Source organism: Marinilabilia salmonicolor JCM 21150 (assembly GCF_000259075.1).
Classification (GTDB): Bacteria; Bacteroidota; Bacteroidia; order Bacteroidales; family Marinilabiliaceae; genus Marinilabilia; species Marinilabilia salmonicolor.
In genome coordinates, this window is the sequence record NZ_AJKI01000051.1 from 1 (window position 1) to 51,369 (window position 51,369).

The window sequence follows — 51,369 nt, forward strand, 5'->3', positions numbered from 1 at the left end:
GAATAAACCGCTATCAATTAAATAGATACAATGCATTTTAACAAATATTAATAGACACTAGTGAATTACTTTATCAATATGCTGAGTGCAAACAGGGATGATAGAATAATTAATCAATTTCATTTCTTCTTGTGAAAGTTCGAGTTGCTTTGAAAGGGTATACAAAATTGATTGCTCGTCTGATGTGATTTTTCTATCTTCTCCGTTGTAATCATCATTTTCATAAGCCGTGGTTAAACACGCAGAGTAAATTTTATAGTCACGTAACCTTTGTGGCTCAATTTCTGGTTTCTCCGAGTTTAAATCTTTTTGAAAGGATTTCAGGTTCTTTTCAAGGTCTTTTAATTCTTTCTCATACAGCCGTGCAAACCAATCTTGTTTCATAACACAGTTACCATCCCTGGTTAAAATATCAGTTAGAATATCAAGCTGTGATGTAGTATGCACAAATTCACTATGGACAAACTTTTTGAATTCCCCTTCAACCACCGAAAAAACTTTTGAAACATTTATATTGTCCATGTTTTTTAAATCCTTGGAACCATCAATAAGAATTTTGTCAATCTGTCCACTTATTTTCGGATTTTCACTGATTATAGAATCAATAATCTTCAGAAAGGAGTTTTTCTCAAAAGAATTAAGTAAACCAAGTATTTTTTCGAGTTTCATTGTATTATGGATTTATCGATTTAAAAGTTTGAATTTATTAATTTTTTTAACACCTACATCTTTATTTAATTAAATATCGGTGATTAACTTTGTGGTTGAGACGAATAGATTATAGGGAAAAGCACTCATCCCTTTATTTTTAGCGCCTGCAATCACAAAATTCTTCTTTACCCTTATTTTAAGTAAGAATTCATAGCTCAAAAAATTATTTATTCTTGAGATTACTGACACCTTCACTATCATTTGCGTCTGAAAGGGATTCCAGACCGGGTGTGAAAATATCACCTAAAAAGAAAGTAAGATGGCATTACGCTCCTCAATATATATGGATAAAAAAAATAACGCATAACAATGACATGCTTTCCCGATCCAACAATTCAATAAAATTTATTTGGCAAATATCCACTATCTTACCTCCATCAATCAGCTAAAAAATCACTTTTCACCTACCAGAAAACTGTTACTTACCTCCTTCATAACTTGTTCTCTATAAAGCAATAGTTCAATCATTGTTAATTCATTATAAAGTCATATTAAATTCAGTTATAATTGAATTTAATTCGACTTTACTATGACTTTATATTGAGTTTAATATGACTTTGATCAATAACAGGTAGAAAGCTGGTACGAAGCAGATACGGACTTGCCTTTTGCAGGTAACTCATCAACGAATCAGCACTTCACCGCTTCTCCGTCAAATGCTTCCAGAACCGTTTAGGCATAAACTGGCGTTGAAGTCGGGGATTCGCCCGTTCCTTGATGGCAATGTGTTTAAAGTAACTGCGCCACATTTGCTGCCATTGTTGTTCATCTGCACTTTGGGCTTCAAGGGGAAGACTACCGGTTTCTTTATCGAAAGCAGGATTATCAATGGTAATTTCCTCCACAACTTTAGCATCGTAGTAATAACCGTATTTCCTTACTGTGTCATATATAAGCCAGGACTGATCGGAGAAGCGGGACTCAAAGTGATTGAGTGTCATGGGCAACACATCGTATTTGGGCGACACCGGGGCAAACCAGGTACCATCGGCGGTCTGTTCAAATCGGAGAAACATATACAACCGATGTACTTCTCTCAAAACCTTCCGCTCCATCTGAGTAAACCGCAACACCTCTTCCACCGACAAGTCTCCGGCGACGTTCTTTTTATTATCAAATAGTTGCCTAAGAATAAACAACATCAAATCTTCCACTCCGCTCTCTCTGGATAAAAACACATGCATAAGACGCTGACACAACTGCTTACCACCTGCTTTGGCTATCCCTTTCCAGACGCGGCCTGCCCGATCATCTGCAGTTTTCACCTCTATGGTTTCTTCAAACAGCCCAGGTGCAACTTCGGGAGGCACAATCCTGGCAGGAAACCGTCCTCTGTCCCAGATCTCAAAAACAGCGGAAAGAAAACCGGGAAATGTTCCGTCGTATTGGTAGTTGATCATGATTGCAGATTAAGTTAAAGATGCCTTTAGATATAAGTTAGCAAGGCAAAAGGCAGAAGAATTAGTTAAATAATTTTCTCAAGAGCATTTTAAGAACAAAATTCATCTACAAAACGACTAAAACAATTTGAGTTGCACAGTATCCGGAGTCAATTTGCGGGCTGATTTATCCAGAAACATCATCCTCAAATGATCCGGTTGATAATCCGGAGCTTTGCGCCCTCCAAGTTCGCGACAGGTAATAAAAAAGCGCGCCCGTTTCATTACAACACCCATTTTCTTCAACAGGTACGAAGAAACATTTCCATATCGACGTGCAGAAAGAATCAGCCTTGCACTTTTGGGGCCAATTCCCGGCACCCGGAGTAGGGTATGCAAATTGGCCTTTTGAATGTCCACCGGAAAGATTTCCGGATGGCGCAGCGCGTAAGCCAGCTTGGGATCCAGTTCTAAATCCAGATCAGGATGAGTATCATCTACAATTTCATCAACTCGAAACTCATAAAACCTCATGAGCCAGTCTGCCTGATAAAGTCGGTTCTCGCGCTTTAGCGGAGGGGCAACAAGAGCCGGCAGACGACTGTCCGATGTATTGGTATGGATATAGCCGGAATAATAGACCCGTTTCAGCCGGTTTTCGGTGTAAAGATTACTGGCCAGTCGCAGTACCTGATTGTCCGAATCGGGCGTAGCTCCAATGATAAGCTGGGTGCTTTGTCCGGCAGGAACAAACTTCGGTGCAGGTTTTGAATTCCTCCTGACCGGGAGGTATTCCTGCTGAGCTTCGTTGATGAGATGCATAGGCTGCAACACGCTGTTGTAATCTTTTTCCGGAGCCAGGTATTTCAAATTTTCCTCTGAGGGTATTTCAATGTTCACACTCATGCGATCCACATACAGACCGGCCTCCCGGATTAAAGCATCATCGGCACCAGGGATAGCTTTAAGATGAATATATCCGTTAAAGCGGTGTACCAGGCGCAAATCCTTTACCACTTTGGTCAGCCGTGCCATGGTATAATCGGGATTACGCATTACTCCGCTGCTCAGAAACAATCCTTCGATGTAGTTACGACGGTAAAAATTAATGGTGATATCCACGAGCTCTTCAGGCGTAAAGGCTGCCCTTGGAATATCATTGTTTCTGCGGTTGGCACAGTAAGCACAATCGTAGATACAATGATTGGTAAACAAGACCTTGAGCAGAGAAATGCAACGACCATCATCGGCAAAACTGTGACAGATCCCGGCAGATACTGCTGATCCCAGTCCACCGGTACTTTCCCGCTGACTGCCGCTGGTGGCACACGAAACATCATATTTCGCCGCAGATGCCAGAATTTTTAGTTTTTCGATTTTATCCATACGGTAATTGATTGAACGGTGGAATCGATGAATAATAGGCAGGGAGAACAGAGCTGAGCGCATGGGGCTATGTGCATGGGGCCTGTTGCAGAAAGCGAGACACGGGGGTACTTATAGCCACACGACCGTGCGTCTATACCCAAATCCAAGTGACGCAAATGACCCTAAAAACAGCGGAAGTTCCACAACTTACCCCAACTTACCGGGGTAACCGGCTCTCCGCTCCATGCTCTATGCGCTAAGCCTCATGCGCCCCGCCCTTCAGCAAATGCTCTTTCAACTCTCCCACATCACTCTGAATGTGGCTGATTGACCGCATCAGATGTTCCACTTCCACCTTCCCCTGCGGCAGTTCGGGACTGATGTAATGAACAAACCTCCAGATTTCCCGGATTTCTTCCACTGCCAGATCATAAGGCTCGTAAAGAGGGTTGAGGCTGACACATTTCACACTTCCTTTTTCCTTTATTTCATTCTGAATAATCTTAAATGAAATACCGTCATCGCGGGTAAGGACCACACATGCATCCCCGTCTTTTATGGTATGCCAGTCGAGGATAAACTCTCCGGTAATCCATGCACCACTGGGAACCGGCAACATGGAATCTCCACTGATTTGAAAGGTCCGGTATTTCTTTTGTTGATCCAGGAAAGGCAAACGAAAGACCGGCAGTGAACTGATGTATTCAGGATCGGAAAACCCGGTAAGATAGCCAGCCTTGGCTTTTTCAGGTACCAGTTCGATGTTTTCCTCATTATCGGGCCCTACTGTAGATGTCAACACGCGTAACCGTGAGCCACGCACATAAACGTCATTGCCTCCTTCCAGGTCTTTCAGCTGGAAATTGGTCAGTTTTCCCAAATCCACCCGAACAAGGGTATCCATGGAAAGCCCGAAATAATCAGCCAGCGAAGTGAGCACATCTAATGGCGGACCCGATACTTTATTCTCATAATTATTGAGTGTGGGACGTTTGATTCCCAGGGCCGAAGCCAGGTCGCCCTGGGTAAGGCCCTTGCGTTTGCGTAACAGCCGAAGATTGAATGCAAAATACATGCTTAGTTTTTAATCGTAAAACAAGATTAGTTTTTAAACAAATATATATAGCAGATATCAAATAATCAATAAAAGAATCAAATAAATCCGGAAAAATTTTTCCTGTACTCCCTGGGAGTACATGTGTTTATTCTTTTAAAAGCTGCATTAAACCGGCTTATTGAATTAAAACCACATTCGTAACAGATATCCGAAATACTCGAATCTGTTGATATCAGTTTCCGCTGAGCCTGACTGACTCGTTCCTGCATAATATATTCAGTCAACGTCAGTCCAAAAGTTCTTTTAAAAACCGAATTTGCATAATCAGGATGTAAACCTGCTTCATAACCAATATCTGCCACTTTAATAGGACGATCAAAATTTCGGGCAATAAATAAAGCAATTCGTTCTATCTGGCTGATTTCACCATCAGATATCTTTATCGTTCCAGAAGCATTTGTATCTGATACTCTGTCGGCCATTCGCAATAATCGTGCACGCACTTCCAGCAACGAAGCATCTACCCCCCTATTCTCAGCATAATCATCAATCCATTGCTGAAAAATAAACTTATCATAATGGAAATATTTACCCGATTCATCAATCAAAATCTCCCCCTTTAGTACTCTGTCAACAAATACAGCCGGAAATCTCCACTCCAAAAACCGTGAAAGAGGAATGGTTCCTACAAAGTAAGGAGCTGATTCAGAGAAATCAACAATCTGATGCGGCACAAGCCCCCAAAACAGGGCAAAACTCTTTGGGGGAATGGTTACTCTGGCACCTTGAAAGAGATAAGTAATGTTTCCCTCAGGAAAAAAATTAATTTCAATTTCATTATGTCTGTCAGGTTTTCTCATTACATCGGGCACCCAAACTTCAAAGGTCAGCCCATACGGCTTAAATCTGTCCCGGTTTTCATTAAATCTGTGCAAGATCTCGGAATTCGGCATATATATTTTAAAATCAGATTAGTTTTAATCGGAATGCGAGACTAAATTTACACTTTAAAATGTAAAACAATACTAAGTATGAAAAAGAACTGGTTATTTTTTATTCTGCTTATTTCAATAGTGCAGGGAGCCGTATCCCAGAAAAATAAGTCTCTACAAATTAATCCCTCCGAACTGAAACCACGAATCGTGGTACTCACAGATATCTCGACCTGGGAACCAGATGACAGTGAGTCGTTGGTCAGACTCCTGGTCAACGCGGATCTTTTTGAGATTGAAGGACTTGTTTACACCACAGGCTGGAGCCTAGAGGAAACCCGTGACGACTTTCTCCAACTTATTCACGACAGGATTGATGCCTACGAAAAGGACCTTCCGAATCTTATGAAACGATCAGCACAAACAAATTTCAAACAGGATGAATCAAAACAGGAAGTCGGCTACTGGCCCAGTCCTGATTATTTAAGATCCCGTACTATGACAGGCAGCCAGAAAAGAGGCATGGAGCATATCGGAGAAGATAACATTTCGAACGGAAGCAACCTGATTATTAATCAGGCTGACGAGAACGACGACCGTCCTTTATGGATATTACTTTGGGGTGGTGGCAATACCCTTGCACAAGCCATCTGGCAGGTTCAGGAGCAAAAAGATGAGAATGCCCTCAGAGGCTTCCTGCATAAAATCCCAACCTATGCAATTACCGACCAGGACAGATCTTACAAAAGCGGCACACCCTATAACACCAGTTCCCAGCAGTGGATACGCACAGAATTTGAAAAAGATCTGATGTATCTCTGGGATGAATGCGCCTGGAAATATCAGAATGGAACCGGACGAAAAAACTGGGAAGCGTATGCACATCACATTCAAAGTAAAGGAAACCTGGGAAAGCAATATCCAAAATATAAATACGGAGTAGAAGGAGATACTCCCTCATTCCTCCATGTCATTCCCAATGGACTAAATAATCCGCTTGCTCCGAATCAGGCCGGATGGGGTGGCTATTTCGAATGGGGTATCGGACCTGACAGCATCTCCAGTGCATATACCAATCATAAAGGGAAAGCTTTTGAGATTTGCAACAAATATGAAGATCGTTTTTATCCGGCCACTTTCAATGATTTTGTTGCAAGAATGGCCTGGGCAGACCGCGGTGAAGGAAACCGAAACCCGCAAATAATACTGAACGGAGACAAAAACATTTCTCCCATACATATTAGCCAAAAACCCGGAAAAAAAATAAAACTTGATGCCTCAAAGTCTCATGATCCCGATGGAGATCAACTCAGGTTCAAATGGTGGATCATGCCTGAAGCAGGAAACTGCAGTGAGAAGATTACAATCTCTGACAATCATTCAAGTTCAATAAAATTAAGCATACCCGGGGAATCTGATGGTCAGACTTTTCATGTGATATGCGAAGTCACCGACAACGGGAAGCCGAATCTAACCAGTTACCGACGAATCGTTGTTCATTCAACTTCAGACTAACAACCATCTTCTTCATATCTTTCGTATCTTGTTCGATCAAATTTTTGATAGTTAGTTTCTGTCCATAAAGTACCACTTGCGTCGTTACGCTTGCCGCCAAAATACTCATTTACGATTAGTAAACTCCTTTTTTGGCGACTTGCGCCACCGCTAAAGCTTTAGGCGGCACGCGGTCGCAAGCCTAGCAACTGGCACTTTCTGACCAGAAACATGACTAAAAACAAATTTTGCTTAGTTTATGGACAGACTCTAGTTAGTTTCTGTCCATAAACTAAGCGTTTTTCACGTGTTTGAACTAGAAAGTTCAAATTCAAGGCGTGTGAAAAATCTAAACCGCAGAATACTAATGTATTTGAGGATTTAGATTTTGAGCAACAACGCAGAAGTTGGACTTTATAGACAAACACTAGTTAGTCTTTGCAGGGAAACACCAACTACTTCGTCATTCTCGTGTTTGGCGCTTTCTTATCAAAGACTGAACAAACTTAAATTTTCTTGCAAGCATTATTTACAAAAGATATGACTCAACAAATACGTCCTGAAGGTTTCGAACAAATTTTCTTTGCCGATGGCAACAACCTGAGCAAGGCCTATCCCGTGCAACAGGATCTCTCAAAATTAAAAATTGCCCAGCGACAGCTCTATCACAATGTTGATTTGCTGATTGATGCCTTTTCGCAACGCTGCGAGAGTGACAATGTACCGGTGGCCTGCCATATGGGTTGCCAATGGTGCTGCCATCAGGCCGTTTTTGCCACCACCAACGAAATGGTGGTACTGGTGGATTATCTGGAAAAAAGATTTTCGCCAGAAGTGATTGGCGAGGTAAAGCAAAAAGCAAAGGCAAAAGAAGAAAAACTTTCCAGTCTGTCACCCAAAGAAGCATTAAACACCAGTCACCCCTGTCCGTTTCTGAGAAAAGGCAGCTGCATGGTTTACCCGGTGCGCCCACTGGGATGCCGCATTTATCTCTCCTCGAATGAGAAAAGTTGTCATGCAAAATTCCTGAATCCGCAGGATCCCCAGGCTGTTCCTGCCCTTTTTGATTTCACCCTGAAAGCCGGGCGACAACTCAACGAAGGATTTGCGACGGCATTGAAGGAGGAAGGCCTCTCCGTGGAGGAACACCGCATTGAGCACATTCTTATCAAGTTACTGGAGTCTCCGGATAAAAAAAATGAATGGCTGCACGGGGCAACCATTCATGATAGTTTTCCTTTTGATGAAATCTCTGAAGACTAGTTCATATCTCTCATTAAACCTACCTAAGACATAAAACAGTTAACACTATTGATTTCAATTAGTTCTATTTATGTATTTCTTTTAAAGGAATACATAATGTTGCTATGTTTTTAAAAGGCCAAAGATCTTTAAGCAATAGCCTGGTGCAACGCCCCACGAAAATTGTAATAAATACTCCCCCTCTCATTATTGGTCGCGTTGCGACCAATAATGAGAGGGAAGTTGGGGGATACCTTTAAACCCAGGGCGTTGCCCCGGGCTATTGCTTTCAGGCCTTCAGCCTGCTTACACCTTCCCTGTTTATGTAAAAGGTAGGCTATAAAATTCAAGACATTAAAAAAACACAGGTTTTCTTTCAGCTTTAAGCTACTTCTGCCTTCTGCCTTACAACTATAAACCTGATAATTAGTTAGGCATCACATATTCCAACCCTGCACCTGGCCCCAGCGGAAGACCAAAAGTCAGCCAGATTACCAGCAGGATACTCCATCCGATAAAGAACGCGATAGAATAAGGTATCATCGTGGCCATAACAGTTCCCAGTCCTGCCTTTTCATCGTATTTATTAAAATAGGCAATAATCAGAGCAAAAAAGCTCATCATAGGCGAAATGATGTTGGTCACTGAGTCTCCGATGCGATAAACCGCCTGGGAGAGTTCGGGTGAATATCCCAACAACATAAACATCGGCACAAAAATAGGTGCCATTATCGCCCACTTGGCCGAAGCACTTCCCATCAGCATATTAATTGATGCCGACAAAAGCACAAATAACAACATAAGAGGAATTGCTCCTAAATCGGCAGCCATCAAAGCTTCTGCTCCATTCACTGCCATTATTACCCCCAGGTTACTCCACTTAAAGTAGGCCACAAACTGGGCTGCGAAGAAAACCAATACAAAATAGGTCGTCAGCGTACGCATACTGTCGGCCATGCTTTTGGCAACGTCAGAGTCGTTTTTGAACTTCCCCATCACGGCACCGTAAACAATTCCCATGGTACCGGCAATCAGAAACAACAAAGCAATCACACCTCGAATAATGGGAGAAGACAAAATACCTCCATCTTCTCCTCTCAGAAGGCCATCTTCAGGAATAATACCTATAAGAATAATGGTTACCCAAACCACAAAGACCAAAAGACTCCAGAGTAATCCCTTTTTCTCTTTAGATGACAATCGTTCCAGTTTCTCGTCTCCTTCGGGACCGTCATACTTACCAAAACGGGGAGCAATGACTTTCTCGGTAACCCAGGTGCCTACTGTGGCAATCAGAAAAGTGGATACAATCATAAAATAGTAGTTGGCCGTAGGGTTGACCTCATAGGCCGGATCTATAATGCGGGCGGCTTCCTGCGACAATCCTGCCAGCAGGGGATCCACGGTTCCCAATATCAGATTGGCACTGAAGCCACCGGAAACACCGGCAAAGGCGGCTGCCATTCCCACAATAGGATGTCGGCCGACAGACTGAAAAATAATTCCTCCCAAAGGTATCAGAAGCACATAACCTATGTCGCTGGCAAAGTTGGAGAGGATTCCTGAAAATACCAGTACAAAAGTGAGCAGACGCTTGGGCGATGACAGCACCAGCAGGCGAATAAAAGCTGCTATCAGACCACTCGACTCAGCAATACCAATTCCCAGCATGGCCACCATCACAATCCCCAAAGGGGCAAATCCGGTGTAGTTCTCCACCATTCGATCCATAATCATGGCAATGCCCTCTTTACTGAAAAGATTCACCACCTGAATGGTTTCACCGGTTCCGGGATGCTGAACCGTCCATCCCAACCAGGCGCCTACAGCCGATAAAATAAGAGCTGCCAACGCGAATATTCCAAACAACGTCGCAGGATGCGGAAGAGCATTCCCCCCTTTTTCCAGAATATTAAGGAACCTGTCAAAAAAACTTTTCTTCTTAACTTTTTCACTCATGCGTAATGCTTTAAATATGTATAGATAGTCGTTGTAATAAAACACCAACTACTTCGTTATTCTCGTTTTTGAAACAGTCGTTTACGAGAAGTAAACTCCTTGTTTTCAAAAACTTCAAAAGCCTCGTATTTGGCGCATTCTTATCAAAGACTGAAAAAAACCTTGGTTTTATTACAGACACTAGCCTGAACTATTCATAAATTATCTATTACAATGCTCAACTACCGGCTAAATACAGGCGTCCTCAATAAAATTGACTCGAAAATAAATTTTTATTCCCTTCATCAATTTTCTTTGCGGTTGCCCGTATTTATTGGTATTTAAACATCTCATGACGAAAACTTATGAATAGACCAGCAGGCTAGATAAACTTTTCCGGCCCGAAAATATAAAAATATCGTTACAACCAAACTGACAGATGTTTTCCAACCCCGCAACTTTTTTTTCGTCTCAATAATGACACACCAAAGGGATAAAAGTTTAAGATCCTTACACCAACAATAGATTTCCTTTGATTAATGTAACTTTTTGCCGCTTTTTAAGTATGTACATTATTATAAAATCTTTTTGAACATGGGCCCATTTTACCACTTATTTCCAGCCAATCCCGCCTTCCTGCGCAGGATTCCGGCGCTTATTATTTTCGGACTATTTTTGTCCGGCTTCTTTACCACAACTTCTGCTGCCAACGAAAAGGATTGCAGTGAGGGTTTTACCACGACCATCGAATCTGTGGAAATTCAGGGTCAATGCATTATTTATGACCTCCTGATAGAAGCTACAGGAGAATCTAAATTTGCGCTTTCCCATTTTGTTGCTGCCATTCCCTGTGGCAATATTTCTGATGCCTCCAATTCCCGCGGATGGAAGATGGAATACCCTGTCACCGATCCAACCACGGGCATTTCAGGGATAAAAGTAGATGATATTGAATACTTTGGCGAAAACGGCAACGAAACTTTTCGGTTGACCTTCACCGTTTGTGCCAGCGACGAATCGTGTCTGGAACTGCTCACTGAACAAAATCTGGAAGTGGCCTACAAAGCAGGCACATGTATCACTTCGGAGACCATTCCATCTGCCGTTCACCCGCTAAGTGCCAATTACGAGGTCACACACCTCAACTGCTCCGGAGAAGCCAATGGCAGCATTGCTGTCACCGTAAACGGGGGTGTTCCTCCCTATCGCTTTCAGTGGTCTAATGGTGCCACCACCCAAAATCTGGAAAATATTCCATCAGGAGTTTACAACCTGACAATCACGGATGCAGCAGACAGCACTATATCGCTTTCAGCACAGGTGAACAGTCCCGCTCCCATCAGCATCACCGCATCGCAAACCAACACCGGATGCGGACAGAGCTCGGGCACAATCGACCTGACAGTTACGGGCGGAAAAGCCCCCTATACATTTCAGTGGAACAACGGTGCTGTTACCGAAGATCTCAACAAGCTCTCCGGCGGGAATTTCAGTGTCACCATTACCGACAGCAATGGTTGTCAGCAACAGAAATCCTTTACCATCAGTGAAACCTCTTCGATTGAAATTGATGTCACTCAATCCAACATTCAATGTCACGAAAACGGCACAGGAAGTATTGAAACAACTGTATCCGGGGGGACTGAGCCCTACTCATTTCTCTGGTCTACCGGCGACACCATTCCAAATCTCACCGGACTATCAGAAGGCACCTATTTCCTCTGGGTTACTGATGCCATTGGATGTACACAATCCAGCCAAATATCAATAATCCGGGAACAGCTGATTGCTGAAATCACATCGACCAACACCGGGTGTCTCGAAGATAATGGCAGTGCCACTATCACAGACATCAATGGAACCGCCCCTTACGACATTGCCTGGAGTACAGGCGACACAACACTTACCGCTGAAAATTTGACGGCGGGCAACCACACCGTTCAGATTACTGATGCCAATGGATGTGAGATTTCCGAAGAAGTGAACATCGGCCGGGAAGAAGGTCCTCAAATCAATGTATCTGCTGAATGGACCGGTTGCACAGCCGATGACTCAATTTATGTATCCCTGAATGCAACAGATGGTCAGTCACCCTACGAATGGACGGTCAACGATATGCCTTCTGCTTCTGAATTTTACCTCAGCGAAGCCGGAGATTTGGTGGTTACTGTGACTGGAAGTAATGGATGTGCCAACACTGAAGCGGTGACCGTTTCACCATCCACTCCGGGCCCTGAATTCCGCCTAAGCGTCATAGATGCCAGCTGCACCAACCCGGAAGGTGCGGCCTCCGTAGTATTGGAAAACGCCACAACTTTGCCTGTTTACTGGGACGGCATTCAGGGATCGACCTACAAAAGCGGTCTCCAGCCTGGAAGTCATGAAGTCACTGTGACAGATGAAGATGGATGTGAAACCACCAGAACATTCTCCATCAGCGAAGTCATTGTTCCCACAGCAGAAATTCTGACCACCATCACTACAGTGGACTGCGAAAGCAACAACAATCAACTGACGGCCAGCGCCACCAATGCCGAAACCATTGAGTGGGAATTTGAAAGTGCCGACAGCTCGTGGTTCTTTACTTCAACAACTGAAGAAGCAGCCTCTTACACCTCAGGTACCGGAAGTGCCATTGCTTTCATCCATGCAACCAGCAGCAGCGGATGCATAGCTTCAGATTACATACTGCTTGAATGCAGCGGAGCATCCCAGCCTACCGACTCTATTGATGACGGGACTGACAATGAACTGCCTGACGATGGCTCTCCTGATGATTCCAATGGCGATGACGGTTCTGAAGATGATAATCAGGACGAAGACAACGGAGACGATTCTGTTGACACTCCTTGCAGCGGCGGATGCTACGAAGTATCGGCAGAACCGGTAATCTCAAACGGACAGGATTGTTTTGCCTACAGTTATACCATTACAAGTGATGGATCGTGCCGTTACGATTTATCACACCTCATCATTGAACTTCCGGAAGGTCAGGTAGCCTCTAATGTTTTCAATTCTATGTATTTCCCCATGGAAATCAATGCCACAGACCCGAAATCCGGAATTTATGGTATCAAAGTAGATGAAGTGAAGGGCTTTGGAGAAACCAACACAGAGATGGAAGTCAGCTTTGAAGTTTGTCACGAACCACTTCAAATGGAAGCAACCAGGCTGGCTTTCAAAGCCGGACAATGCCTCGACATCATAAGCTTTGAGCACGACAACGATCAAACGGCCTCTTCTATGGATAAAGGAGAAATTGATCTCAAGGTTTATCCTAATCCCTCGCCATCAAAAGTCACATTCTCATTTACGGTTCCAGCCACAACAGATGTAACCATCGATCTGTACGATGTTGCAGGCAACAAAGTGGAAACCGTTTTTGATGGAGAAGCTCTTCAGGATATCAATTACGAAATCCCCGTGCAACTGAACAGAAGCCCGGAAAAACTGTTTTATTACAATATGCAGGCAGGAGAAGAGCAGAAAAGCGGGAAAATTCTGAGGTATTAAAACACTGTTTTTTAACCTCCCCAGGGACATCGGATTAAAACATGAAGGATCGCTTTAACACAAATCATTTCAACAACTTTTTTCAATAATAAAAGCATTACAATGAAAGAACGCTAACAAAGTACCCCCTCAATACAAAGAAGATGAGCTGCGGAGCTGCGAAAGAACAATTATTTTTTTCTGTCGCAGGCCTGCAGCTCTTTTTATTTGGCAGAATCATTTTCTTCTGCCACTCTGGCCCCGTTCATGACACTTAAACTACCTTGTACATAAAAACACGTATGGTTTAAACAGGCTGAAGGCCTGAGAGCAATAGCCCTGGGTATAAAGGTATCTCCTACGCCTTCATTATTGGTCGAAACGCGACCAATAATGAGATAAGAAGTTATCAATACCCAATCGAAATATTTCCGATCAACGAAAATATACATTCGAAGAAAATTTGTATATTTTCGAGACATCAAAAAAAACAAAGAGTATGAGTGAAGAGATTGAAAAAGTAGAGCTACGACAACTAAATATCGACGATTACCAGGAATTACGCACCACAGAGGAAGAGGCTTACCGCAATTGGGAAGGCCCCGCCTGGGATGAACAAAACATCCGCACACTCCTGGATATCTTTCCTGAAGGACAGTTGGCCGTATTGGTGAATGACAAGGTAGTGGGATGCGCGCTTTCTCTTATCGTCAATTATGAACGTTTTGGTGACGAACACTCTTACAACGAGATTACGGGCAACATGACCTTCAGCACACACAACCCGCGTGGTGATATTTTATACGGAATTGATATTTTTATTCGCCCAGAATACCGTGGCTTACGATTGGGACGCCGACTCTACGACGCACGCAAAGAGCTGTGCGAACATCTTAACCTTAAGGGAATTGTATTTGGCGGTCGCATTCCCCACTACCACAAGGTATCGGAAGAGATGACCCCAAAAGAGTACATTCAGAAAGTCAAATACAAAGAGTTGTACGACCCCACGCTGACATTCCAGCTGGCCAATGATTTTCACGTCAAAAAAGTGCTGAAAGGGTATCTGCCGGATGATCATGAGTCCAAGGAGTATGCGGTATTGCTGGGTTGGGACAATATTTACTACACCAAACGGGGTAAGGAGCTGTCCCAGACCAAATCCATTGTACGATTGGGACTGGTACAGTGGCAAATGCGCCACTACCCCACAGTGGACGATGTGTTTGAACAGGTGGAATATTTTGTGGATGCCGTATCGGCTTACAAAAGTGATTTCATCCTGTTTCCGGAATTCTTCAATGCCCCGATGATGGCACGTTACAACCAGATGTCAGAACCGGAAGCCATTCGTCAGCTGGCACAGTACACCGAGGAGTGCCGCGACCGGTTCGTGCAGCTGGCCATAAGCTACAATGTCAACATCATAACAGGAAGTATGCCCCTGATAAGGGATGATAAACTTTACAATGTCGGGTATGTGTGTCGTCGCAACGGAACATACGACATGTACGAAAAAATCCATGTTACCCCTGACGAGGTAAAATCCTGGGGGCTCTCGGGAAGCGACAAACTCAAGGTATTTGAAACCGACTGTGGAAAAATAGGGGTACTGATATGTTACGACGTGGAATTCCCCGAGCTTTCCCGCCTTCTGGCCGAGCAGGATATGAAAATACTTTTTGTCCCATTCCTTACCGACACCCAGAACGGCTACAGTCGTGTACGGTATTGTGCCAGAGCCCGCGCTATTGAGAATGAGTGCTTTGTTGCCATGGCCGGATCGGTCGGCAACCTGCCGAAGGTCTCGAACATGAACATTCAATATGCCCAGAGTGCCGTATTTACTCCTTGCGACTTCGCCTTTCCCACCAACGGTATCAAAACCGAAGCCACCCCCAACACCGAGATGATTCTGGTGGCCGATGTAGATCTGGATTTGCTCTCGGAACTGCATGCTTACGGAAGTGTAAGAAACCTGCGCGACCGTCGCACCGACGTATTTGATCTGAGATTGAAAAGCGGACTTATTGAATAATGACAGAACAAATGTGTTCTGTTGAACATTTTTCCCAAAAGTCAGTTTATTTTACGACAACATTAAAATAACAACTATGTACAAAACCAATATTTTCAATCCGGAAAACCGGCCCTCTGAACCCCAAAAACAGGAAATTATTGATTTTCTCTATACGCATCTCGATCGTTTTGGCGATCCTAAAGAAGACATCAGCAAAGCCATTGATTACTCGTTAAAACTCTCTGATTCCTTCGGAGGATTTGTTCTTGAAATGAGAGACGACAATCAGGTTATCGGTGCTGTGGTAATAAACAAGACCGGCATGGACGGTTATATTCCCGGGAACATCCTGGTTTATATTGCCATGCACCGTGATTATCGTGGCAAAGGACTAGGGAAAGACCTGATGGAGAAAGCTCTGAACGAAGCTGCAGGAGACGTAGCACTGCATGTGGAGCCCGACAACCCGGCAAAGAAACTTTACGAAAGACTGGGCTTTACCAATAAGTATCTCGAAATGCGTTACAAACCACAATAACCAGACCATGGCATTTATCACTCTCGACAGAAAAAAACTCAAAGAAAACTATAACTACCTCAACAATCTTTTTGGAGAACACAACATCGATTGGGCCATAGTGACCAAGATGCTTTGTGGCAACAAAGCCTACCTTAAAGAGGTATTCGATCTGGGCATCAAACAGGTTTGCGACTCCCGGGTATCTAACCTGAAAGCCATAAAAACAGTGAACCCGGAGATGGAAACCATTTACATCAAGCCGCCACCAAAACGCTCCATCCCAAGTATTGTTCGTTATGCCGATGTGAGCATGAATACCACTTTTGAAACAGTTCAGCTGCTTTCGGAAGAGGCCAGACGCCAGGGGAAGACTCACAAGATCATCATCATGGTGGAGATGGGCGAATTGCGTGAAGGCGTGATGCGCAATGATGTGGTGGACTTCTACTCCAGAGTCTTTGAGATGCCCAACATTGAAGTCATCGGTATCGGCACCAATCTCAGCTGCCTTTACGGAGTATTGCCTAATCAGGACAAACTCATTCAGCTGAGCCTTTACAAACAGCTGATAGAAAATAAATTCAACAAGAAAATACCTTTTGTTTCCGGTGGTAGTTCGGTGACCATTCCCCTTATTCATCAAGGATTGCTGCCCGAAACCATCAATCACTTCCGTGTGGGAGAAACCCTTTTTCTGGGCACCAATGTTTACGATGGTTCCCAATTTGACTTCATGCACAATGATGTCATCAAAGTTTATGCAGAGATCATTGAATTGTTTGAGAAACCAACAGTTCCACAAGGCGATATGGGCTCCAACCTGGAAGGCGAAACCTTTGAATTCGATCAGGATAAATCCAACGAACGATCATGCAGAGCACTGATAGACCTGGGACTGCTGGATATTGAGGAAAAACGGCTCATTCCTGCCAACGATTCATTTGACCTGGCCGGAGCCAGTTCGGATATGATTGTTGTTAATCTGGGAGACAACGAGCGTAACATGAAAGTAGGTGACCTGCTGGAGTTTAAAACCGACTACATGGGCGCGCTCAGATTACTCAACTCAAGGTATATCGATAAGCGGGTAATTTAGCGTTTAGCTACCAACTTCAGCCGCAGGGCGGCGGCAGAATGGTAAAAAAAACAATTCTATAATGTGACAGGAGCTGCAGAGCTAGGTCAAAACCAAAAACATTTGCCGTCACAGCTCTGCAGTTCTTGTCATATTGAATTACTTTTGTATAAATGCGTCCCCACAACACTGCTACAGCTAATTAACTTCCACCACACTCCCGTTTGCCCCAATCCATGATTTGCTTATATTTGTTTACCAGCAAAAATACTGACAAATAAAAGCAGCAATGACATTACTGATTTTATACTTAATTCTTGCACTTGGCGTATCTTTTCTGTGCTCTATTCTGGAAGCGGTATTATTCTCCACAACAGCCTCCTACATCGAGATTAAAAAGATGCAGAATGTAAGAGGGGCTCAATTATTTTCAAACCTAAAAACCAATATCGACCGTCCCATTTCTGCCATCCTGTCTATCAATACCATAGCCCACACTGTGGGGGCTGCAGGAGTAGGAGCCCAGGCAGTTTATGTTTTTGGAGAAGTCTGGTTTGGAGTAATCTCGGCCATTCTTACGCTATTGATTCTCATTGTTTCCGAGATAATCCCCAAAACCATTGGTGCCACGTTCTGGCGCAACCTGGCCATTCCTGCGGGTTACACCATTCGTATTCTGATGATCATCGCCTATCCGCTGGTAATTTTTTCGGAACTAATCACCAAACTCATGCCTAAAAGCAAGCATCCCTCAACGGTTAGCCGTGAAGAGATTGAAGCCATGTCATCAATTGGGGCCAAAGAGGGAATTCTAAATCAGGATGAAGGAAATATTATCCTTAACGCCATGCGTCTGGATATGATGCGGGTGAAAGAAATCATGACTCCTCGAACAGTAGTCGTAGCCTGTCCGAGAAATATGACCTCTGCAGAATTCATTGACCATAAGGAATATCTGGAATACAGCCGGATTCCGGTATTTAAGAAAAACATCGATGACACGGAGGCGTATGTACTCAAGGCAGATGTTCTGGAATCGGTAGCCAGAGGAAATTGTTCTAACGCACTTCATCGTATCGAAAGAATGATTAAAATGGTTCCGGAAGCAATGAATCTCAGGCAACTCTTTGAAGAAATGATTTCCGAAAATGAGCACACCGCTCTTGTAGTCAACGAATATGGCGCCATGGAAGGAATTGTCACCCTTGAAGACATCATTGAAACACTCATAGGGCGCGAAATCGTGGACGAAACCGACACGTACGCCGACATGCAGGAACTGGCGCGGGAGAGGTGGCATGGAAAAATGAATAAGATTTATCCCCGATTCTGGCGCAAATAAGTAATTTAGTTTATAGTTTGTAGTCATTAGTCAGTAGTGAAAGGGGCACACCTGTCGTATATTGCCATCTTGAGAAGCAGGGATAAGAAACTCATCACGAAAATCCACAAATTAATCAGGCTAAGTGAGCACCTTTTTTTTAACTTAGTAAACTCAATTTCAGATTATTTTTTTAGACTATTACTCATAAAACTATGCGAAAGCTATTCTCTTTGTTCATTACCCTGGTTCTGTTTGGCACTGTTTTACCTGCCCAAACCAGTGAAGAAGCTGAGAACCTGATTTACCGTCTTCGGATCTTCAGCGAAATCAACAGTACCAGCTGGGTGCATACTCAAAATGCTTTTGATGAAGCAAAAGCAATGGAGGCCGATGCGATTCTCATTCATCTAAACACATACGGAGGCCAGGTGCTTTTTGCCGACTCCATCAGAACACGTATTCTCAACAGTGAAATACCGGTGCACGTGTTCATTGACAACAATGCAGCAAGTGCCGGTGCCCTCATATCTATTGCCTGTGACAGTATTTATATGCGACCGGGAGCAAATATAGGAGCTGCCACAGTAGTAAACCAGACCGGTGAACAAATGCCTGACAAATACCAGTCTTACATGCGCTCCACCATTCGCGCCACAGCCGAGTCGCACGGGAAAGACACCATCATCACCCCCACCGATACCATTATAAGATGGGTACGCGACCCTCAAATAGCAGAAGCTATGGTAGATGAGCGGGTTTACATCCCGGGGGTTATTGATACCGGCAAAGTGCTAACCCTGACTGCTCTGGAGGCCATCGACCTGGATTTTTGCGAAGGCACGGCAAACTCGGTTGATGAAGTGATTGAAAAACTGGAATTGAAACCCTACGAATTGAAAACCTACGAACCCTCTTTTTACGATGGACTAAAAGGTTTTCTGACGAGCCCGGTACTACAGGGTATTTTGGTATTGCTCATTATAGGGGGACTCTATTTTGAGTTACAATCGCCCGGAATTGGATTTCCTCTTATCGTATCCATAGCCGCGGCGATTCTGTATTTTGCACCGCTCTACATTGATGGATTGGCTGCTAACTGGGAAATTCTGATTTTCATTATCGGCATCGCCCTGATTGCCGTTGAGATATTTGCCATCCCCGGATTTGGCATAGCAGGAATTTCGGGAATAATAATGGCGCTGACAGGGCTGACATTGAGTTTACTTGAAAATACAGCATTTGACTTTTCACCTGTTGATACCACAGCTTTTTTCACTGCTTTGCTTACCGTCTTTCTGGGTATTTTCGGCGGTTTTATCGTAAGTATCTGGCTCAGTCAGAAAATTCTAACCACCACATCAGGTCCTTTCTCAAAACTGGCTCTTCAGACCACCCAGCCTTTGGATCAGGGATATGTAAGCATTGATGCTGATATGAAAAAGCTGGTTGGAAAAACAGGCAAAGCATATACAGTGCTGCGTCCATCGGGACGAGTAGAGGTTGAAGGAAAAATTTATGACGCCCGCGCTTCAGAAGGATTTATCGAAAAAGATGAAACAGTAGAAATTTCTGCATTCTGGTCCGGTCAACTGGTGGTCAGGCAGGTAGAGGAATAAAATTTGCAATTTAAATATTGCAATTTGAGCTTATTTTTGCTAACCTTAATAGAAGACAATCACAAAACGATAGTCTAAAATACTAAATTTCAGACAAGTAAAAAAACGACCAAAATTTCATTTTTTGGTCGTTTTTTTTGACAGGGGTGTATTACCATATCAAAAATCACTATTTTAGTTCATGAAACAGAGGAGCAATATTTGCTTTCCAACCGTTTCAACGTTCTCACAAATGCCACAAATAAAGGCACTTAAGAAATCTTTAATTTTATTAATTTATTAATTGAGAATTGAATCATGAAATCCAGGAAGCTGCCCAAAAAGCACAATGATGATTTCGATGCTTTCGAAAAACCAAAAAAATCGGGAGCTAAAGTAACTAAAGGTAAAAGATCCAAAAAGCCATCCATCTATGATGAATTGGATGAATTGCATGAAATGGATGATTTTGTGCTAAGCGACAGAGAGTACAGGGGTTTCGACGACCTCTATAGTGATGATGATGATGCCCTGTATTAAAGAGGCAATGTTGAACCATTTAAATAAAAAAGGTCACCTTCGGGTGGCCTTTTTTCTTTTTTCTAAAACATCACAAAAATTTCCCCTAAATTAGTGTTTCACAAAAATGCTGATTTATTTATGGTCAATATCACATCTGTAGTACTGCTGGGAACGGGAAATGTCGGGACCCATCTCGCAAAAGCGCTCACCGAATCGGGTATTGAAATCCGGCAGATTTACAGCCGATCACAGGAAAATGCAGAAGAGTTGGCACTGCCCAAACACATTCAGGCCATTTCCGATTTAAAGGAAGCGGATGCCACTGCCGACCTGTGGCTGATATCGGTTTCTGATGATGCCATTCCCGAAATCGCCAAATCACTTCCCGATTTTGATGGAATTGTAGCACACACCGCAGGAAGTGTACCCATGGAAGTCCTCTCCAGATTCAAAAAAAGTGGTGTTTTCTATCCGTTTCAAACTCTTAGTAAAAAAAGAAAAATAGATTACAACGATGTTCCATTTCTTATTGAAGGAAGCGACGAAGCAACCACACAAAAACTGCTTAAGCTGGCCGGCATCCTGTCTGCAAAAGTCAGTCGGGCAGATTCCACCCTCCGGGCCATCCTGCATATTGCGGCCGTTCTTTCCTGCAACTTTGTAAACCATCTTTACAGTTTGTCGGCCGACCTGTTGGAAAGCGGCGGTCTTTCGTTCAAATACCTGACCCCGCTCATCAAGGAAACCACACAGAAAATATTATACATGTCCCCTCGGGAGGCCCAAACAGGACCGGCAATCAGAAATGACAAGGAAGTTATGGATAAACATCTGCAGCGACTGGAAAACAATCCGTCACTCAGAGAAATATACCGGTTAATAAGCGATGACATATTAAAATACCACAAACGGGAATAAATTGTTATTTTCGCCTGACATTGCAGTCCCGGAACATTAAACAACCGGAACAAGAAATTTGATAATCGTTAAAAAAAACCAAAATATGACCAATTTCAAAGAAGACCTGATGAAAGTAAAGGCTTTTGCCTTTGATGTGGACGGTGTTTTGTCGTGGCAGGTAATTCCGCTCCATCCTTCCGGAGAACCTATGCGAACAGCCAATATCAAGGATGGATTTGTCATGCAACTGGCAGTAAAACTAGGCTATCCGGTAGCCATTATTACCGGCGGGAATACGGAATCTGTAAAACAGCGATACCTCAACCTGGGAGTACCGGATGTCTATATGGGTGCATCGGAAAAAATCAATCAGTTTAATGAATGGATCTCAAAACACGACCTGAAACCAGAGAATGTACTTTACATGGGCGATGATCTTCCCGACTACCCAGTAATGAAGGAGGTAGGTGTACCCGTTTGCCCGGCAGACGCCGTAGAAGAGATCAAATCGCTCTGTAAATACATCAGTCACGCAAAAGGTGGAGAAGGCTGCGTTCGCGATGTAATGGAACAAGTGCTGAGGGCCCAGGGGAAATGGGGTACAGACTTATCCTGGTAAGACAGGAATGAGGATTGAGGGATGAGGGTTAGGCAAAATTATTCCACCCCAACGGCTCATCACTCACCAGTTCGTTAGCTCATCAGCTCAAAACTAAAAACAATGGCATATCTGAATCTTATTCGTTACAAAAACCTCATCATCATTGTATTGCTTCAGATTTTGTTGCGATATGGGTTATTAATTCCGATACTGGACTATTTCGGGGTGAGTCCTGAACTGAGTCACCTCAGATTCGGTCTTTTGGTGTTGGCCACGGTCCTTCTGGCAGCATCCGGGTATGTCATCAACAACTATTTTGACGTGAGCATCGACCGCATCAACAAGCCCGACAATGTGGTGGTGGGACGACAAGTTCCGAGGCGTACCGCATTGTTGCTGCATGTGATTTTTACTTTCACCGGGGTATTTATCGGACTTTTTCTGGCTTACATCACACGCAAAGAAAACTATGCGCTGATGTTTATCGTGATTCCCGGTCTTTTATGGTATTACTCCACAACCCTGAAAAAACAGATGCTCGTAGGCAACCTGACCATTGCCTTGCTCACCGCCCTGGTTCCGTTTGTAGTAGTTTCCATCGAATTTGCCTCACTGGCAAGAATACATGGAAATACCATCTTACAGTCAGAAGCCTGCTCCACGGCATGGTTCTGGACTACCGGGTTTGCTTTCTTTGCCTTTATCAGCACCCTTATGCGCGAGCTCATAAAAGACATGGAAGATGTTGAGGGAGACCGCGAAGCCGGATGCCGCACCCTCCCTGTTGAAATGGGCATTGATTATTCCAGAACAATCGTTGTCATCCTGTCCATTGCTTCGGTAGCCGCCCTCTGGTTCATACTCATATTTGTCCCCCAGCTCAGAAACAGCTGGATAACCATAGGCTATTTTTCCCTCTTCCTTACCATACCATATATCATCCTGGCATTAAAAACACTAACCTCCAAAACCAAGAAAGACTTTGCCTTTATCAGCGGCTTAAGTAAAATTATAATGCTGATGGGAATTTTATTCATCATCGTAGCCCGGACCTTTTTTGTTTAACTGTTGTCAGAAACTTGAAAGAACTTTTTAATGATTCTTCAAAACCTTGAAAAATATTGCATTACACTTGCATCGGGGTCGCCCCGCAGACATGACCTGCTAAAAAAAGCCGGAATAAATTTCACCATAGGTAAAGGAAAGGATGTTCCTGAAGAGGTACCTCCCGGAATGCATATTGACGAAGTGGCGCTCTATCTTGCCCGATTAAAGGCCGATGCATGGAAAGACATCTGGCAGCACCCCGACCAATTGGTCATAACTGCCGACACCATTGTGGCCATAGACAATAAAGTAATTGGGAAGCCGGAGAATAGGAAACACGCCATTCAAATGCTGGAGACGCTCTCAGGCAGATCCCACCGGGTCATCACAGGTGTTGCAGCCCGCTCTGCGGATAAAGAAATTGCTTTCTCGGATATTACCACCGTTCATTTTAAACCCCTCAGTGCAGAACAAATCCAATATTACATCGATCGGTACGAACCCTTTGATAAAGCAGGCTCTTATGGCATTCAGGAGTGGATCGGAATTGTGGGCATCGAGCGCATTGACGGAAGTTACTTCAATGTGATGGGGTTACCGGTTTCCAGGCTGATGGATGAACTGGAGAAGTTTTGAAAATAAGCAGACACTTCTTTAATGATAAACACCAAACGGAAGCCGGAAGTTAGAGGTTAGAATATTGGTTAGAGAAGTGAAAAAATTTATAATTTGACAAGACAAAAACCGTAAAAAACAATCATAACATGAAGAAGTTATTACTCATTATCATTTCTTTTCATTTGGCCTTTACCATATCGGCCAAAGAAGGTATGTGGATTCCACTGCTGTTGGAGAAATACAACATCGAAGAGATGCAGGAGATGGGCTTTAAACTGACCGCCGAAGACATCTACAGCATCAACCAGGCAAGTATGAAAGATGCAGTAATGATCTTTAACGGAGGTTGCACCGCCGAGCTGATTTCTGATCAGGGGCTGATCATCACCAATCATCATTGTGGTTATTCGGCCATCCAATCGCACAGTACGGTAGAGAATGACTACCTGACGGATGGATTCTGGGCCATGTCGAAACAAGAAGAGTTGCCCAACCCTGACATGACGGTCACTTTTCTGAAGCGAATGGAAGATGTCACCGACAGTGTTCTGTCAGGGGTAAAAGAAACCATGACCATGAAAGAAAGGGACGAGATCATTCAAAAAAATACTGATAAAATCAAAAAAGAAGCTGTAAAGGACACCCACTTTACAGCAACGATAAAGCCATTTTTCCATGGCAACCAATACTTTCTGTTTGTCAACGAAGTTTTTAAAGATGTGCGACTCGTGGGAGCTCCCCCATCAGCCATCGGAAAATTTGGCGGCGACACCGACAACTGGATGTGGCCAAGACACACCGGTGATTTCTCTGTCTTCCGCATTTATGCCAATGAGGACAATGAGCCTGCAGAATACAATGCCGCAAACAAGCCCTACAAACCCGCCAAACATTTCCCGGTTTCGCTCAAAGGAGTTTATGAAGGCGATTTCACCATGGTATTCGGATACCCGGGAAGCACCTACCAATATGTTCCCTCTTTCCACCTGGAAATGCTTACCGAAAAAGTTTATCCCGGACTGATTGACATCCGTACCCATAAACTGAACATTATGGATAAATATATGGAGCAAGACCGGGGAGTACGAATAAAGTATGCAGCCAAAAATGCCAGTGTTTCCAATTCATGGAAAAGATGGCGGGGAGAAATTAGGGGCCTGGATATTCTCAACGCATATCAAAAGAAAGAAGATTACCAGGCAGGTTTTCAAAAATGGGTGGAGGAAAACTCCGAACGGGAAGCACAATACGGAATGCTTTTGAGTGAGTATGAAGAGTTGTATTCCTCCCTTGGAGAGGTACGTCTGGGACGAGATATGCTTCTGGAAGTAATCTTCCGCAACGGCATCGAAGTTGCCAGAGTTGCCTCTCTTTTCCGGGAACTGGCATCTATTTACGAAAAAGAAGAAGCGCCGCATAACGAAGAAGTGGAAAAAATAAAATCCAACATCAAAAAAGAGCTGGAAAGCATCTTTAAAGACTACTATCAACCCGTTGATAAAGAAATCACTGCAGACATATTATCACTCTACAAAAACACGGTTGACGACGATTATTTACCGGCTTTCTATGGTGAAATTACCGGGAAACACAAAGGAGATTACAATGCCTATGCCGACCGGCTTTTCAAAAAAACCATTTTCGCCGATGAGGCATCATCCACCGAATTTCTTGAAAACTTCTCAGCCCGCAGTGTGAAAAAGCTCAAGAAAGATCCGGCCTGGGTATTGTACGAAAATTTCATGGATGTATATGGAGATCAGATTTATCCGGTGTATCAATCGCTCAACCATAAAGCAGACAGCCTGAACCGTCTTTATATGAATGCGCAAATGGATTATGAGTCGGATAAAAACTTGTACCCCGATGCCAACTTTACCCTCAGGGTAGGCTATGGAAAGGTAAAAGGATACCAGGCCCGGGATGCAGTTCAATATCTTCATCAGACCACCCTGGAAGGCATTATGGAGAAAGACAACCCTGAAATTTATGATTACAGGGTGCCCGGGCGCTTAAAAGAACTCTATCACAACAAAGACTATGGCAGATATGAGGAAAACGGAACAGTTCCCGTATGTTTCATAGCCACCAATCACACCACCGGAGGAAATTCAGGAAGTCCGGTGGTCAACGCAGAAGGTCATCTGATTGGTGTCAATTTCGACAGAGCCTGGGAAGGGGTCATGAGCGATTTGATGTTCAACCCCGAGCAGTGCAGAAACATTTCCATCGACATCAGATATGCTCTTTTTATTATCGACAAATTTGCCGGAGCCGGCTATCTGCTGGATGAGATGACCATCATAGAATAAATGAGTTAACGGCAGGTGTCGGAAACTCCAAAAATATAAAACCCGTGCTGATTCAATAATCTGATCAGTTCACGGGTTTTTTTCAGAATATTTCAATTAGACCTGACCCAATTCATTTTTCACAACTCCCTGGAACAGCAAACTCATCTTCACCCAGTTGCTTACTCTTATCCGACGTCGCATGATGGCTTTGGGAGGAGTTCTTTTTATTTTTCGAAAAAGTTTAAGATAATAGATATAAGCGATGTAAACTCCTAACCTGGCGCTCTTATTAAGTTTCACAATACCCTGATAGGCCTCCCGGAAATCGGTTTCTATCTCCAACTCAATCTTTGCCTTTTGGACTGCAGAAAAATTCAGCAGATCCACATTCGGAAAATAACTCCGTCCTCGCTCCTCCAGGTCGGATTGAACATCCCTTAGAAAATTGACCTTCTGAAATGCTTCCCCCAATTTCCGTGCAGGATGTTTCAATGTATCGTAGCCCTTCGGGTCGCCTTTATAGAAAACTCTGAGACACATCAACCCAACCACCTCTGCAGAACCATAGACGTAGCTCTCAAACTTTTTACGGTCATAAATTTTATGATCCAGATCCATGGCCATACTTTCAAAAAAAGCTTCAATCAACTCATGGTCGATGGAATACTCATTTACCACCAGCTGAAAACTCTGCAATATGGGATTGGTAGAGATCCCCTCATCAATAGAGAGATAAGTCTCTTTTCTGAAGCGTTCCAACAGCACCGATTTATCATGTTCATGAAAAGTATCAACAATTTCGTCGGCAAACCGCACAAATCCATAGATGGCATAAACTGCCCTGCGAATTTCGGGAGCAAGCAATCTTATTCCCAGTGAAAAGCTGGTGCTGTATTTCCGGGTTGTATGCCGGCTACATGCCAGTGCATTTTGGTTGTATAATTCGATACTGTTCATCACAAAAATCATTAAATTAAAACCCTTAACCTACATTAAACCTCCATTTGCTCCACCGTCAGCTTTGAGCCAATCACCACCATCGGCAATCCGGTACCCGGAACTGTGGAAGCCCCGGTATAAAACAAATTCTTCAACTTCTCATCCTTATTCGAAGGGCGCAGGTAAGCCATCTGTCCCATATTATGACCAAGTCCCAGACCACTTCCACGATGCAGATTAAACATCCTTTCCCATTCCACAGGAGTATAAATTGTTTGAGAAACCCTGTTTTCAATCAAATCAAAACCCACTCTTTCAGATAAATCTTTCAGGATGCCCTCTGTAATTTCATTTTTATCCGACCAGTCGGGTCGAAAACGTAAATCAGGCACCGGAACCAGAATGAAAAGCGATTCACATCCCTCCGGCGCACTTTCCGGATTGTGCCGGGACAGCACATTTACATAGTAATAAGGTTTTTGAAGCGAAACCTGATTCTTAAATATGCCGTTGGCATAATCCCTGAAATTGGTGCCCAAAAAATAGTTGTGGTGATGAATGTGAGGAATTTTCCCTTTCACGCCGAGATAAATGGTAAAGGGAGCCATGGTCCATCGCATCTCATCAAGCTTCTCCATACGAAACGACCTGCGATTCAGAACAGCCCCTCTGAACCAGGCGGCATCAGCATTGATTACATACTGATCAGCTTCCCATCTTCTGCCTTGCTGGTCAATCAGTGCCTTAACCTGATTTTTTGTCTGCTCCACCCCAACGATTTCCGTATCATAATGTATTTCCACTCCTCTCCTTTTCAGCTCATCAACCAAACCTTCAACAATCTTGTACATCCCTCCACGCACATTATAGTAGCCATCGTGCTTCAACTCAGTATAGGATAAAAGAGTGAAAACAGCAGGCGTATCAAAAGGTGTACCTCCAAGAAAAAAAGCTACCAGTGACAGTATTTCCTTGACCTCACGAGATTCAAAGTGCCGTTCCACCTCACTCCAGAAAGTACGAATTAATTTTGGCGCATGCCTGATGGGAACCTGAACCAAAGCCTGAAGATATTCCCACCAGTGATCAAAATTTCTGCGGATAATGAGATTCTCTGTATCATGAAACAAAGCACCTGTAGTTTGCAGATAACGATTTAACTTTTTCTCCAGATCCGGTTCTATACCCTTAAACTCTTCAGCAAGTTTGTGTACATCCTTATATATTCTGAAAGTCTTACCTGTATCGCTAAAATTTACCGCATAAAGCGGATCCAACTCATGGAATTCGAAAGGTAACTCCCAGTCACAGGAACGTGCAAGTTCATGAAATTCATAGCTCATACTAAAAAACGATGGCCCCATATCAAAGGTAAAACCATCTTTGGTGAGCCTGTTGAGGCGGCCACCGGCCTGATGAAATTTCTCCACCATTACCACTTTTTGCCCTTTACTGGTCAATCGAAGAGCTGTTGACAATCCGCCAAGACCGGTTCCTGCTATTAAAACTTTGCCCATTTATTTATCTATTTCTTTTTCAATTTCACTCAATTTTCTGTTAATTTCAACTTCGACAGAAAATTATCCACATTTTATAAATGCTTATCGTCTTTACACAACATCCAAGGATTTGTAAACCTCATGCCCTTAACCTTTTTTTCAATAAATTTATCCGGAAAGTCATGAGTTAACATAAGTCGGTTAAAGAAATATGCTTTCCCTGACATAAGGGAATCCTGATATTTATCCAGATCATTTTCTAACATACGTTTAACAATCATTCAAATAAAGGAAACACAAAAAGTACAAATCACCTTTTAAAAAAATTAGTTTAAAGGAAAATAAATATACTTTTTAAACACACACCATGATTATTTTGTTTATTTTTAAATGAAAAAAATGAAACAAAAAAAGTGCATCATTATAGGAGCCGGAATTGGCGGGCTTGCAACTTCAGTGAGATTGGCAGCTCTAGGCTATGAAGTACTAGTTTTGGAAAAAAACAGACTCCCCGGAGGAAAGATGCAACAAATAGAAAGAGATGGTTTTCGCTTCGACACAGGGCCTTCGCTCTTTACGCTCCCCCATCTGGTCACAGATCTTTTGGCTCTGGGATCAACACCTTCTGATCTGACCTTTAAATTTAATAAACTTAAAAATGTATGCCGATATTTTTATGACGACGGAACCATCATCAATGTGCCGGAAAAACCCGAAGATTTTGCCAGGGAAATAGAAATTAAAACGGGTGAACCGGCAGCAAACATCCTAAACTACTTAAAAACAGCAAATGACCGGTATCAGTCATCAGCTGATTTGTTCATTTTCAACCCTCTGAAAAACATAATCTCCTCGGTTCGAAATAAAAAGCCGAAAGAACTGAAGCCAATGTTGAAGGTAAAACCTTTGCGAACCATGCACAAGGAGAATCAAATTTCATTTCGCAGCCCACAGGTAATCCAGATTTTTGACAGATATGCCACTTACAACGGTTCTTCGCCTTACAAAGCATCCAGTATGCTGAATATGATTTCGCATCTGGAGCACAATGAAGGCGCATTCTTCCCGGAAAAAGGGATGTACAGCATCGTTGAAGCTATCTTTCACAAAGCCCTTTCTCTGGGCGTTAAATTTCAATTTGACACCGTTGTCAACAATTTGATTTCTGAAAAAAACCGCATCACGAAAGTAATTACCGGGAATGACGAATTGAATGCCGATGTGGTGGTTTCAGATATGGATGTGAACATGCTTTACCGGGGACCGGCAAAAAAGCTAAAAATGCCCGGATCAGTCAAAAAGCCGGATCTTTCGTCTTCTGCCATCATTTTTTACTGGGGAATGAAACAATCCTTTCCACAATTAGATGTTCACAACATCCTTTTCTCCGGCGATTATCAGCGTGAATTCCAGTCCATTTTCAAAGATCATCAACTTTCCAACGACCCTACGGTTTATATCTTTATCAGTTCCAAAATAGTGAAAGCAGACGCTCCGGAAGGAAAAGAGAACTGGTTTGTAATGATCAATGTGCCTCCGGGTACAGAGAAAGTAAATCAAAAATGGATTGATCAGGCCCGGGAGAATATTTTTAAAAAAATTCATCGTACATTGAAAATCAATCCACGGGAAAAGATTCTTTGCGAAGAAATTGCTACCTCAAAAACCATTGAGCGCAACACCGGATCCTGGAAAGGAGCCCTGTACGGGAACAATTCCAACTCTATCTGGTCGGCTTTTTTGAGGCATCAAAACAAATCAGGAAAATACAACAACCTGTTTTTTACTGGCGGAAGCGTTCATCCCGGAGGAGGCATTCCTCTTTGTCTGGCCTCAGCAGCAATTGTGGGAAAAGAAATAGAACAATTATGACAGAAAAATTAAGACAATTAACCCGGAAGCACCTCACTCCTGAGAGGATCAACCGGTTCTGGCTCATTTATTACACGGTGGGCGTCATTGGTTTTGCGCAACCGGTTAGCCGCGAGCTGTTCCAAAACCTAACAGGGCTATCCATCCTGATGTCCACTGCCATCATGTTGTACTTCCACCGCCCCTGGAATGTAGCTTTTATCGGAGCATTAACATTTGTACTTCTGGGAGGCATTTTCATTGAAGCTGTGGGAGTAAACACAGGTATCGTTTTCGGTGAATATCAATACGGGGCTACTTTGGGACCAAAAATTGCAGGCACTCCCCTGCTCATCGGCATCAACTGGGTAATGCTGATCTATATTGTCTGGCAGATAGTACAAAAAATTAACATCAGGGGAGCCGGTCAACTCCTGATTGGTGCTACCCTGCTGGTGGGCTACGATTTGTTTTTGGAACCCATTGCCATGAGCACCGATATGTGGAATTGGGCAGGACAACAGGTGCCACACCAGAATTATATAGCATGGTTTATTATCTCCCTTGTGTTTCTGAGTATATTTAAAATGGCAAAAATCAACTATCAAAACCCCGTTGCTCCGGGGTTGTTGGCGGCCCAGGCAGGGTTTTTCTTTTTACTGAACCTGCTGAACATCTGATTTACCGAATAAAACAAATCTTTTTTTTATGATAAAAGCATCACATAAACCTCTATTAGTCTGGTTTTTTAAAGTATTTACAAAAATAATCATCCACTCCAAATTTCATAAAATCTTCATAGAGGGGGACACTTCTCCTACAACATCTTCCATGTTGGTCATCAACAACCATTTCTCATGGTGGGATGGCTTTTTTATCCACTACCTAAACAATAAGCTTTGGAAAAAACGTTTTCATGTAATGATGCTTGAGGAAGAACTGGAAAAACGAAAATTTCTATCAAAAGGAGGTGCCTTTTCCATACGAAGAAATCATTCCACCACCGCAACATCTCTGATATATGCCAAAAACATCCTTAAAAACGATGCACAAAATTTACTGCTGATGTATCCGCAGGGAAAACTCCAATCAATGGCCAGCCGCTACCTGCGTTTTGAGCCCGGAGTACAGCATCTGGTGGATAAAACAAAAGTACCGGTAAAAATGGTTGTATCTCTGGTGGATTTCTTTGAAAAGCCGCGGCCATCGGTCTGGCTTTACCTCAAAGATTTGTATTATGACCCTGAATCAGAGCAAACCATCGAACAAAGCTTTAACTTGTTCATGGATGAATGCATTGAACATCACAATCAAGACACCGACCTTTAGCATAAAACGAGCATAACAACGATTACCACAACAAGAACACCCACAAATATCTGAATATAACCCCCATCCGACATATAAAAAAAATAAATATTATACGGGTAAAACAACACAAAAAACACCCCAAACAAGAATGGATTTTCTCACCACAACTGCCTTCATTGCTCTGACAATCATCTCCATCAGGTGGATGACTGCCTTACTGAATCTCCTGACCGGAATCCCACGCTTCATACCTTTCCAGAAGAAGACAAATGAGATTTCCATTTTAATACCTGCAAGAAATGAAGCCAAAAATCTTCCTACACTTTTAAAGGGGCTTACTCAATGTGACAGCTCCGTGGGAGAAATCATCGTCTATAATGATCAATCGGAGGATGACACCGCAGCCGTTATAAAGAAATGGTCACAACACGATCCGAGAATCAGATTAATAGAAGGGATGGAAGTGCCCCCCGGATGGAAAGGAAAAAACCACGCCTGTTATCACCTGGCAAAAAAAGCCGGCGGTCGTTATTTGTTGTTTTTAGATGCTGATGTAACGGTGAGTCAGGAAGCCATAGACCTTGCTTTTTCCAGTCTCAGGAGTGATCAGTTAACCCTTTTCTCCTTTTTCCCCCGTCAGGAGATGAAGACACAGGGAGAATGGCTGTTGGTTGCCCAGGTAAACATCATACTCCTTTCGCTTCTGCCACTAAGTGTGTCCAGTTTTATCCCATGGTCCCTTATGACAGCCGCCAATGGTCAGTTTATGCTTTTCGATGGCGACGCCTACCGGAAATATCAATTTCATAAAATCATGAAAGCCCGGGCTGTGGAAGATATTGCCATTGCACAGTACATCAAGAAGAAAAAATTGAAAGTCAGAACGGTTCCCGGTCCGGAAGGGGTTAAATGCCGGATGTATCACAATTACCGGGAGGCATTGATGGGCCTTGCCCGAAGTGCCCGGTTCTTTTTTGGAGGCAGCATTGTGGCAGGATGGTTGTATACATTTTTTTCATCGCTGGGATGGTTGCCGGTAGTAGTGACCCTGTCCACCACATGGATTTTGTTTTACTTCCTGTTATTAATTTCCATGCGTATTTTTGTAAGCCAGGTCAGTGGTCAATCCGCCATTAAGAATCTTTTGCTGATGCCTTTGCAACAAGCAGCGCTGATTCATCTTTTTTATACTGCCACCAAACAATTGATTTTAAAGAAAACCACATGGAAAGGACGAAGTATATAGCAGTCCTCCAAAAAGCGAGGCTTTTTGCTTTTAAAGGAATACACAATATTGTTAAGTTTTTAAAAGGCCAACGGTCTTTAAGCAACAGTCTGGGGCAAAACCCCAGGAAAATTGTAATAAAGAGAGGGGGCGTGGAGGATACCCTAAGCCCCGGGGCGTTGCCCTGGACTATTGTTTTCAGGCCTTCAGCCGGTTTACACTTTACCAGTTTTATGTATAAGTTAGTGTTACTGATTATTATTTTTTCAGGCCAACTGAGTCAAACGACTCAGGGACAAAGCCACGATGAGCTCTTTTTTGAGTGTTATACCACCACCAATATGGAGCCGTGGAAGATAGAAATGGAAAACATGGCAGCACAAAAAGAACCAGGAAATTACCACCAGCTGTTTGAAGTGGTGCTGGCCTGGTATGGCTACATTGGCTATTGCCTGGGCAATGACAAGGAAGATGAAGCCGAACAATACCTCGAAACCGGATGGGAATACCTGGATGAGCTAATTGAAATGGAGCCATCCAACGCTGCGCCCCATGCGCTCAAAAGCGGTTTTTACGGATTTGAGATGGCTCTGGCACGTTACAAAGCCCTTATTCTGGGCCCCAGAAGTGTCTCCACTCTAAAAACAGCAGCCTCTATCGACAGTACCAACATTCATTATCTGATAGAGAAAGGCAACCAGATGTACTATATGCCCACAATGCTGGGGGGAGATAAAGAGATAGCCCTGCACCATTACAAACATGCAATAGAACTCATGGAATCGGGCGAAAGGTATCATCAGGGACACTGGTTCTACCTCAATACCCTGGTTACCCTCGGATATTCCTACCAATCGACGGAGCATATACAGGAAGCACGTATTATTTATCAAAAGATCCAGCGCATAGCGCCCACTTTCAAATGGTTTAACGAAGAGGTGTGGCCCCGTTTTATAAAGAAATACGGAGCAGGAATTAAACTGGATTAAGTTGATGAGCAAACCTGTTTCATCAGTATAAAATTTATCTAAGTTATTGGTCTGATGGAACTCGCCTATGGGAATTTATACATTGTCCTTTGTGGCATCCCTTAGCATGCTCGTTTCATCAGTATAAAATTTACTTTTTAAGGTCGGATGGATCTCGCGATTTCCTTATGCATGCCCTTTTGTGGTTGATTTTAGAAATCAACGCTCCATGTTCGTTTCATTATTTTTTAGGTAGTCACCTCCTGAATAACTATTTTTGTTTCTTATCATTTTCGATTAATAAAGAAATAAGGTATCAACACATGCAATTAAATTTAAAAAATCCAATCGTTTTCTTCGATCTGGAAACCACCGGCATTAACATTGCCAACGACCGCATAGTAGAAATTTCTGTCCTTAAAATAGATACTGACGGTAACGAAGAGGTGAAAACCATGCGCATCAATCCCGAAGTACCGATTCCCCAAAAAACATCGGAGATTCATGGCATTTATGATGAGGATGTGAAGGATGAACCCACCTTCAAAGAAGTGGGTCGCCAGTTGGCCACTTTTATGGAAGGCTGCGATATAGCCGGCTTCAACTCCAACAAGTTTGACATCCCGTTACTGGCTGAGGAATTCATTCGTGCAGAAGTGGATTTCGATATGACCAAGCGCAAATTCATTGACGTCCAGACCATTTTCCACAAAATGGAGAAACGTACCCTTGAAGCTGCCTACAAATTTTACTGCGATAAAAACCTGGACGATGCCCACAGTGCAGAAGCCGATACCCGGGCCACCTACGAGGTGCTGAAAGCCCAGCTGGATCGCTATTCCGACCTGAAAAACGACATGGAGTGGCTCTCCAAATTCTCTGCACACAACCGAAATGCCGATTTTGCCGGACGCATCATCTTCAATGACAAAGGTGTCGAAGTATTTAATTTTGGAAAATACAAAGGCAAGCCCGTCACCGAAGTACTGGACACAGATCCCGGCTATTACGGCTGGATGATGAATGGTGATTTCCCATTATTTACAAAAAAGGTGCTGACAAATATTAAGTTGAGAAATGCATTTGGAAAGGGGTGAAAAATGAAAATACTCTGCATAGGCCGTAATTACGTAGATCACGCAACCGAACTAAACAACCCGGTTCCCGCAGAACCGGTTATTTTCTCCAAGCCTGACACGGCGTTGTTGCGCAACAACGACCCGTTTTTTCTGCCCGATTTCGCCAACGATTTTCATCATGAGGTGGAGATTGTGGTTCGCATCAACAAGCTGGGAAAGAACATTGAGGAGAGATTTGCCCACCGGTATTATGAAGAGATCAGTCTGGGCATTGATTTCACAGCCCGTGATTTGCAGGATCAGCTAAAGAAAAAAGGCCTGCCCTGGGAAAAGAGCAAAGCCTTTGATCATTCGGCAGTGATTTCAAAGTTTGTAAATAAAGACCAGTTTCCGGATTTGAACAACCTAAATTTCAGGTTGGACATCAATCACGAAACCCGCCAAAAAGGCAATACGGCTGATATGATTTTTAGCATTGACCAGCTGATTGCGCATGTCTCCAAATATTTTACCCTCAAAATCGGTGATTACCTTTATACCGGAACCCCTGCCGGCGTTAGCCCTGTGAAAATTGGCGACCGACTTCAGGGATTTATTGAGAACGAAGCATTTTTTGATTTTGAAGTAAAATAAGCAAAGAGCAGAGGGCACAGAGCATGGAGAATGGAGAATTTGAGCCTTGCTTAGTTTCTTTCAGCTTTTTCATTAAGGTATCACCCCTACCGGGGCTTTTCCGTACATTGCAAAACCATTTCTACCAAACTGTCGCCCCGCCGGGGCTGGAATAGACAGATTGAGAAGTACATACATTTCAGCATTTTTTCCCATCGGAAAATGCCAAAATCATCCATTTTTGCTGGTAAAATGGGACAGCCCCGGATGGGGTGACACCTGCAAATACATTTTTCTGTCACCCCTGCCGAGGGTTCATCATCACTCTTGTCGTTTATTCTCTACCAACCTACTCACTTTTTCAGGGAGAAGACACTCAGTACTCCTTGCCCCATGCTCCTTGCCCCATGCTCCTTGCCCCATGCTCCATGCGCAGTGCCCTTAGTGATTATGCCCCTCATGCCCTCCGGCCCCCGCCTTCTTCATCTCCGACATTAAGGCTTCCGCATTACTGACAGCAAATTCTGCTTTTTGCAGATGCTCATCCTCCAGTTTAACCTCAGTCATTCCGGCTTCAGACACTCCGGTTACCACTTCTATACGTTCAAAAACTACATATTCAGCATTATGTTCTTCTCCATGATCATGCTCTTCGGAATGTTTTTGACCGTTGTCTTCGGCATGCTCGTGTCCTTTATGGGGTTCAGATGCTTCATGTGTCTCCTGAAAATGTTCAGCTTCATGTATCTCTTCCACCACCCTAAAGACAAAATGTTTTCCCTCAGCTGCCACAATGGCCTCTTCGGGCAAAGCCCATACGGCTTCATTCCCATTCTGAATATAAGCCACCACAGCCATTCCCGGCAGCAAGTCATCATTCCGGTCGGTAATCTCAGCATGAACCAAAGCAGTCCGTGATTCCGGATCGAATCGTTTCGATTTTTTCAACACAGATCCTCTCATAACACCGGCTCCTGAATTATTGGCCGGTCTGAAGGTCAACTGCTGCCCTTCATCTATGAGGGGAAGGTCTTTTTCATAAACTTTCAGGTCGAGATGTACCTGACGGTAATCAGCCACATGAAAAACCTCTTTTTCGGCCGGGACAAATACTCCCCTGTTTGCCATAACAGCATTCACATATCCTGAAACAGGCGCCGGCAAAGGATAACGACTACTCATATTCTCAGGGCTTACTCCATCAGCAGAAATATTGATCATTTCGAGTTTCTTCTTCAGGCTTTGCAGCTGCGCAAGGTTATTGTTATACTCCGCCTCAATGCGTTGAAAAGTTCTGGCTGCATTGACACTGTCCCGCAGCAAGCGACTCTGTCGATTGTATTCCTGCTCCAGGTACTTGTCCTGATTTTTAGCTTTCAGATAATCCTGCTGAAGCGCCACCACATCCGGATGCTCAATGTAAGCCAGCACTTGCCCCTTTTGCACCTGATCTCCCTCAATTACACGGATATTCGTCACTACTCCTCCGATAAACGAACTTACCGAAGCCTCAGAAGCCGGTGGCAGCGCTATATTTCCAAAAGTCTTTATTACATCGGAAAGTTTTTCCAGTGAAGGCTGCCCCGTTTCAATATTCACACTTCTCATTTGCTGAGGAGTAACCAACACCTGGCTTTCTGCCAGTTCTTCCTTAACAGCCTCTACACTGCCAGCCTCATGGTTATGACCTTCATGTGCATCGTGTTCCTCCCCGGCATGTGCATCTGCACTATGGCCGTCATGATCAGCATCTGCCGATCCTCCGCAGGCAGGAAAAAGCAACATAACTCCTGCCATCAAAAGCAAAACAGTTTTATTTGATATCTGTATCTTCATGATTCTGTATTTCTTATTTATATCATTCCGCTTAAAAATCTCTATTCACCGATCATATACTCCAGTCGGGCAACGGTGTTGTTGTAATCTCGCAGTACTGCAAAGTATTCCAGTCTTATATTTGTTGCCTGATCGAAGTACTGCACATATTGCAGGTAATCAATATTTCCTGCCTCGTACTGAAGCCGGGCATTTTTATCGATCAGACCGGCCTCTTTGAGGCGACTCTCCCGGAAAAACTGAAGTTGCTTACGCAGATTCTTCAGGTCATTGCACTGGTTCAGAAAACCTGTCTCCACAGATCGCTCATAAGCACGATGTTGCTCATTAACAATTTCAGCTTCAAGGCGTGCACTCTTATTTTTGCCGCTCTCGCCCCAAATGTCGATGGGAAATTTGACTCCTACCTCAAAAGCATTAAACCCATCCCCTCCATTCACATCTGTTTTACTGAAACGCACAAAAGGGTTGGGCCAGGAACCTGATCGCAACATCTTACTTTGGGCTTTGGCGACTTCCACATCCCCCTGAGAAACATTCAACCCCGGATGTTGACGGAAGGAAATTGTATCGATTGATTCAAGGGCGAAATCAAACTCCGTCAAGACTGAATCCCGAACCATTACCGGTTCCTCTGAAAAGACGACTTCCTGCAACCGATTCAGACTGTTTTGATAGGCTATCCGGGCCTTTTCCATTTGCTGAACGATCTCCTTGAATTTCGAACTTGCAGACACTCTTTCCAGATAAGAAATATCTCCGGTTTGATACTTTAATTCTCCGGCTTTACTCAGATCTGAAAATTGCTCCCGGAGTTGCTGCATCAAAGAGAGTTTTTGTCGGGCAAAAAGCACTTCATTATAGGCCATTTTTACCTCACGGGTCAATGCGGCCTGCGATTGCAACAATGCTGTCCGTGTCCTGTCGGTTCTTCTATCTGCCAGTTTCGCACGGGCCGCATACTCCAGTGGATTGCTGAATTCCTGCTCCACCGACCAGGTTTTACGTCCACTCCCCTCATTTTCGTTTTCGAAGGCCAGTCTGGTGTCTGGTAAATCAAAAGCTGCAGATTTCTCTGCCCTGCTTTGTTCAATCGTCAATTGTCCCGAGCGAACAACCGGATGATTTTCCAGTGCCATCTGTATCGCCTGATTCAAAGACAACGCAGTGTTTTGCTGCCCCAAAACGGGAAGCGACAGCAGGGCAATCAGTAAAAAAGAAAAAGTACGTTTCATTCTGCCACGATTTGTAGAATTTTTATTGCCGGAGATCACCGACAAGGAAGGCACCCGTATTTTTTGTCCTTTAAAAGTGTAAATCACGGGCAAAAGGAACAAAGTCAGCAAGGTAGCTGTAATCAAGCCACCCACTACCACTGTGGCCAGCGGCCTTTGCACTTCTGCACCCGAAGAGGTGGATATGGCCATTGGCAGAAAACCGAGCGCATCAGTCAACGCCGTCAGAATTACCGGTCGCAGGCGCATGTCAGTACCATGATAGACCCGCCGGAAAGGATTCCTCATTCCTTCCTCCTTCAGTTCATTGAAGAAACTCATCAGCACCACTCCATTGAGCACTGCAATTCCAAACAAGGCTATAAAACCCACCCCGGCAGAAATACTGAAAGGCATTCCACGAAGCCATAAAGAAAAAACTCCCCCAATAGCTGCCAGCGGGACTGCCGAAAAGACCAACAGTGCCTGACGGGAAGATCCAAAAGTAAAATAGAGCAGTACGAAGATAAATGCCAACACCAGGGGTACCACCCAGGAAAGTCGTTGTTTGGCACTTTGCAAACTCTTAAAGTCGCCGGCATACGAAACATTGTATCCCTTAGGCAGGTTTAAACGCCTATCCAGTTCCTGCTGCACCTCCTCCACAAAAGACTCCGTATCCCGGCCATCTATATTGATATCCACCTCCAGTTTTCGCTTTACTCCTTCACGTGAGATGGCAGCGGGACCTGCCTGCATCCTGATATCAGCCACTTCGCTCAAACGCACCTGCTCTCCATTGGGCCTTTTCAGATACAAATCCCCGATGGCATCCGGGTTGTTGCGATAATCATCTGCCAATCGCACCACCTGCGAAAATTGACGCTCTCCCTCGTAAACAATACCGGCTTTGGCTCCGGAATAAGCAGACTGGATAGTCCGGTTGACCGTTTCAATATCCAATCCGTAACGCGCCAGTTGATCGCGGTCGTAGCGTACCACCATCTGCGGCAGGCCAATTACTTTCTGCACATTGAGATCTCCGGCACCCGGAATATCCTCAATTATTGCACGGGCCACATTACCATAATGAAACAAAGTATCCAGATCTTCCCCATAGATATTTAACAGCACATCGGCAGAGGAGCCTGTCAGCAGGTGATTGAACAACATCTCGACGGGTTGGGCAAAAAAGAAACTAACGCCCGGCACCTGAGAAGACATTTCTCTCTTCATCAGTGCTTCCAGTTCATCTTTGGTTTCAGCTCTTACCCACTGATCTTTGGGCGACAGGTTAATAATCATTTTGGCCATTTCCAGCGACATAGGATCCGTGGGAATTTCTCCGGTTCCAATCTTGGTGGCCACCTGTTCCACCTCATCTGGAAAATTCTCCATCAGTACTTTCTCCAGTTTGGTATTGATCCCCACCGTTTCGGAAAGCGAAGTGCCGGGTTGCAACAAAGGATGGATGGCAAAATCCCCCTCATCAAGCTGGGGGATAAAGACAGCTCCCAAACTGCTAAAGAGCAATACTGCAACCACAAAAAGAGCCACAATACCGGCAGTGACCGCATATCTGAATCGCAAAGCCATTCCCAACAATTTTTGGTAACCACGACGAATACTGCCGATTATTTTATCAGCTAGTCCGGGTTTATTGCTCTTTTCGGGTCTCAAAACCCATGCAGCCATCATAGGCACATAAGTCAGACACAATACCATGGCACCAATAAGGGCCGTTCCGAAAGTAATAGCCATGGGCCGGAACATCTTCCCTTCCTGCCCGGTGAGCGTCAGGATAGGAACGAAAACAATCAGAATAATCAACTGTCCAAATATGGCGGTTCGCATCATTCGACCTGATGCCCATCCGGTAATCTCATTGACTTTTTGCTTCAATTCGATTCCGTTCAACTGCTGCAAATGCTGCATCCGCTTACTGATCTGAAAAACCACAAATTCCACAATGATTACAGCTCCGTCGATTATAATACCAAAATCAACCGCGCCCAAACTGATCAGGTTCGCCGACAAATTGAAAGAGTACATTACCCCCAAAGCAAAAAGTAAGGACAAGGGAATGACTGAAGCTGTAATAAGTCCGGAACGCAGGTTTCCCATCAGGAAAACCAATACAAAAATAACAATCAAAGCACCCAGCACCAGATTCTCGACCACCGTAGCAGTTGTTTTTTCGATGAGGGTGGAGCGATCGAGAAATGGCTCAATCTGAACGCCTTCAGGCAAGGCCTCCTTAACACGGGGCAACCGTTCCTTTACATTGGCAATTACTTCAGCAGGGTTTTCTCCACGCAACATCATTATTTTACCTCCCACGGCTTCGCCTTTGCCATTGTAAGTAAAAGCACCAAAACGGGGCGCATGCCCAAACTGCACATCGGCCAAATCCCCAATTCTCAGCGGGGTATCTCCATTGACTTGAATTACCGTTGAACGGATATCCTCCAGCGAAGTAGTTAAACCCTCACCACGGATAAAATAGGCTCTCCTGTTTTTCTCGATATAACTGCCACCCGTATTGGCATTGTTCTTTTTCAAAGCCTCAAAAATATCCACAATGGTAACTCCGTAACTACGCAAACGATCAGGATTTACAAATACTTCATACTGTTTCAGGTAGCCTCCCATGGTATTGACACCCACCACACCGGGAATATTGATCAGTTCCTTCTTCACAATCCAGTCCTGAATCTCCCGCAAATCAGTGGCTGAATATTGATCTTCATAGCCCTCTTCGGCACTGATCACATATTGGTAAATCTCTCCCAGACCACTTGTCAAAGGCCCCATAGAGGGCTCTCCAACCCCTGCCGGTAGTTTTCCGGAAATATCCTTCAATTTCTCAGATACCAATTGACGCGGTTTGTACATCCCCATCTCATCTTCAAATACCAGGGTAATGTCGGACAATCCAAACTTCGAACGGGAACGTATCTCAATTAAGCCGGGAAGATTCCCCATCTCCAGCTCCACCGGATAGGTGATTAATCGTTCAATCTCCTCCGTTGCCAGATCGGGAGCATAAGTGGTGACTTTCACCTGGTTGTTGGTCAAATCGGGTACCGTATTGAGTGGCAAATGAAGCATCGCATACAGTCCCCATCCTATCCAGGCCAGGATAAAAAGCCCAACAATAAACTTGTTCTTTATTGAAAAGGCAATTATTTTGTTGATCATAAAAATAAAATTGAAATACTTGCTTTTTTGGCCAGCGGCACCATTCATTTATCGCAGATACATTCAAAATGTGCTGTTGTTAGTAATTCGTATTCGCTACAGGCAATGGCAATTACTTCAAAAACACCATCGACTGATAACTTCTGATATCACAACTTTCAGCGAAAAAAAAGCCGACAACCAAATACAAGATATTTGTAAAAAAAAGTTGGTTCGGAAATCAAAAAATCGTTGACATCAAGAATGCCATGAAATACAACCAATTCAATTTCCCCTAAAATGAAGTATTAAACCATTGGAGGTCCGCGCCGGGATACCGGGAATAGAATAAAAATTTCCGGATCGGAGGATTCAGGCTTACAATAATACCTTACACCTTCATCATTTACCGGAGCATCAGTCAATAAAAAGGGGGCAACAAAAAATCCGGGAAAGGAAGACACATGTGGCTGTGCGATCTTTACAACTGTCTGGCGCTCGACTGTAATGTCATTAAACGCATGACAGTGGTTCTCTGATGAATCAGAAGACGAATCACTTTCATGTTCGTTACCGCATCCTCCCTGATGATCCAGGTGAGTTGAAGTATAAGCCGAATGAAAATGGTGATGATGTGGAATAACTTCATGGAAAAAGATGACCAGGCCGGCCAGCCACAGCAGAAATAATCCTGTATTTTTCCAATTCATCTTCACTCTTTCCGGTTTTTTTATCACATTGTTTGCAAATATATTAAAAAACAAAACAGGCCAAAGCTCATCTTACTGATCTTTTTACCTGCTGATTCTCTAATTCCACCACACCAAAACCTAAAAAACCATCCCTTTTGGGATGTCAACTGAAATCCTGTTTCCTTTAAATCTTAGAAGAGAAATCACTAAGTCATTCAAAATTATTCGAAAAACAGTCAAAAAGAACCCAAATATTTAATATATTTGAAAAAACCAACTCTTACCACTCCAAATTAGCCCGGTCCCAGCGCCTTTCACAAAATGCTTTTTGGTGTTGTAAGCAGTAAATGCCAAAAGCGATGCAATACCTCTACTTTTCTTCCGGAAACAATCAACCCCCAATAGTATACAAACGATGCCATAATAGTTATAAACACAATGTCGCTATGGATGTATAACGTCAATGTGTTTATGGGGACGTTGGGCACAAACCGAACAAAAACATCATCTCTGATAAAAAAATGTTAATTAAATGAATTCCATTAACAATCGTCTGAAAGACTTATATATGAATAGGTTTTCAACTGGAGAACCTTGTTTTTTGCAAATATTACGAGAAAAGAGACGTGCTCTTAATCGAAATCAACATCCTGCTTATCCATTCCTATTAAAAGTAAATGAAGAAAAAGACAATAATTCAAAGTGTAAAATAATTGTTTTTGGTCAAGAAACAAATAGTTGGGAGCATAAGGTCAATGATTCAATAATTCCAATTAACAGATCCTCTGAATTCGTTGCCAAAACTGTTGATACATTTATGGACTTCTACCATGATTTTATGAGTCTAAAAGTTAATAAAAATGGTAAAAAATCTCCATTCTGGAGAACTTTAACTAAGATAAATACAGAATTTGAGGCTAGTCATATTGAAATTTTATGGAATAATATTTATAAACTCGGCAATAAACAAAAGAGAAAAAATAAGCCCGTTAAATCCATAAGAGAATTAGAGAATAAATATTTCAATGTTATTAATGAGGAGTTGGAGATTATTAAACCAAAATATCTTATATTTTTAACAGGTCCAAATTATGAATCTCGTTTAGAAAAGACTATAAAAGTCAAGAAAAAATGGCAGGTAACTCCTGAAATTCCGATACGAGAGCTTGCTAAATTCAAATTGGTAAATGGTTTAACAGCTTATCGGACTTATCATCCTAATTATTTACATTACAACAAGAAAAACAATCATATTGACCTAATAATAAAGGAAATAAAATCACATATAAACTCAAATGAAAATGAATGACATTATGAAAAAGCTTGTTCTCCTAATTTTAGTTACAATACTTTATGTTAATGGCTATAGCCAAAAAAACAAGGAAGAATATTCAGGTCGTTATGAAAATGGAACGGCTTCATATGAATATTATGAAAACGAAGATTTTGAAAGAATATTTCACGGAAATTTTGAGTATAAAATTGGCACCTCTTTTTCTGCAAATGGACAGTTTAATAACAATTTACGAAGTGGTAAATGGACAATTGTACGTAGGGACAAAAACAAATATGATGATGGAACTGTAATTATAGAAATTGTTAATGTTACCTATGAACAGGGCAAGTTAGTTGGGAAAGCAACGTATAAAAAAACGGATGAGAAAACCAAAGATGTTCTTGCAGAATCTATTGGAAATTTCATTGATAATAAATTAATAGGTAATTTCACCTTTGAATCAAATGATAAAAGGCAAAGAAATATTTTTTCAATTTCAATAAATTTAAATAATAAAGGTCTTGCAAATGGTTTATCAATCATAAAATATTCAACTGATACAGGAATTAAATTTGAAGATAGGAGGAAGTTTGGTAATGGAGCCCTATACTGGAGATTATTTCGAAATTTAACAACTGGTGAAATCATAGAAAAATATGATAATAAATCTATTATAGAGGAATATAGCGATACGACAGCAACCTATTACCACAGAACTTTTATTGATATTAACAAATACCCATATGACAGTTATTGGGACTTATACAATGCCATTGAATTTTGGAGCAATCTAAACTGCAGTAATTGTGGTAATATGTATAGCTATAATCCTTTGTATGTTTTAAATAAGGGTATTATCAAAAATAAATTTTTCCCAGTAAAGAAAAAAAAATAATGGTCAGTGCCCAACAAAGCTATATACGCCAGCCGTGGCATCCACAGCATATTGAGGGTTTCGTATTCCCCTCTCCCATGCGTTCAAGCTGATAAAGCCATAGCTAGTCTGAAAGCCACGCCCAGGCGCATATAGCCGGGACGTTAGGTGGCATTAAAAGTGCATAAAAACAAAAACAACACAAATGAATAAAAACATAATTCTAATATTTATAGAAATCGCCATTTTTTTAACTCTTTTAGTTTTTGGCATTCTAATAGTAATGAACCCCGACAACACAACTTATAAAGCTGTAATTTCTGCTTCTGGAGTATTATTGTTTGGGGCAGAGATATATCGAAGATTTATTTCATTGAAGAGAACTAAGTCTGATATTAATATAAATTTAAATCCAGCTAACACAATATTTTGCTATTACATAAACGACAAAAACAAAAAATTAGTAACAGTTTTATTTTATGACCTTCAAATTGTTAACAAATCAGATAAACCTTTTACCATCAAAGAAGTGCAAATTGAATATTATTTTCAAGGGGAAAAAATAGTGGCAAACCCTTTTTATTTGTTTACTATTTCTGAATATTCACCTCATGAAAAAAAGAAAGTTGATACACTTATAGTACATACCCCAATGGGAAAAATTGGATATTACCATTGGAACAATATTCAACAAGAAATAGCAAAAAACAATATTCTTTCTTCAGGAGGGATACTGAGAGCAAGTTGTTCATTCATTTTAAACATAAATAGCGTAGAAAAAGCAAGTCAAATAAAACACTTAAAAGTAATAATCAAGGATTACAATGGAGATAAAACAAAGCACCCCGTTTTTATACAAGAAAAAAGCTGGAGAAATCACAAAAACACATATGTATACAGCAAATAGCATATTCTTAAGCATAGCTCAATATTAAAACTCGAATTATGACGAAAGAAATAATTGATAATATAATATTCCTTATAACGGGAGCTGCAATTCCTATTATAATATCCTTAATAAACAACTATACTCAAGGCAAGCGAGATATTCAAAAATTTAAAAATGATAGAATCTCTCAGCAAGAAAAAAGAAAATTCGAGGTTCAAAATGAATACAAATTATTCTTAAGACAATCTATAGAAGAGATAATAACTCTTTTGGGACTATTAAAACATGCGGTATCTATTACCTCAAGTATAATTCATTCAAAAAAAAATATAAGTATAAACGAATATGATGAACTATATGAAAAAGAAGTAGAGCGCTTAATAAAGCTAAAAACCCTCATTCTGACAAGATTTCCAGAGTTTTCCAACAAAATATCCAGTATTGAAGGTTGTCATAACAGATACTGGGGAGAACAAAGAATGCTTTTATTAATTAACCCTAAAACCGAACTAGGTGAATTTCAAACAAAAATGGAAAGAATTTTTCCTATTACTGAGGAAACGAGCAATTCAATTGATATGCTAATTAAGGAACTTATAAAACACTCAGAATCTATTAAGAAATATAACGCCACCTAACAAAGCTATTATACGCCAGCCGTGGCATCCACAGCATATTGAGGGTTTTGTATTTCCCAAAACCATGCGTTCAAGCTGATAAAGTCACAGCGGGTTGAAAGCCACGCCCAGGCGCATATAGCCGGGACGTTGTACGCAAGCCGAAAAAACGACACAGCAGTAACATGATTGCAGATTTGAAAAGAGAAAAAATGGAAAATGCCACCCCACAAAAGCAAGAGTTTGGCAGCCCTTCCCTGCAACCATCCCTTCGCTGCCAAACACATGCTTTTTTTGGCAACGCACTCGCTTCGTTGATAAGAAAGTGGTAAATTGTGAGACTTTTTAAATTGATATGATTACAAAAGAAGAAGCATATAAGAAAATACAGGAATTAGTTACCCGATTTGGAGAACAAATTGATTCTTACAAACAGACTGATTATAATGAGACCTTGACAAGGCGAGATTTTATTGACCCTTTATTCAAAGCATTAGGTTGGGACGTTGATAATTCACAGGGATATGCAGAAGCATACAGAGAAGTAATTCACGAAGACAGGGTTAAAGTTGGCAAAGCAACCAAAGCCCCTGATTATTCATTTAGGTTAGGTGGAGGCAAAAGATTATTTTTTGTTGAGGCTAAAAAACCAAGTATTTCAATAAAAGATGATATTACAGTTGCTTATCAAATCCGTCGTTATGGTTGGAGTGCAAAGCTTCCAATTAGTATAATTACTGACTTTGAAGAATTTGCTGTATATGATTGTACAAAGAAACCAAATCCTACAGACAAATCAGGAGTTGCACGGATTAAATACATAAACTTTAAAGATTATCTGACAGAGTTCGAATATTTGTGGGATACTTTCTCAAAAGAGCATGTTTTAAAAGGTAGTTTTGACAAGTACATACAGAGCGATACTGTTAAAAAAGGCACGGCAACAGTTGATAAAGAATTTCTTTCATCATTGGATAATTGGCGAACATATCTTGCAACAACAATCAGCCTGAGAAATAAAGAACTTGACGAAGACGAAATAAACTATGCCGTACAACTTACAATTGATAGATTAATATTTTTAAGAATTGCCGAAGACAGAGGTGTTGAGCAATATGGACAGCTGAAAAATTCTGTAAATCAAAAAGGAGAATCCTATCAGAACTTATTTTTTAATTTCAAGAAAGCGGACGAAAAGTATAATTCTGGATTATTTGATTTTTCAAAGGATGTAATTTCAGAAAAACTACTAATTGATAATAAAGTTATAAAAACGATTGTCAATGAAATGTATTACCCTGAAAGCCCTTATGAATTTTCGGTTATCTCAGTAGAAATTCTTGGGAGTGCATACGAACAATTTCTTGGGAAAGTAATTCGTATAACTCCAGCCCATCACGCCAAAATTGAAGAAAAACCCGAAGTACGGAAAGCTGGCGGAGTTTATTATACTCCGCAATATGTTGTTGATTACATTGTAAAAAATACCATTGGTAAACTGATAGACGGAAAAACACCAAAACAAATAGAAAAAATTAAAATTGCTGACCCTGCCTGCGGCAGTGGCAGTTTTTTAATTGGTGCTTATCAGTATTTATTGGACTATCATAAAAACTACTATACAGAGAACGGAACCAAAACAGGTAAAAAGGATAGCCCAACAACTCCCGAAGGAAATTTAACATCGGCTGAGAAAAAGAAAATATTGCTTAATAATATTTACGGCGTTGATATTGACCTTAATGCAGTTGAAGTAACCAAATTGAGTCTGTTGCTCAAATGCATGGAAGGCGAAACAGAAACGAGTATTGCCCAGCAACAAAAGCTTTGGCATGAAAGGATTTTGCCAACACTTGATGAGAATATAAAAAGTGGTAATAGTCTTGTTGAAACTGATTTTTATGATGCTGTACTCGATTTTGGTGAAGAAAAAAAGATAAAACCTTTCAATTGGCAAAAGGCATTTCCCGATGTTTTTATAAATGGTGGTTTCGATGTAATAATTGGTAATCCACCTTATGTTATGTTACAAAACCTTGAAACAAGAGAAGTTTTTGATTATGCTTTAAATAAATATATCTCAGCAAAATATAAAATTGACACTTACCAATTATTCACAGAACGTTCAATAAAGTTATTGAAGCAAAATGGACTTTTGGGCTTTATTACTCCAAATACCTTTTTAAAAAATATTCATTCTGAACCATTACGAAAATACGTTTTAGAAAATACGCTAATAAAAGAGTTTTTGCTATTTAACTATTCGGTTTTTTCATCCGCTAGCGTTGATACTTGTGTATTTATTTTTGAAAAAGCTGAAGCAAAAAAGAATAGCCATTTTGATGTTTTAAAATCGGATATTGAATTTGTTGTTGAAAAAATATCAGATATTCACCAGAATTCACTTTTTGAAAACAATAGGTTAGATTTCAATTTACTTACGTCTGACATAGACAATAAACTACTTTCAAAAATTGTAAAGAATTCAATGCCATTATCTACATATTGCGGTGCTTATTTTGGTATTCAAACTTTTGATAGAAAAACTTATGTGAGCAAAGAAAAAGTAAACAAGAATTATGAACCTGTTATAGATGGCGGAAATATTGAACCTTATTATTTAAAGACGCATAGTGAATACGTAAACTACTTACCAGAAGCAATCAAAAGTGGTGGTAATGAATCTATTTATCGACAAGACAGGATATGTATAAGGCAAATCGGAACTTATCCAATTTCAACTTTTGTTAAAGCAAATATTTTTACATTAAATACCATTTATAACGTTTATCTTAAACAAGATAACATTGCGAATCTTAAGTTTCTACTAGGGATAATAAATTCAAATGTTACAAAGTACTTTTGGAAGAAAACAAATTCAGATGAGAAAAAGACTTTTCCAAAAATAAAGAAAGAAGCTATTTTATCAATACCAATTCCAGCAATTAAAGATACATCAAAAGCATTGCATGATAATATATGCAATCTTGTAGACCAATTATTACAGCTAAATGAGGAAGCACATTCCGTTAAACTTGAAACAAAAAGACAATCGATAGAAAACAAAATTGATTATTGTAATGAAAAAATTAACTCAATTACTTATCAACTATTTGATTTAAAAGAGGATGGAATAAGCATTGTTGAAAATGTTGAATAATTGTTAATAAAAAGAATGTATAAATATTTTAACTGTCAGTTATATTTTATTATATTTGCATCATAGTTCTTTGAAATTGCTTTGGTAAAAAGCTGTAATGTAACTCACGTAGTAAAGTGTATTTAGTTACACAACCTATATAGGTTCTATTGGGGAGAACAGTTGTTTTGTAGTATGTATGTTAGTCTGCTAATCGGTCAACACTACTCAATCCAATTATTATCAACTCAATAACTGCTATTTAATATAAGAATAATTATTAATAGTTTCTTTTGGCAGGAATATTTAGGGGTGAAAATTTGAACAACGCATATGAGTTAAGTTACAGGCATATTGTAAAATTGGCAGGGCGATATTGCCCTGTAATTAAACTTTATAACATATGCGTAAATTAAATTTTTACCAAAACGTTGATAGCTTGGTACAAGGTATTGATGCTATCGTTTCGAAGAACCGTTGTTCTTTCTCAGATGATGAATTGCAACTATTACAGGAATGTAAAATTGCATTATTGAAATTCAAAAAGGCAGAAAAAGGGTTAAAGCCTGACCTTAACATTTTGGTTAAAGTCGTAAATCTTTTATCCCGTATATTTTTCACCTTAAACAATTTCGATGACATATTCTAAATCTGACACCCCTAATTTTTTCAAAAACTGACGGTTATGAATTTAGGTCTTACAATAAAGAATGTTAGAAAGCAGAAGGGTTTTAAGCAAAACAAATTTGCTGAATTGTGTAATATAACTCAGTCTTATCTTTCTCAAATAGAGAATAATGCTAAAGACCCAAATCTTTCAATTTTGAAAATTATTTCTGAAAAATTAGAAACCCCATTACCAGTTTTGTTTTTTCTATCAATGGAAAATAGTGATGTTCCAGAGAAAAAACAACAAGCTTTTAGTATGATTGCACCTTCAATAAAATCACTTGTTAATGAATTTTTTGTAAATACTGAACTTGTTAATGATTAATACTTTAAAACATCTTGCATTTATTCTTAAAGTAAATCTCAGTGAGATTGAAAGTATTATTCAGAATATTGATAAGTATTATACGGAACGTGTAATTACAAAAGAAGGTAAAAACGGAAAAACAAAGTCAAGGACTATTAATCCGAGCCATAACAGATTAAAAGTCATTCAAAAACGAATTCAAAAAAATATACTTTTAAACGTTCGCTTACCTGATTATGCCTATGGTGCAGTGAAAGGACGAGATAATGTTGATAACACTAATGTTCATAAAGGCAAGAAATACAAGTTTACAACAGATTTACGTAATTTTTTTCCTTCAATTAGCCACCATCATGTTTTTAAGATGTTTCGCTTGAATGATTTTTCTCCAGAAGTTTCAAGGGTTTTAACACAATTGACAACTTATAAAGGAAAACTTCCGCAAGGTTCTCCTACATCATCAACCATCGCAAATTTAGTTTTTGTACAGACTGGTAACAATTTGAGTTTATTTGCAAAGCAATATAACATTACTTTCACATCTTTTGTTGATGATTTAACCTTTTCATCACCTGTAGATTTTAAGGAAAAATCAAATATGATTATTGAAATGGTTACAAAAGATGGATTTAAAATAAGCCATAACAAAACAAATTATTCGAGAAATCCTATTGTAACTGGACTTATTCCAATGAATAATTATTTGCGTTTACCTGATTCATTTATGGATAAACTTAAGGATTCATCTGGAAAGACAAAGGAACAAATAAAGGGACTTTTACTTTATAAACAGAAGGTTGACAGAATAAATGGAAAAATCAAATAGCCTTACACACACCATCCCTTCGCTCTCAGGCACATTTGGCATTCCCGCAAGGCTAGCCCTCAATCCAAAAATGCCAAAAGAGCCTTCAAGCCCGTCCCGCTCCAACGCACGGATCGTGAAACATTCCGATAAAATTGAGACAAATAGATTAAGAAATAATAACGGCCAGCGTACAATCGAGTAGACTGCCGCTAGGTCAATGACCTAGCGGAGAGCCTCTCACACCACCATACGTAC

40 protein-coding genes are annotated in these 51,369 nt (G+C 41.6%); 28 read left to right on the forward strand and 12 right to left on the reverse strand.

Translation table 11 applies throughout. From position 1 onward, the window contains the following. Positions 1 to 57 precede the first annotated feature (57 nt). The 5 genes from W7W_RS0119015 to W7W_RS0119035 form a co-directional block, all read right to left on the reverse strand. Positions 58 to 669, reverse strand: a complete 612-nt coding sequence (locus W7W_RS0119015) for a hypothetical protein (RefSeq protein ID WP_010665232.1) — start codon at positions 667 to 669, stop codon at positions 58 to 60. A 680-nt stretch (positions 670 to 1,349) separates the two neighbouring features. After that, complete coding sequence (locus tag W7W_RS0119020) at positions 1,350 to 2,111, reverse strand: TIGR03915 family putative DNA repair protein (RefSeq protein ID WP_010665233.1); 762 nt, start codon at positions 2,109 to 2,111, stop codon at positions 1,350 to 1,352. Between the two features lie 117 nt (positions 2,112 to 2,228). Then, on the reverse strand, positions 2,229 to 3,476 hold the full coding sequence (locus W7W_RS0119025; protein WP_010665234.1) for a putative DNA modification/repair radical SAM protein: 1,248 nt from the start codon (positions 3,474 to 3,476) through the stop codon (positions 2,229 to 2,231). A gap of 238 nt (positions 3,477 to 3,714) precedes the next feature. After that, positions 3,715 to 4,533, reverse strand: coding sequence for an XRE family transcriptional regulator (locus W7W_RS0119030; protein WP_010665235.1), 819 nt, complete (start codon positions 4,531 to 4,533; stop codon positions 3,715 to 3,717). A 77-nt stretch (positions 4,534 to 4,610) separates the two neighbouring features. Continuing rightward, positions 4,611 to 5,450, reverse strand: a complete 840-nt coding sequence (locus W7W_RS0119035; RefSeq protein ID WP_199898126.1) for a helix-turn-helix domain-containing protein — start codon at positions 5,448 to 5,450, stop codon at positions 4,611 to 4,613. 96 nt (positions 5,451 to 5,546) lie between these two features. Here W7W_RS0119035 and W7W_RS0119040 point away from each other — a divergent pair, with 96 nt between their 5' ends. Next, a complete protein-coding gene (locus W7W_RS0119040; RefSeq protein ID WP_010665237.1) occupies positions 5,547 to 6,962 on the forward strand; it encodes a DUF1593 domain-containing protein in 1,416 nt (471 codons plus the stop codon). Between the two features lie 519 nt (positions 6,963 to 7,481). After that, on the forward strand, positions 7,482 to 8,204 hold the full coding sequence (locus W7W_RS0119045) for a YkgJ family cysteine cluster protein (RefSeq protein WP_010665238.1): 723 nt from the start codon (positions 7,482 to 7,484) through the stop codon (positions 8,202 to 8,204). A 405-nt stretch (positions 8,205 to 8,609) separates the two neighbouring features. On the opposite strand, the gene W7W_RS0119055 is transcribed toward W7W_RS0119045, so the two are convergent. Beyond that, entirely contained in the window at positions 8,610 to 10,142 is a 1,533-nt protein-coding gene (locus tag W7W_RS0119055; protein WP_010665240.1) for an AbgT family transporter, read from the reverse strand. A gap of 573 nt (positions 10,143 to 10,715) precedes the next feature. Here W7W_RS0119055 and W7W_RS0119060 point away from each other — a divergent pair. Next, on the forward strand, positions 10,716 to 13,634 hold the full coding sequence (locus W7W_RS0119060) for a SprB repeat-containing protein (RefSeq protein WP_010665241.1): 2,919 nt from the start codon (positions 10,716 to 10,718) through the stop codon (positions 13,632 to 13,634). Positions 13,635 to 13,837: 203 nt separating this feature from the next. On the opposite strand, the gene W7W_RS0119065 is transcribed toward W7W_RS0119060, so the two are convergent. Then, entirely contained in the window at positions 13,838 to 14,065 is a 228-nt protein-coding gene (locus W7W_RS0119065; RefSeq protein ID WP_010665242.1) for a hypothetical protein, read from the reverse strand. A 47-nt stretch (positions 14,066 to 14,112) separates the two neighbouring features. Between W7W_RS0119065 and W7W_RS0119070 the strand changes: the two genes are divergently transcribed. From W7W_RS0119070 to W7W_RS0119120, 11 genes are all read left to right on the forward strand, one after another. Then, positions 14,113 to 15,651 (forward strand): carbon-nitrogen hydrolase family protein, encoded by a 1,539-nt coding sequence (locus W7W_RS0119070; RefSeq protein ID WP_010665243.1) that lies wholly within the window; start codon positions 14,113 to 14,115, stop codon positions 15,649 to 15,651. A 76-nt stretch (positions 15,652 to 15,727) separates the two neighbouring features. Next, positions 15,728 to 16,171, forward strand: coding sequence for a GNAT family N-acetyltransferase (locus W7W_RS0119075; RefSeq protein WP_010665244.1), 444 nt, complete (start codon positions 15,728 to 15,730; stop codon positions 16,169 to 16,171). 7 nt (positions 16,172 to 16,178) lie between these two features. After that, entirely contained in the window at positions 16,179 to 17,249 is a 1,071-nt protein-coding gene (locus W7W_RS0119080) for an alanine racemase (RefSeq protein WP_010665245.1), read from the forward strand. A 268-nt stretch (positions 17,250 to 17,517) separates the two neighbouring features. Continuing rightward, on the forward strand, positions 17,518 to 18,570 hold the full coding sequence (locus tag W7W_RS0119085) for a CNNM domain-containing protein (protein ID WP_010665246.1): 1,053 nt from the start codon (positions 17,518 to 17,520) through the stop codon (positions 18,568 to 18,570). Positions 18,571 to 18,764: 194 nt separating this feature from the next. Further along, positions 18,765 to 20,168 carry an NfeD family protein gene (locus W7W_RS0119090; protein WP_025007240.1) on the forward strand — a complete coding sequence of 468 codons (1,404 nt, stop codon included), beginning with the start codon at positions 18,765 to 18,767 and terminating at the stop codon, positions 20,166 to 20,168. 297 nt (positions 20,169 to 20,465) lie between these two features. Then, positions 20,466 to 20,687: a hypothetical protein gene (locus tag W7W_RS0119095; RefSeq protein WP_010665248.1), complete on the forward strand. Its 222-nt coding sequence runs from the start codon at positions 20,466 to 20,468 to the stop codon at positions 20,685 to 20,687. A 120-nt stretch (positions 20,688 to 20,807) separates the two neighbouring features. Beyond that, entirely contained in the window at positions 20,808 to 21,587 is a 780-nt protein-coding gene (locus W7W_RS0119100; RefSeq protein ID WP_010665249.1) for a Rossmann-like and DUF2520 domain-containing protein, read from the forward strand. Positions 21,588 to 21,672: 85 nt separating this feature from the next. Then, positions 21,673 to 22,188, forward strand: a complete 516-nt coding sequence (locus W7W_RS0119105; protein WP_010665250.1) for a KdsC family phosphatase — start codon at positions 21,673 to 21,675, stop codon at positions 22,186 to 22,188. 102 nt (positions 22,189 to 22,290) lie between these two features. Beyond that, complete coding sequence (locus W7W_RS0119110; protein WP_010665251.1) at positions 22,291 to 23,235, forward strand: geranylgeranylglycerol-phosphate geranylgeranyltransferase; 945 nt, start codon at positions 22,291 to 22,293, stop codon at positions 23,233 to 23,235. Positions 23,236 to 23,265: 30 nt separating this feature from the next. Further along, positions 23,266 to 23,853, forward strand: coding sequence for a Maf family protein (locus tag W7W_RS0119115; protein WP_010665252.1), 588 nt, complete (start codon positions 23,266 to 23,268; stop codon positions 23,851 to 23,853). Between the two features lie 128 nt (positions 23,854 to 23,981). Beyond that, positions 23,982 to 26,147: a S46 family peptidase gene (locus W7W_RS0119120; RefSeq protein ID WP_010665253.1), complete on the forward strand. Its 2,166-nt coding sequence runs from the start codon at positions 23,982 to 23,984 to the stop codon at positions 26,145 to 26,147. 96 nt (positions 26,148 to 26,243) lie between these two features. On the opposite strand, the gene W7W_RS0119125 is transcribed toward W7W_RS0119120, so the two are convergent. Then, on the reverse strand, positions 26,244 to 27,086 hold the full coding sequence (locus tag W7W_RS0119125; RefSeq protein WP_044085060.1) for a phytoene/squalene synthase family protein: 843 nt from the start codon (positions 27,084 to 27,086) through the stop codon (positions 26,244 to 26,246). Positions 27,087 to 27,121: 35 nt separating this feature from the next. Next, positions 27,122 to 28,585 (reverse strand): phytoene desaturase family protein, encoded by a 1,464-nt coding sequence (locus W7W_RS0119130; RefSeq protein WP_010665255.1) that lies wholly within the window; start codon positions 28,583 to 28,585, stop codon positions 27,122 to 27,124. Positions 28,586 to 28,966: 381 nt separating this feature from the next. On the opposite strand from W7W_RS0119130, the gene crtD reads away from it, so the two are divergent. The 7 genes from crtD (at position 28,967) to W7W_RS0119170 (ending at position 35,634) form a co-directional block, all read left to right on the forward strand. Then, positions 28,967 to 30,439 (forward strand): 1-hydroxycarotenoid 3,4-desaturase CrtD, encoded by a 1,473-nt coding sequence (crtD, locus tag W7W_RS0119140; protein ID WP_010665256.1) that lies wholly within the window; start codon positions 28,967 to 28,969, stop codon positions 30,437 to 30,439. Next, positions 30,436 to 31,098, forward strand: coding sequence for a carotenoid biosynthesis protein (locus W7W_RS0119145; protein WP_010665257.1), 663 nt, complete (start codon positions 30,436 to 30,438; stop codon positions 31,096 to 31,098). The genes crtD and W7W_RS0119145 overlap by 4 nt, the downstream gene beginning before the upstream one ends. Before the next feature lie 28 nt (positions 31,099 to 31,126). Further along, entirely contained in the window at positions 31,127 to 31,747 is a 621-nt protein-coding gene (locus tag W7W_RS0119150) for a lysophospholipid acyltransferase family protein (RefSeq protein WP_010665258.1), read from the forward strand. 130 nt (positions 31,748 to 31,877) lie between these two features. Continuing rightward, positions 31,878 to 32,975, forward strand: coding sequence for a glycosyltransferase (locus tag W7W_RS0119155; RefSeq protein ID WP_010665259.1), 1,098 nt, complete (start codon positions 31,878 to 31,880; stop codon positions 32,973 to 32,975). Beyond that, positions 32,954 to 33,943, forward strand: a complete 990-nt coding sequence (locus tag W7W_RS22530; protein WP_010665260.1) for a tetratricopeptide repeat protein — start codon at positions 32,954 to 32,956, stop codon at positions 33,941 to 33,943. Before W7W_RS0119155 ends, W7W_RS22530 begins: the two co-directional genes overlap by 22 nt. A gap of 302 nt (positions 33,944 to 34,245) precedes the next feature. After that, positions 34,246 to 35,019, forward strand: coding sequence for a 3'-5' exonuclease (locus W7W_RS0119165; protein ID WP_010665261.1), 774 nt, complete (start codon positions 34,246 to 34,248; stop codon positions 35,017 to 35,019). A gap of 3 nt (positions 35,020 to 35,022) precedes the next feature. After that, the gene (locus W7W_RS0119170) at positions 35,023 to 35,634 is read left to right on the forward strand and encodes a fumarylacetoacetate hydrolase family protein (RefSeq protein ID WP_010665262.1); all 612 of its coding nucleotides are present in this window, start codon (positions 35,023 to 35,025) and stop codon (positions 35,632 to 35,634) included. 420 nt (positions 35,635 to 36,054) lie between these two features. Here W7W_RS0119170 and W7W_RS0119180 read toward each other — a convergent pair whose 3' ends face one another. From W7W_RS0119180 to W7W_RS23750, 3 genes are all read right to left on the reverse strand, one after another. Then, complete coding sequence (locus tag W7W_RS0119180) at positions 36,055 to 37,449, reverse strand: efflux RND transporter periplasmic adaptor subunit (RefSeq protein WP_010665263.1); 1,395 nt, start codon at positions 37,447 to 37,449, stop codon at positions 36,055 to 36,057. 41 nt (positions 37,450 to 37,490) lie between these two features. Beyond that, positions 37,491 to 41,864 (reverse strand): CusA/CzcA family heavy metal efflux RND transporter, encoded by a 4,374-nt coding sequence (locus W7W_RS0119185; protein ID WP_029510676.1) that lies wholly within the window; start codon positions 41,862 to 41,864, stop codon positions 37,491 to 37,493. A gap of 287 nt (positions 41,865 to 42,151) precedes the next feature. Continuing rightward, a complete protein-coding gene (locus W7W_RS23750; protein WP_010665265.1) occupies positions 42,152 to 42,553 on the reverse strand; it encodes a hypothetical protein in 402 nt (133 codons plus the stop codon). 514 nt (positions 42,554 to 43,067) lie between these two features. Between W7W_RS23750 and W7W_RS0119200 the strand changes: the two genes are divergently transcribed. From W7W_RS0119200 to W7W_RS0119240, 7 genes are all read left to right on the forward strand, one after another. Next, the gene (locus W7W_RS0119200) at positions 43,068 to 43,844 is read left to right on the forward strand and encodes a uracil-DNA glycosylase family protein (protein WP_010665266.1); all 777 of its coding nucleotides are present in this window, start codon (positions 43,068 to 43,070) and stop codon (positions 43,842 to 43,844) included. A 4-nt stretch (positions 43,845 to 43,848) separates the two neighbouring features. Continuing rightward, positions 43,849 to 44,706: a hypothetical protein gene (locus W7W_RS0119205; protein ID WP_148660976.1), complete on the forward strand. Its 858-nt coding sequence runs from the start codon at positions 43,849 to 43,851 to the stop codon at positions 44,704 to 44,706. Positions 44,707 to 44,890: 184 nt separating this feature from the next. Next, positions 44,891 to 45,592 carry a hypothetical protein gene (locus W7W_RS0119210; protein ID WP_010665268.1) on the forward strand — a complete coding sequence of 234 codons (702 nt, stop codon included), beginning with the start codon at positions 44,891 to 44,893 and terminating at the stop codon, positions 45,590 to 45,592. A gap of 38 nt (positions 45,593 to 45,630) precedes the next feature. Further along, complete coding sequence (locus W7W_RS0119215; RefSeq protein WP_010665269.1) at positions 45,631 to 46,212, forward strand: hypothetical protein; 582 nt, start codon at positions 45,631 to 45,633, stop codon at positions 46,210 to 46,212. 334 nt (positions 46,213 to 46,546) lie between these two features. Beyond that, a complete protein-coding gene (locus W7W_RS0119225; protein ID WP_010665271.1) occupies positions 46,547 to 49,351 on the forward strand; it encodes an Eco57I restriction-modification methylase domain-containing protein in 2,805 nt (934 codons plus the stop codon). 664 nt (positions 49,352 to 50,015) lie between these two features. Next, entirely contained in the window at positions 50,016 to 50,324 is a 309-nt protein-coding gene (locus W7W_RS23005; protein ID WP_010665273.1) for a helix-turn-helix domain-containing protein, read from the forward strand. Then, positions 50,317 to 51,132, forward strand: a complete 816-nt coding sequence (locus W7W_RS0119240; RefSeq protein WP_010665274.1) for a reverse transcriptase family protein — start codon at positions 50,317 to 50,319, stop codon at positions 51,130 to 51,132. The genes W7W_RS23005 and W7W_RS0119240 overlap by 8 nt, the downstream gene beginning before the upstream one ends. Positions 51,133 to 51,369: the final 237 nt, after the last annotated feature.

What these genes read in the sequence shown, in the direction of transcription:
- W7W_RS0119225 (WP_010665271.1), top strand. Translation starts at nt 46,547, where the DNA reads ATGATTACAAAAGAAGAAGCATATAAGAAAATACAGGAATTAGTTACC.
- W7W_RS0119020 (WP_010665233.1), bottom strand. Translation starts at nt 2,111, where the DNA reads ATGATCAACTACCAATACGACGGAACATTTCCCGGTTTTCTTTCCGCT.
- W7W_RS0119200 (WP_010665266.1), top strand. Translation starts at nt 43,068, where the DNA reads ATGAATTCCATTAACAATCGTCTGAAAGACTTATATATGAATAGGTTT.
- W7W_RS0119120 (WP_010665253.1), top strand. Translation starts at nt 23,982, where the DNA reads ATGAAGAAGTTATTACTCATTATCATTTCTTTTCATTTGGCCTTTACC.
- W7W_RS0119110 (WP_010665251.1), top strand. Translation starts at nt 22,291, where the DNA reads ATGGCATATCTGAATCTTATTCGTTACAAAAACCTCATCATCATTGTA.
- W7W_RS0119025 (WP_010665234.1), bottom strand. Translation starts at nt 3,476, where the DNA reads ATGGATAAAATCGAAAAACTAAAAATTCTGGCATCTGCGGCGAAATAT.
- W7W_RS0119210 (WP_010665268.1), top strand. Translation starts at nt 44,891, where the DNA reads ATGAATAAAAACATAATTCTAATATTTATAGAAATCGCCATTTTTTTA.
- W7W_RS0119125 (WP_044085060.1), bottom strand. Translation starts at nt 27,086, where the DNA reads ATGAACAGTATCGAATTATACAACCAAAATGCACTGGCATGTAGCCGG.
- W7W_RS0119240 (WP_010665274.1), top strand. Translation starts at nt 50,317, where the DNA reads ATGATTAATACTTTAAAACATCTTGCATTTATTCTTAAAGTAAATCTC.
- W7W_RS0119105 (WP_010665250.1), top strand. Translation starts at nt 21,673, where the DNA reads ATGACCAATTTCAAAGAAGACCTGATGAAAGTAAAGGCTTTTGCCTTT.
- W7W_RS0119095 (WP_010665248.1), top strand. Translation starts at nt 20,466, where the DNA reads ATGAAATCCAGGAAGCTGCCCAAAAAGCACAATGATGATTTCGATGCT.
- W7W_RS0119040 (WP_010665237.1), top strand. Translation starts at nt 5,547, where the DNA reads ATGAAAAAGAACTGGTTATTTTTTATTCTGCTTATTTCAATAGTGCAG.
- W7W_RS0119185 (WP_029510676.1), bottom strand. Translation starts at nt 41,864, where the DNA reads ATGATCAACAAAATAATTGCCTTTTCAATAAAGAACAAGTTTATTGTT.
- W7W_RS0119180 (WP_010665263.1), bottom strand. Translation starts at nt 37,449, where the DNA reads ATGAAGATACAGATATCAAATAAAACTGTTTTGCTTTTGATGGCAGGA.
- W7W_RS23750 (WP_010665265.1), bottom strand. Translation starts at nt 42,553, where the DNA reads ATGAATTGGAAAAATACAGGATTATTTCTGCTGTGGCTGGCCGGCCTG.
- W7W_RS0119170 (WP_010665262.1), top strand. Translation starts at nt 35,023, where the DNA reads ATGAAAATACTCTGCATAGGCCGTAATTACGTAGATCACGCAACCGAA.
- W7W_RS0119145 (WP_010665257.1), top strand. Translation starts at nt 30,436, where the DNA reads ATGACAGAAAAATTAAGACAATTAACCCGGAAGCACCTCACTCCTGAG.
- W7W_RS0119015 (WP_010665232.1), bottom strand. Translation starts at nt 669, where the DNA reads ATGAAACTCGAAAAAATACTTGGTTTACTTAATTCTTTTGAGAAAAAC.
- W7W_RS0119115 (WP_010665252.1), top strand. Translation starts at nt 23,266, where the DNA reads ATGATTCTTCAAAACCTTGAAAAATATTGCATTACACTTGCATCGGGG.
- W7W_RS0119075 (WP_010665244.1), top strand. Translation starts at nt 15,728, where the DNA reads ATGTACAAAACCAATATTTTCAATCCGGAAAACCGGCCCTCTGAACCC.
- W7W_RS0119085 (WP_010665246.1), top strand. Translation starts at nt 17,518, where the DNA reads ATGACATTACTGATTTTATACTTAATTCTTGCACTTGGCGTATCTTTT.
- W7W_RS23005 (WP_010665273.1), top strand. Translation starts at nt 50,016, where the DNA reads ATGAATTTAGGTCTTACAATAAAGAATGTTAGAAAGCAGAAGGGTTTT.
- W7W_RS0119130 (WP_010665255.1), bottom strand. Translation starts at nt 28,585, where the DNA reads ATGGGCAAAGTTTTAATAGCAGGAACCGGTCTTGGCGGATTGTCAACA.
- W7W_RS0119065 (WP_010665242.1), bottom strand. Translation starts at nt 14,065, where the DNA reads ATGTATATTTTCGTTGATCGGAAATATTTCGATTGGGTATTGATAACT.
- W7W_RS0119090 (WP_025007240.1), top strand. Translation starts at nt 18,765, where the DNA reads ATGCGAAAGCTATTCTCTTTGTTCATTACCCTGGTTCTGTTTGGCACT.
- W7W_RS0119045 (WP_010665238.1), top strand. Translation starts at nt 7,482, where the DNA reads ATGACTCAACAAATACGTCCTGAAGGTTTCGAACAAATTTTCTTTGCC.
- W7W_RS0119060 (WP_010665241.1), top strand. Translation starts at nt 10,716, where the DNA reads ATGGGCCCATTTTACCACTTATTTCCAGCCAATCCCGCCTTCCTGCGC.
- W7W_RS0119070 (WP_010665243.1), top strand. Translation starts at nt 14,113, where the DNA reads ATGAGTGAAGAGATTGAAAAAGTAGAGCTACGACAACTAAATATCGAC.
- W7W_RS0119155 (WP_010665259.1), top strand. Translation starts at nt 31,878, where the DNA reads ATGGATTTTCTCACCACAACTGCCTTCATTGCTCTGACAATCATCTCC.
- W7W_RS0119150 (WP_010665258.1), top strand. Translation starts at nt 31,127, where the DNA reads ATGATAAAAGCATCACATAAACCTCTATTAGTCTGGTTTTTTAAAGTA.
- W7W_RS0119205 (WP_148660976.1), top strand. Translation starts at nt 43,849, where the DNA reads ATGAAAAAGCTTGTTCTCCTAATTTTAGTTACAATACTTTATGTTAAT.
- W7W_RS0119080 (WP_010665245.1), top strand. Translation starts at nt 16,179, where the DNA reads ATGGCATTTATCACTCTCGACAGAAAAAAACTCAAAGAAAACTATAAC.
- W7W_RS0119100 (WP_010665249.1), top strand. Translation starts at nt 20,808, where the DNA reads ATGGTCAATATCACATCTGTAGTACTGCTGGGAACGGGAAATGTCGGG.
- W7W_RS0119165 (WP_010665261.1), top strand. Translation starts at nt 34,246, where the DNA reads ATGCAATTAAATTTAAAAAATCCAATCGTTTTCTTCGATCTGGAAACC.
- W7W_RS0119215 (WP_010665269.1), top strand. Translation starts at nt 45,631, where the DNA reads ATGACGAAAGAAATAATTGATAATATAATATTCCTTATAACGGGAGCT.
- crtD (WP_010665256.1), top strand. Translation starts at nt 28,967, where the DNA reads ATGAAACAAAAAAAGTGCATCATTATAGGAGCCGGAATTGGCGGGCTT.
- W7W_RS22530 (WP_010665260.1), top strand. Translation starts at nt 32,954, where the DNA reads ATGGAAAGGACGAAGTATATAGCAGTCCTCCAAAAAGCGAGGCTTTTT.
- W7W_RS0119030 (WP_010665235.1), bottom strand. Translation starts at nt 4,533, where the DNA reads ATGTATTTTGCATTCAATCTTCGGCTGTTACGCAAACGCAAGGGCCTT.
- W7W_RS0119055 (WP_010665240.1), bottom strand. Translation starts at nt 10,142, where the DNA reads ATGAGTGAAAAAGTTAAGAAGAAAAGTTTTTTTGACAGGTTCCTTAAT.